The 40,434-nt window shown below is 39.6% G+C and carries 37 protein-coding genes; 15 read left to right on the top strand and 22 right to left on the bottom strand.

What is annotated here, in order from left to right:
* Positions 1–858: 858 nt before the first annotated feature.
* Positions 859–1,716 carry a tetratricopeptide repeat protein gene (locus I6F66_RS18195; protein ID WP_101162966.1) on the bottom strand — a complete coding sequence of 286 codons (858 nt, stop codon included), beginning with the start codon at positions 1,714–1,716 and terminating at the stop codon, positions 859–861.
* 111 nt (positions 1,717–1,827) lie between these two features.
* On the opposite strand from I6F66_RS18195, the gene I6F66_RS18190 reads away from it, so the two are divergent.
* Positions 1,828–3,138 carry a M20 family metallopeptidase gene (locus I6F66_RS18190; RefSeq protein ID WP_165739816.1) on the top strand — a complete coding sequence of 437 codons (1,311 nt, stop codon included), beginning with the start codon at positions 1,828–1,830 and terminating at the stop codon, positions 3,136–3,138.
* A 76-nt stretch (positions 3,139–3,214) separates the two neighbouring features.
* On the opposite strand, the gene I6F66_RS18185 is transcribed toward I6F66_RS18190, so the two are convergent.
* The 4 genes from I6F66_RS18185 to pomA form a co-directional block, all read right to left on the bottom strand.
* A complete protein-coding gene (locus I6F66_RS18185; protein WP_165739814.1) occupies positions 3,215–5,155 on the bottom strand; it encodes a DNA topoisomerase III in 1,941 nt (646 codons plus the stop codon).
* A 70-nt stretch (positions 5,156–5,225) separates the two neighbouring features.
* Positions 5,226–5,714: a hypothetical protein gene (locus tag I6F66_RS18180; RefSeq protein ID WP_024593682.1), complete on the bottom strand. Its 489-nt coding sequence runs from the start codon at positions 5,712–5,714 to the stop codon at positions 5,226–5,228.
* Positions 5,715–5,865: 151 nt separating this feature from the next.
* Positions 5,866–6,786, bottom strand: a complete 921-nt coding sequence (locus I6F66_RS18175) for a flagellar motor protein MotB (RefSeq protein ID WP_007587113.1) — start codon at positions 6,784–6,786, stop codon at positions 5,866–5,868.
* 2 nt (positions 6,787–6,788) lie between these two features.
* A complete protein-coding gene (pomA, locus tag I6F66_RS18170) occupies positions 6,789–7,556 on the bottom strand; it encodes a flagellar motor protein PomA (RefSeq protein WP_007587114.1) in 768 nt (255 codons plus the stop codon).
* A gap of 320 nt (positions 7,557–7,876) precedes the next feature.
* On the opposite strand from pomA, the gene I6F66_RS18165 reads away from it, so the two are divergent.
* From I6F66_RS18165 to dxs, 3 genes are all read left to right on the top strand, one after another.
* Positions 7,877–8,119: an exodeoxyribonuclease VII small subunit gene (locus I6F66_RS18165; protein ID WP_002961738.1), complete on the top strand. Its 243-nt coding sequence runs from the start codon at positions 7,877–7,879 to the stop codon at positions 8,117–8,119.
* A gap of 2 nt (positions 8,120–8,121) precedes the next feature.
* Complete coding sequence (ispA, locus tag I6F66_RS18160) at positions 8,122–9,009, top strand: (2E,6E)-farnesyl diphosphate synthase (RefSeq protein WP_007587115.1); 888 nt, start codon at positions 8,122–8,124, stop codon at positions 9,007–9,009.
* A gap of 105 nt (positions 9,010–9,114) precedes the next feature.
* Positions 9,115–10,977: a 1-deoxy-D-xylulose-5-phosphate synthase gene (gene dxs, locus I6F66_RS18155; protein ID WP_197209542.1), complete on the top strand. Its 1,863-nt coding sequence runs from the start codon at positions 9,115–9,117 to the stop codon at positions 10,975–10,977.
* 73 nt (positions 10,978–11,050) lie between these two features.
* Here the strand turns inward: dxs and I6F66_RS18150 are convergent, their stop codons facing one another.
* The 14 genes from I6F66_RS18150 to I6F66_RS18085 form a co-directional block, all read right to left on the bottom strand.
* Positions 11,051–14,137 (bottom strand): ligand-binding sensor domain-containing diguanylate cyclase, encoded by a 3,087-nt coding sequence (locus tag I6F66_RS18150; protein ID WP_024589765.1) that lies wholly within the window; start codon positions 14,135–14,137, stop codon positions 11,051–11,053.
* A gap of 38 nt (positions 14,138–14,175) precedes the next feature.
* Complete coding sequence (locus I6F66_RS18145) at positions 14,176–14,661, bottom strand: phosphatidylglycerophosphatase A (RefSeq protein ID WP_007587120.1); 486 nt, start codon at positions 14,659–14,661, stop codon at positions 14,176–14,178.
* Positions 14,658–15,632 carry a thiamine-phosphate kinase gene (thiL, locus tag I6F66_RS18140; protein WP_165739811.1) on the bottom strand — a complete coding sequence of 325 codons (975 nt, stop codon included), beginning with the start codon at positions 15,630–15,632 and terminating at the stop codon, positions 14,658–14,660. The genes I6F66_RS18145 and thiL overlap by 4 nt, the downstream gene beginning before the upstream one ends.
* Before the next feature lie 45 nt (positions 15,633–15,677).
* A complete protein-coding gene (nusB, locus tag I6F66_RS18135; RefSeq protein WP_024599862.1) occupies positions 15,678–16,088 on the bottom strand; it encodes a transcription antitermination factor NusB in 411 nt (136 codons plus the stop codon).
* A 15-nt stretch (positions 16,089–16,103) separates the two neighbouring features.
* Entirely contained in the window at positions 16,104–16,568 is a 465-nt protein-coding gene (gene ribE, locus I6F66_RS18130) for a 6,7-dimethyl-8-ribityllumazine synthase (RefSeq protein WP_007587130.1), read from the bottom strand.
* 100 nt (positions 16,569–16,668) lie between these two features.
* Positions 16,669–17,781 carry a bifunctional 3,4-dihydroxy-2-butanone-4-phosphate synthase/GTP cyclohydrolase II gene (ribBA, locus tag I6F66_RS18125; protein WP_165739809.1) on the bottom strand — a complete coding sequence of 371 codons (1,113 nt, stop codon included), beginning with the start codon at positions 17,779–17,781 and terminating at the stop codon, positions 16,669–16,671.
* Positions 17,782–17,810: 29 nt separating this feature from the next.
* Positions 17,811–18,464: a riboflavin synthase gene (locus tag I6F66_RS18120; protein WP_166419234.1), complete on the bottom strand. Its 654-nt coding sequence runs from the start codon at positions 18,462–18,464 to the stop codon at positions 17,811–17,813.
* Between the two features lie 27 nt (positions 18,465–18,491).
* Positions 18,492–19,616, bottom strand: a complete 1,125-nt coding sequence (gene ribD, locus I6F66_RS18115; RefSeq protein WP_165727307.1) for a bifunctional diaminohydroxyphosphoribosylaminopyrimidine deaminase/5-amino-6-(5-phosphoribosylamino)uracil reductase RibD — start codon at positions 19,614–19,616, stop codon at positions 18,492–18,494.
* A 2-nt stretch (positions 19,617–19,618) separates the two neighbouring features.
* Positions 19,619–20,068 (bottom strand): transcriptional regulator NrdR, encoded by a 450-nt coding sequence (gene nrdR, locus I6F66_RS18110; protein ID WP_006794272.1) that lies wholly within the window; start codon positions 20,066–20,068, stop codon positions 19,619–19,621.
* Positions 20,069–20,172: 104 nt separating this feature from the next.
* Complete coding sequence (gene glyA, locus I6F66_RS18105; protein ID WP_165727306.1) at positions 20,173–21,429, bottom strand: serine hydroxymethyltransferase; 1,257 nt, start codon at positions 21,427–21,429, stop codon at positions 20,173–20,175.
* A 269-nt stretch (positions 21,430–21,698) separates the two neighbouring features.
* On the bottom strand, positions 21,699–22,982 hold the full coding sequence (gene thrC / locus I6F66_RS18100) for a threonine synthase (protein ID WP_165741378.1): 1,284 nt from the start codon (positions 22,980–22,982) through the stop codon (positions 21,699–21,701).
* 11 nt (positions 22,983–22,993) lie between these two features.
* Positions 22,994–23,929, bottom strand: a complete 936-nt coding sequence (gene thrB / locus I6F66_RS18095) for a homoserine kinase (RefSeq protein WP_197209541.1) — start codon at positions 23,927–23,929, stop codon at positions 22,994–22,996.
* 9 nt (positions 23,930–23,938) lie between these two features.
* Positions 23,939–26,356 (bottom strand): bifunctional aspartate kinase/homoserine dehydrogenase I, encoded by a 2,418-nt coding sequence (gene thrA / locus I6F66_RS18090; RefSeq protein WP_165722047.1) that lies wholly within the window; start codon positions 26,354–26,356, stop codon positions 23,939–23,941.
* A gap of 228 nt (positions 26,357–26,584) precedes the next feature.
* A complete protein-coding gene (locus tag I6F66_RS18085) occupies positions 26,585–26,953 on the bottom strand; it encodes a response regulator (RefSeq protein WP_024589756.1) in 369 nt (122 codons plus the stop codon).
* A gap of 366 nt (positions 26,954–27,319) precedes the next feature.
* On the opposite strand from I6F66_RS18085, the gene I6F66_RS18080 reads away from it, so the two are divergent.
* Positions 27,320–29,089 carry a sensor histidine kinase gene (locus I6F66_RS18080; protein WP_024593692.1) on the top strand — a complete coding sequence of 590 codons (1,770 nt, stop codon included), beginning with the start codon at positions 27,320–27,322 and terminating at the stop codon, positions 29,087–29,089.
* Between the two features lie 113 nt (positions 29,090–29,202).
* Positions 29,203–30,120: a recombination-associated protein RdgC gene (gene rdgC / locus I6F66_RS18075; protein ID WP_007587156.1), complete on the top strand. Its 918-nt coding sequence runs from the start codon at positions 29,203–29,205 to the stop codon at positions 30,118–30,120.
* A 353-nt stretch (positions 30,121–30,473) separates the two neighbouring features.
* Here rdgC and I6F66_RS18070 read toward each other — a convergent pair whose 3' ends face one another.
* Positions 30,474–30,710 (bottom strand): YgjV family protein, encoded by a 237-nt coding sequence (locus I6F66_RS18070; RefSeq protein ID WP_002962663.1) that lies wholly within the window; start codon positions 30,708–30,710, stop codon positions 30,474–30,476.
* A 288-nt stretch (positions 30,711–30,998) separates the two neighbouring features.
* Between I6F66_RS18070 and I6F66_RS18065 the strand changes: the two genes are divergently transcribed.
* The gene (locus I6F66_RS18065; protein ID WP_002962665.1) at positions 30,999–31,655 is read left to right on the top strand and encodes a Crp/Fnr family transcriptional regulator; all 657 of its coding nucleotides are present in this window, start codon (positions 30,999–31,001) and stop codon (positions 31,653–31,655) included.
* A 48-nt stretch (positions 31,656–31,703) separates the two neighbouring features.
* On the opposite strand, the gene I6F66_RS18060 is transcribed toward I6F66_RS18065, so the two are convergent.
* Together I6F66_RS18060 and pepB are read right to left on the bottom strand one after the other, a co-directional pair.
* Positions 31,704–32,270, bottom strand: coding sequence for a phosphoribosyltransferase (locus I6F66_RS18060; RefSeq protein ID WP_007377478.1), 567 nt, complete (start codon positions 32,268–32,270; stop codon positions 31,704–31,706).
* A 183-nt stretch (positions 32,271–32,453) separates the two neighbouring features.
* Positions 32,454–33,749, bottom strand: a complete 1,296-nt coding sequence (pepB, locus tag I6F66_RS18055; protein WP_007587159.1) for an aminopeptidase PepB — start codon at positions 33,747–33,749, stop codon at positions 32,454–32,456.
* 123 nt (positions 33,750–33,872) lie between these two features.
* Here pepB and sfsA point away from each other — a divergent pair, with 123 nt between their 5' ends.
* From sfsA to I6F66_RS18015, 8 genes are all read left to right on the top strand, one after another.
* Positions 33,873–34,592 carry a DNA/RNA nuclease SfsA gene (sfsA, locus tag I6F66_RS18050; protein WP_007587160.1) on the top strand — a complete coding sequence of 240 codons (720 nt, stop codon included), beginning with the start codon at positions 33,873–33,875 and terminating at the stop codon, positions 34,590–34,592.
* A 316-nt stretch (positions 34,593–34,908) separates the two neighbouring features.
* Complete coding sequence (gene dksA / locus I6F66_RS18045; RefSeq protein WP_002962671.1) at positions 34,909–35,352, top strand: RNA polymerase-binding protein DksA; 444 nt, start codon at positions 34,909–34,911, stop codon at positions 35,350–35,352.
* A 20-nt stretch (positions 35,353–35,372) separates the two neighbouring features.
* A complete protein-coding gene (gene gluQRS, locus I6F66_RS18040) occupies positions 35,373–36,317 on the top strand; it encodes a tRNA glutamyl-Q(34) synthetase GluQRS (RefSeq protein ID WP_197209540.1) in 945 nt (314 codons plus the stop codon).
* 78 nt (positions 36,318–36,395) lie between these two features.
* Positions 36,396–37,877: a polynucleotide adenylyltransferase PcnB gene (pcnB, locus tag I6F66_RS18035; RefSeq protein WP_007587164.1), complete on the top strand. Its 1,482-nt coding sequence runs from the start codon at positions 36,396–36,398 to the stop codon at positions 37,875–37,877.
* Between the two features lie 4 nt (positions 37,878–37,881).
* Complete coding sequence (gene folK, locus I6F66_RS18030; RefSeq protein ID WP_197209539.1) at positions 37,882–38,367, top strand: 2-amino-4-hydroxy-6-hydroxymethyldihydropteridine diphosphokinase; 486 nt, start codon at positions 37,882–37,884, stop codon at positions 38,365–38,367.
* 30 nt (positions 38,368–38,397) lie between these two features.
* Positions 38,398–39,192 (top strand): 3-methyl-2-oxobutanoate hydroxymethyltransferase, encoded by a 795-nt coding sequence (gene panB, locus I6F66_RS18025; RefSeq protein ID WP_197176253.1) that lies wholly within the window; start codon positions 38,398–38,400, stop codon positions 39,190–39,192.
* Positions 39,192–40,040 carry a pantoate--beta-alanine ligase gene (gene panC / locus I6F66_RS18020; RefSeq protein WP_007587167.1) on the top strand — a complete coding sequence of 283 codons (849 nt, stop codon included), beginning with the start codon at positions 39,192–39,194 and terminating at the stop codon, positions 40,038–40,040. Before panB ends, panC begins: the two co-directional genes overlap by 1 nt.
* Before the next feature lie 33 nt (positions 40,041–40,073).
* A complete protein-coding gene (locus I6F66_RS18015; protein WP_007587168.1) occupies positions 40,074–40,310 on the top strand; it encodes a hypothetical protein in 237 nt (78 codons plus the stop codon).
* Positions 40,311–40,434 lie beyond the last annotated feature (124 nt).

Here is a 40,434-nt window from a genome sequence, read left to right as displayed (position 1 = left end):
GCCGAATAATTACCGAAATAACTATTCTGTTGGTCACTCAGTTTTCAATTGAGACTCTAATTTGTTTGCCTCGCTACCTAAGTAGGTTGGCTGTTAGAACTCAATCTGTACGAGTGCCCACACAGATGATTGCTTTATATTGTTAAAGAACGTTTTGAGTCGCTTTAGCGTCTCAAGGGATGCGAATAATACACCCTTTATTTTTCGAGTCAACACTTAATTTTAAACTTTCTTTCGACAATTTAAAACCGAAGTTTTACTTAACTCTCTGAGTTGTTCCTGCCTCGCTATGCGTTGGCGTTTCCCGTCTCAGTGGGGTCGCATTATAGGGAGCGGCGGATTTTACGCAAGCGTTATTTGCATAAAATAGTAATTAAAATTAAGCCCCAAGCAAGCACACATGATAAGCACAAGTTACCCACAAAAACCTGTTGATAACTCTTGTTTTTACATAGCTAAACCATTCTATAGCTTTTAATTAAAACCTTAAAAATGCAAAAAGCACCTTATTTAGGTGCTTCTCAAAAGTAATAGTTATTAGAATCTAGGGTCTGTTTATCTTTCAAGGTTAAATTTGCAGCAGCCTGTTTAGTATTCAGGCAAGGCAGAGCCTATGTAGTGTGGTTACTCCCCATAAATAAGCGATAACGTAGCATTAATGCCAAACAGGCGCTGCCCAAAGGGTTCTTCCTAGGGGCTATTTACTCTTTGTTACTCGGTTTTTACTTATTCTTACATGGATGTAAGCCAGTAGGGTAACGCAGGAGCAATTACCGAGCCCGCTAGGTTACAAATCTCGCGCCGCGATTAAACACCCCCTAGTTTGAACAAATTTTAATCCGCAAAGAGCAACAGACCCTAGTATAAAATACTATATAACTTGCGACGATACTTTGCTGCGAGCGCATCACCATCGGGTAAAGAGGCAATAATGGCTAAAAAGCTTGGTTTCGCTTCATTGAAATTCAGATCTTTTTGCAGCACTGTAAATAGTATATCCAATGCTTCTTCTTTTCTGCCTGCTTCATTGAGTAAAATACTGAGCTCTTCTTTTAATTCTAGGTCATTTGGGTACTTTTCTACTTGTTGTTGCTTTTCTTTAATCTCTGGTGAGTCTTTTGCTTCAAGCGCAGCTTCGCATTTTGCTTTTATATTATTAAAGTAAGCATCTTGCTCTTGTACGTCTATTGTATTTATAAGCGCTTGGGCTTCATCTACCTTGTGAATTTGAATACATATGTCTGCAAGCACTAATTTGATGCGTGCATTACCGCTGTCTATTTCATAAGCTTGCTTTGCATAATTAAATGCAGCATTTAAATCTGACTTTAATAACGCTTGTTTTGCTTGCTCTAACAGTAAGTCTTGTTGCGCAGGTAAATGCTTTGCTAGGGCTTCGCGTATTTGTGCCTCACTTTGAACACCTGCAAGTAAATCTACTGGTGCAGAGTCTTTTAATAATACAAGCGTAGGCAGAGTTTGAAGACCAACTTGTTGCGCAAGTTGAGAAGCGAGTGCTTGCTCTGCATCGCAATCTAGGTTTGCTACTACTATATAGCTTGCATATTCAGCCGCTACTTTATCTAAAATTGCAGCCTGTCCGATGCAGTCAGGACTTTGAGGAGAGAAAAAGTTAAGCAACACCAATTTTTGCTGTGATGTTTCACCGAGTACTTGTTGAAGGTTTTGTGCATTAATACTAACTATGTTGCTCATTGAATTGATTGCCATATTCATCTATTTAGGTTTTTATATGGTGGTGAACATAATAATTACAAGTCATATACCTAAATCATCCGGTATACATATTCAACAATGAGGGAAAACATGAAATTAACTTATCTAAGTGCAATACTTTTATTAGCAAGCCCATTAGTACAAGCAAATGGACTCGATTTGAATTTAAGCAAAGCCATGCCAGCTATAGAAAAGTTTTACCTCGATTTACACCAATCGCCAGAGCTTTCTTATCACGAACAAGAAACGGGTAATAAAATAGCGGATAAATTAACTCAGCTGGGTTTTAAAGTAACAAGTAATGTAGGTGGCTTTGGTGTTGTCGGCATTTACAAAAACGGAAACGGTCCAACCGTGATGATCCGTACTGACACCGATGGCTTACCTATTATAGAGCAGACAGGAAAATCCTATGCCTCAAAAGTTAAAGTAATTGACGAGCATGGTGCTAAAGTAGGTGTAATGCACGGTTGTGGCCACGATATTCACATGAGCTCTTTTATTGGTACTGCTGAGCAATTAATAGTACACAAAGATCAATGGAAAGGCACTTTGATGATGGTTGCACAGCCTGCCGAAGAAGTTGGTGGGGGTGCTAAAGCCATGTTAGGCGAAGGACTATTTAGTAAATATGAAAAACCTGATCATATAATTGCGTTACATGTAAGTGCTAGCGTCCCCGCTGGTAAGATATCAATGAAAAATGAATACACTATGGCAAGTGTAGATTCTGTCGATATTACAATAAAAGGTAAAGGTGGTCATGGTGCTTATCCGCATACAACTATAGACCCTGTGATTATAGCTGCACGCACAGTACTTGCTCTGCAAACAATCACAAGCCGAGAACTTTCACCGCTAGAGCCTTCGGTTATTACGGTTGGGTCTATTCATGGTGGCTCAAAACATAATGTGATTTCGGATGAAGTAAAACTACAACTCACTCTCAGAAGCTATAACCCAAATGTTAGAAGTGCTCAAATAGCAGCAATAAAACGAATCACGGCAGGTATTGCACAAAGTGCTGGCCTAAATGAATCAAACTACCCTGTAGTATATGTACATGAAGATGAATCTATTCCATCTACTTATAATAACCCTGCACAAACAGACATTGTTAGAAACTCTATTGCCAGCGCAATTGGTGATACTAATGTGCTTGAAACACAAGCTGTAATGGCGGGTGAAGACTTTGGCCTATACGGACGCACCGATGAAAATATCCCGATTACCTTATTTTGGCTAGGAGGTGTAAACCAAGCACAATATGCAGATTCGATAAAAACAGCTGAAGTACTCCCTTCCCTACACTCTAGTAAATTTGCACCAGATTATAAAGTTGCTATCCCTACCGGAATAAAAGCAATGAGTAACGCTGCTGTTGCTTTATTTAATAAGTAACCTGAATTCTGGATAATAAATCTATCTCAAGTAGAGTTCAGGTTAAGTAATATCGTTTAATAAAATGGCTCTGTAGCTAACTAGCAACAGAGCTTTTTTTATAACTCGACTTTTTAAAGGTCGCTTTTCCACCTCGTTTAGCAAAGCGTTTTTTAGGTGAGCTTTTTGGTAACCTTGCAAATGCATTGCTATCGCAGTTTGCTGCTAATTGTACAAACCCATTTAGCTCAGCAAGTAAAGGCTGTAAAAATTGCTGATAACTCATTACTTGCTGCGCGATATCACCTAAGCTCGATTCCCACTTTGCGGTTAAATCAGGACTCGCTAAACCTTGTGGTAATACGCTAATAAGGGCAAGTCCCGTTTCGGTCGCTCTAATTGACTTACCTTCACGTTTTAAAAAGCGCCGCTTGAATAGCAACTCGATTATTCCCGCACGTGTTGCCTCAGTCCCTAAACCATCAGTGTCTTTTAATACTTTTTTAATTTGTGGATCTTTAACATAACGGCTAATGCCCGTCATCGCAGCCAATAATGTAGCGTCGGTAAAATAAGCAGGAGGTGATGTATGCTTTTCGACCACTTCGCCTTGCTCACAAAAAAGAGGCATACCTTTAGTTAAAGGAGGTAACGTAGCTTCATCTTTTAATTCAGACTTACCCATTAATACCTTAAAGCCCAGGCTTACATCTTGTTTTGCATTTGCTTTAAATAATCCGCCAGCGATTGTTATCTCTGCTTTAGTTTCGTTATATATATAGTCGGGATAAAACTGAATTAGGTAATGGCGGCTTATTAATTGATATACCTTCGCTTCGTCACCGTTCAAACTCGCTGACTTTAACTGCTTAGCCGTAGGCACAATGGCATGATGCGCAGCCACTTTTGAATCGTTAAAACATTTACTACGCTTTTTTACATCAGCCCCGTTTACTAATTCACTGCTTTGCCCACCATTAGCACTTATAGCTTTAAAAATAGCTGATGCATCTTGATGGTGATCTTTAGGTAAATAACGATTATCCGAGCGTGGGTAAGTAATTAATTTATGACGTTCGTAAAGTATTTGGCAAATATCCAACACTTTTTGAGCTGGCATACCAAATGCTTTAGCCGCATCTATTTGCAGTGCAGATAGGTTATACGGTAATGGAGCACTTTGTTTTTTTTGTTTTTGGTCAAGTGAAGTAAGCTCAGCACTTTGCTTTGTAATGCGTGAAGCAACATTTTGTGCGAGTGCTTTGTTAAGTATTCGCCCTTCTTCATCTTGATGTGGCTCACATGCTTTACTAGGAACCCACTTAGCTATGAATGGCTGGTTATCTGGAGTAAGTAAATGCGCCAGTACATCGTAAAAAGGCTTAGATACAAAGTGTGCTATTTCGTTATCTCTATTAACAACAAGACCTAAAATAGGGGTTTGTACTCGCCCTACCGAAAGCACATTACCAAACCCTGCTTTTTGCCCAGCTAGTGTGTATGCACGTGTTAAATTCATACCAAATAGCCAATCAGCACGAGAGCGCGCTAAAGCAGATACACTTAACGGAATAAAATCTCGATTAGAACGCATAGTACCCAGTGATTTTTTTACCGCCGATAAGTTTAAATCACTAATGAGTAAACGTTGCGTACTCTGCTTTTTAGCCTGACTTATTTTAGCTTCTTCAATTACTTGATCGACTAGTAGCTGGCCTTCACGGTCTGGATCGCCAGCGTGAATAAGTTGCGAGGCTTGTTTAATTAATTTTTTTAAAACAGTGAGCTGTTTGCGAGTTTTGGTTTTGGCTTTTAACTTCCACTGTTCAGGTATTATAGGTAAGTGTTCAAACTGCCACTTTTTAAAGCGCTCATCGTAATCATCGGGTTCTGCTTGTTCTAGCAAATGTCCAATACACCACGACACACAATCGCCATTAGCGACTTCTATATAACCATCATATTTTTTATGTGGTTTTGGTAACGCATCAGCAATAGCGCGTCCAAGTGAAGGTTTTTCTGCAATGTAGAGTTTCATAGCCTGCTCATCACTGTTTATATAAACAGTAGTCTAGCACAGCTATTTTAAAGGAGGGAACTTTTTGTAACTATTGGCTAGCTGGGCTTTTTTTGTCTTTTGTTAAAATATAAATAAGCGGAAGATAACAAACAACAACGGTGCCTATATTAATAAATGGCAATAAGGTTTTATAAATGTATGTACTATAAGAAAGATCCCATAAATGGCGGTCGACTAATCTAAATAGCTGTAAAATTGGTGCCATAATAACAACCAATTGACCTAATACGCATTGCCATAAATAAACCTTATCTTTTAAACCCAGATATGCGATGAGTGCCATCCAAGCAATATCATTAAAGGCCCAAACAAGGTATCGATAAACATAAATCCCATTATCAAACTCTTTCAAGTAAGGATGAATAATGGTTCCATATAAAAAAAAAGCGGCTGTAATTAAAGCGAAACGCAGGGCCAAATAATCTTTTCTAAAATAAAAGATGAAAATAGCAGGGCTTAAAATAAACACCCAACTAGTATCTAATATCAATATAGTCTTTAAAAACCATTCAGGCATTAGAGTTAATCAAGTTTTTTTTCATCATCGTCATTACCACCGCCATTTCCTGGCATATGACTAAACTTATCGACCTTTTTCATAAACTATTCCGTTACATTTGTTAAAGAAAGCATACTTTATGATAAATAAGTGTGTTTGCCAATAAAAGTTATCTTACATCTATAGGAGCTGACTCTTTTGCTTTACCTTGTAATATAGATATTTCTACTCGGCGATTCCTGCGGCGATCTTCATCGGTGTCATTCGGTACAAGTGGTCGTGTTTCAGCTCGACCAACCACCATCATTCGGGTTTTATCAAATCCTTGGACTTTTTGCAGTTCACTTGCAACGGCTACAGCACGCTTTGATGATAGGTCCCAATTATTAATATATAACTCATTCGATACCTGAAAATCATCTGTATGGCCAGATACTGTTATTTCACCGGGTACATCTTTTAACAGCACACCGATATCTTGAATTATAGGTTTAAACTTAGGTTGTAAAAATGCACTACCTGAAGGAAATGAACCATTCTCTCTAATGCGAATAATTATTTGCTGCCCTAAAGACTCAAGCTCAATTGCGCCATCGATTATTTGCTTTTCAAGCTGCTGCGCTATCTTTTTAACAAGCTCGTTAGTTTGCTCCTGATCGGCTGCTGAAGTTGCTTGCTCAGAAGATTCTTCTTGTGAGGTACTACGAGATTCGCCACCGCGTTTATCCCCGCGCTGTTCTTGCCTGCCGCCTGCTGAGCTTTCATCGCCAGCCTGAAACTCTAACATTTGTTGAGTCATTTCGACTGTTTGCTGCTGAATGGTTTCTATTGGGGTTGGCTCTGGTTTACCTGGGGTAAACTCCATGGCAATAACAGAGGTCCCTTTAGGGATGTCTTTTACTTCAATTTTATTCTGCACACCAAAAGCAAACTTCATAGAGCCCGCAATTTGTTTAAACTTAAGTACATCCATTTCTGAAAACGCGAGCAAGAGTACAAAAAAGCACATTAACAGTGACATTAAATCGGCAAACGTTCCCATCCATGCAGGTAGACCTGGTGGTGGGCATTTGCACTCTTGATCAGACATAGTTACTCCTCGGTATCTACTTTGCGTTTAGATTCAGCTAAGTAATTTTTCAAAATACCTTCGATTACTTTTGGATTCTGACCATCTTGTATACCTAAAATAGCATCCAAAATTAAACGCTGATTCATAGCTTCCTCATCTTTACGCAGTTCAAGTTTTACCTGAATAGGAATTGCCACTACATTGGCTAAAAACGCGCCATATAAAGTTGTTAATAGTGCTACTGCCATTGCAGGACCAATTGCCTTCGGGTCATCCATGTTAGACAACATTGCAACCAAACCAATTAGAGTACCAATCATGCCCATTGCAGGCCCTATATCAGCTAACGACTTAAATAAACCCGCGCCCAATTCATGGCGAGTCGTAGTTAGAGAAATATCTTTTTGAAGTGTAGCGCGAACTACATCTGCATCATGGCCATCAACGAGCATATCGACGCCTTTGCGCATAAAGGGGTTTGGAATTTCAGCTTCTTCGAGTGCTAAAAAACCGCCTTTACGAGCTGAATCAGCAAGTTCTACTGCTTTTTCGATAAGTATTTCTGGCGTTTCGATTTTAAACATAAACGCTTTGGCAACAACTTTACCTATCCCCAAAAATTGCGACATAGTGAAGTTTGATAAAACAATAAAGAGTGAACCACCAAATACAATAACCACAGACGGGGTATTGTAAAACATAGCCATTTCACCGCTACTACTCATAAACATAGACATGACAATTAAGCCAATTGCGCCTAGGATCCCGATTATGGTTGCTAAATCCACATTTCCTCCAGAAGTTTCATGCTTAATGGCCTTATCATAAACTTTTATTATTAACTGCTTATCGGCAACATATTGAATTGCTTAAGCCATTTTTATAAATAAACATAAAAAGCAGCCTTTAGCACTATCTTAGGTCAAGTTATAAGGGCTACCTAATTATCAATTGATTTATTAAACCAACAGACCGCTATTAAGGCTTTATTAATGCACTTGAAATATAATTTAACGTTATAAAGGTAAAAAACCAATATCATCCTTTGACCTAGTTTAGCATTCCCCCTAAAATTGACCCTAAATTTATTATGTAAGCTGAAATAAAGATGGCGACTAAAAAACCTGAAAACTTAAGTTTCGAACAAGCACTAGAAGAATTATCTACAATCGTTAGTGACATGGAACAAGGTGACTTATCGCTTGAGCAATCGTTAAAGCAATTTGAGCGTGGAATTGCATTAGCAAGTGCTTCATCAGGGAAATTACAGCAAGCAGAACAAAAAGTATCAATTTTGATGGGGAATGGCGAAAAGTCAGTACTTACAAATTTTGATAATGATATGGAATAGCTGTGAGCATAAAAAATCATATTGAACGTGCTCAAAAAGATGTAGTAGCGACCTTACAACAGCATTTTAACCAGCCTCTAGATACAGAAGAAACGGTAAAGAACGCCACCCAGTATGGATTATTTAATGGCGGTAAAAGATTACGTCCATTTTTAGTTTATGCCACAGGTAAAATGCTCGGCGCAAACCATCAAGACTTAAACGTACTTGCTGCTGCAATTGAGTGTATTCATAGCTATTCGTTAGTCCATGATGACTTACCAGCAATGGATGATGACGACTTACGCCGCGGACGCCCTACTTGTCATATAGAGTTTGGCGAGGCAAATGCAATTTTAGCCGGTGATGCTCTTCAAACTCTTGCTTTTGAGCTTATTGCGAATCACAAATTTGAATGCTCATCGCAAACACAAGTAAAAATGATTGCTACACTTGCCCATGCATCAGGCCTTCAGGGTATGGTTGGCGGACAAGGCCTTGATATAGCAGCAACTGATAAAGTAATTACCGTACAAGAGCTTGAGCGAATACATAAGCTAAAAACCGGGGCTCTAATTAATTGCGCAATTACACTTGGTGCACTGTGCAGTGAAAAGGCTGATCAACAAACCTTAGAAAATTTAAGTGTTTTTGGGTATGCTATAGGGCTAGCATTTCAAGTACACGACGACATTTTAGATGTTGAAGGCGATACAGTTATTTTAGGAAAGCCACAAGGCTCCGATATTGCCGCGAATAAAGCGACATATCCGGCGTTATTAGGTATGCTAGGCGCTAAAGAAAAGGCGCAGAATTTAATACAACAAGCCCATGAAGCGTTAGCAAATATAGATGCTGACACAACACTTCTTGCGTCGCTAGCAAATTACCTAATTGAGCGTGACCACTAATTTTTGCTCATACGTATTGCAATTAGCACTGACATTATTACTCAACATTAATTATTCGTAAAAGCTTTGGATTAATTAATGTTAGCGAAGGATATATATAAAACCATGACACTTGATAGTAGCAAGTATCCATTACTTAATTTGGTTGACGAGCCAGCCCAATTGCGTGACTTAGCGCAAGACAAACTCCCTGCATTTAGCAATGAGCTGCGCGATTATTTACTCAACTCAGTATCGCAAAGTAGCGGTCATCTAGCGTCTGGTTTAGGGACGGTTGAACTAACCGTTGCGCTGCATTATGTTTATAACACTCCAGACGATCGCCTAGTTTGGGACGTGGGTCATCAAGCTTATCCGCATAAAATCCTTACTGGTCGTCGCGAGCAAATGCACACTATTCGTCAAAAAGACGGTTTACACCCTTTTCCTTTTCGCGATGAAAGTCAATACGATACGTTTAGCGTAGGCCATTCAAGCACGTCTATTTCAGCTGCTTTAGGCATGTCTATTGCCGCACAAAAAGAAGGTAAAGGTCGAAAGTCTGTTGCCATTATTGGCGACGGGGCTATAACCGCAGGCATGGCATTTGAAGCGATGAATCATTTAGGTGATGTAAAATCAGACATGCTTATTATTTTAAATGATAACGAAATGTCGATTTCTGAAAATGTTGGCGCATTAACAAATCACTTTGCCCGTATTTTATCGGGTAGCTTTTATACTAACATTCGTGAAGGTAGTAAAAAGTTACTCTCAGGTGTACCTCCTGTAAAGCAACTTGCCAGTAAAATGGAAGAGCACATTAAAGGCATGATGATCCCGGGTACCTTCTTTGAAGAATTAGGCCTAAATTATATTGGTCCAATTGATGGTCACGATGTAAACATGCTTGTTGATACGCTACGTAATATGCGTAATTTAAAAGGCCCACAGCTTCTACATATAAAAACACAAAAAGGTAAGGGCTATAAACCAGCTGAAGCCGATCCTATTGGCTACCATGGTGTACCAAAATTCGATCCGAGCACAACTAGTCTGCCTAAATCTAAACCTAGTGCTGCTACTTTTTCAAAAGTATTCGGTGATTGGTTATGCGATATGGCCGAGCAAGATAGCAAGTTAATGGCTATCACGCCTGCAATGCGCGAAGGCTCAGGCATGGTACGCTTTTCTAAAGAACATCCAGATCAATATTTTGATGTCGCCATTGCTGAGCAACATGCTGTTACTTTAGCTGCTGGTTTTGCCTGTGAAGGTTTAAAACCTGTTGTTGCTATTTACTCAAGCTTTTTACAACGTGCGTATGACCAATTAATACATGATGTTGCACTGCAAAACTTACCTGTATTATTTGCCATTGACCGCGCCGGTATTGTTGGAGCCGATGGTGAAACTCATCAAGGCGCATACGATTTAAGTTTTATGCGCTGTATTCCAAATATGGTGATTATGGCGCCAAGCGATACCAACGAGTGCCGTCAAATGCTGTACACCGGCTATAAAGCAAATTGCCCAGTTGCTGTTCGTTACCCTCGCGGTAGTGCAGGTACTGCAGACATTGAAAGCACTATGCAACTGCTTGAAATAGGTAAGGCAGATACAATTAAGAACGGCAGTAAAATTGCCATTTTATCGTTCGGTACATTACTTGAAAATGCACAGCTTGCTGCAGATGAATTAGATGCAACGCTTGTTAATATGCGTTTTATTAAACCACTTGATACCGCACTTTTAAATGAGCTTGCAACTAGCCACGATGTAATTGTTACGCTTGAAGATAATGCGATTGCTGGCGGTGCCGGCTCTGCAGTTAACGAATTCTTAGCAACGCAAAAAGCTGATATTAATATCCTTAACTTAGGTATTCCTGATGAGTTTATTAAACACGGCACCCAAGATGAAATGCACGATGAAATGGGGTTAGGCGAGCAAGGAATATTAACCGCTATTAAAGCGTTTATTAATTAACTTCCTATACATCTAAAGTTGAGCATATTAAAAAAGGAGCCTAGGCTCCTTTTTTAATATCAAATATTGCTGATCAGCGCATCCACACTTTAATATCAGCTAGGCCATTGCTTTGTAAAATACCTAATTGTTGATCAACGTTAGAATTTTGTTCAAACTCAAATGCATCAAGCTGATCATCAAACGTAATATTTGCAACACCATCACCACCGCGCTTTTTAACTTGGTGTAGTGAAATATCAGCTAGGTTAATAGATGTTTCCCAGCTAATTACCTGCCCACCCAAAAGTGGTAATGGATAAAATGACCAACCAATTGATGCCGTGATATTAGTTGTTTTTCCATTTGGTAATTGGAATAAATTAGCCGCTATTACTTTACAAAGATCTGAAGCATAGCTGTCTATTTTATTGCATTTAAAATCACGTAATAATAGTAAAAACTCATCACCACTCCAACGTGCCACATAGTCAGAGCCCTGCGTACGCGAATTTAATAATGCAGCCATTTGCTGTAAGCAGCTATCACCTGCAATTGGGCCATAGGCATCATTGATACGGCTGAAATTATCAAAGTTAATAATTACCAGCACCAGTGACTTGCCTTGTGCCTGCAGCGATTGTGAATTACGTTGAAAGTGTTCAATATCTTTAGGGAGTTGATCAAACAAAAAGCGACGGCTACGCAGCCCTGTTAACTCATCTGAGTGACTAACTAATTTAAGCTGTGAATTCACTTGGCCTAATTTATCATTAGCTTGACGAAGCTCTAAGGTACGCTCGGTGATCAAGCCCTCTAATGCTTCTTGTTTTCTACGCTCTTGCGCTCTAAACACCCAAAAAATAAGGTAGAAAAGCAAAATAAAGCCACTGGTAATTAAAAGCCTAAAGTAAATAGTTTCGTCAAAGCGCTCAGGCACTACAAAACCGTATTCTACTTCTTGCGCTTTAGTCCAGTCTTCACCTTGGCGCTTCGCTTCTAATTGAAACAAAAACGAGCCTGGAGGCAAGTTAGTATAAATAGCTTCACGTCGCGTATTAGCATAGCGCCAGTCACTATCTAAGCCACTTAGTTTATATCTAAATTCAATACTGTTTGGTGCATAATAATCAATAGCTGTGTAAGTTAGCGTTATATCACGCTCGTCTGTTTCTAATGATGGTTTTTTACCAAGCGCAGCGGTGGTTAAATGACGAAGTGGTGTTGTTATTGTTTCTATTGTTGGCTTTAATGCAAGCACACCAAATAGCTCTACATTTTTAGGTATTTCAACAACACCTTGTAAGCTTGGGTACCAAATAGAATTGCCGGTGTCTGCTACCGCATCATGCCCAAGTCCACTACAACATTGATTCGCTTTACCATCGAGTTGACGGTCAAAAGATGAAATCACTTCTTCAACTTTTAAGCTTTTTATCTCTGTTTTAAATTGCTCTACAGGCATTCTGTAAACACCTTTCATGGTGCTTACCCAAACATGTTTTAACTTTTCATCATATTCTAGGCTAAATATAGACCCATACGGTAAACCATTAGCTGCATCGAGTTGACGCCACTGCCCTTGCGTACTTCTGTAAAAAAGCCCATCGTTAAGAGAGCCGATTAAAATACCCACGCCATCTATATGTAGCACGCTAGTTACGTATGCACTTTCAAGTGTTGTTTGGTCACCAATTTTTTCAATGCCACGGTCTGTAAAGTAATATGCGCCTTTACTAGTACCAATCACACCAAAGTTTGTTTTATCCAATACGTAGGTAATAAACTTACTACCTAAAAAAGCGTTATATGCAAAAGGCGTTAAACCAGCATAATTTAATCGATATAAACCGCGTCCGGTACCAATCCAAAAACCGCCTTTACTAGAGCGACTTATTGCAAATACCGGGTTATCGCGAAGCGCTCGACCAGGGACGGTATAAAGTGTCTTGTTTTCAAAAACAAATAAGCCGCGCCCCGTGGCTATATATAATCGCTCACCATCGAATTGTAGATCGTGTACTGACGCGTATCCATATTTACTACTTGGAACTAAATTAATAAAACTTTTATCTAAATCGAAATAACCAATGCCGCTTTTGTTAGCAACCCACAGTTTTCCATCTGGAGCTTGGCTAATAGCCATAACAGACTCGGTCATATCTGAAACTGCTGAATGCCTTTCTACCCGCCCTTCATGGGCAAGCCATAAGCCTTCACTAAAACTTGCTAACCAAACGTTATTTTTATCATCTCTAAAAATATCAGCAAACCATATGCTTTGATCAAGTTGGCTTGGTTCTACCCATTGCCACTCACCGGTTTTATCTCTAAATAATAAACGTCCATAAGTCGAAACCCATAAGCCACCATCGGTATCACTCATAAACTTATAAACGGCTGAGTTATTTGCATTTGGTAAAGGAAAAGGTCTTAGTTCGTCATCTAAATCTAAAAAGTATGCACCTAGCTCAGAGGCTATATACAAATTACCGTTTAAGAATGATAAATCGTGCACTATGGTTTGCGCTAAGCGCTCTGGTAACGATATTTTAGCGGTAAGCTCTAAACGTAGTTTAGAGAAATCTGATGAGTTTTTAGTAAGGCGTAATAAATGACGATCATTAACTAGCCAAATACCTTCTGGAGAGAGTGCCATTTGGCTAACAGAGCCAACAATTTGGGTAATTACGGTAGCATTAACAATAGGTAGGGGGCCATTTACTTGAGTGCGTAAATCAACTTGCCCTCTATCTACATAGTATAAACCATTAGCCGCAATCCATATGCTGCCTTTGGAGTCCTCAAGAATATCTCTTACTGGACCTTTAATATTAAACTCTTGTGCTGCAAATGTGGCAGGATTAATAACTACCAAGCCACTTTTAGTACCTACCCATAATAAGCCACTAGAATCGACTAAAAGTTTATTAATACCATTACTAGGCAAGAACGGGCTATTTTGCGTGTTGTAGTTTGTAAATGTTGTGCCATCAAAACGGCTTAAGCCAAACTGAGTACCAAGCCACATATAGCCTTGCTGGTCTTGTACTACGCTTTTAAGTGATTGCGAAGGTAGACCATCTTTTATATTCCATTGCTTAACTACGTAATCACTAATTGAAGCCCAACTTGGTGTCGCGCACAACATCAGTACACAAACCAGTAAAAATCGCATCATATTGCTGCCACCTAGTTAAACAAATCAAATATAAAAAATTAAAAGGGTAGTAAACCCACTTTTATTAGCGCCTGTAAGCATATAAGCGAAAAAACGCCCGCAAGTATATCATCGGCCATAATACCTAAACCACCATGTACTCGTTTGTCTAGCATACGGATTGGGCCAGGTTTTGCTATATCAAAAAAGCGAAATAACAAAAAACCAACGAGTAATGTTTGCCAGCTAAGTGCTGCACCAATCATTGTAATGTAATAACCTGCCACTTCATCCCATACAATAGCAGGATGGTCGTGCACGCCTAAATCATCAGCCGTTTTACCGCAGGCCCATATACCAAATATACTGATCACTACGGCAAACACAATTTGCAACCATAGCGGATAATACATAGTCATAAAAATGAATGGCAGTGCAGCAAAAGTGCCAAATGTACCAGGTGCTTTAGGGGCTAACCCAGTACCAAAACCCAAACCAAAAAACTGATGTGGGCGCTTTAGATTAAACTTTCGGTTTTTGTTCAAACCAGCTCCTTTGCAAAATGCTCAAAACCTTGCTGCTTAAAATCAAACTTTTCACCGTTGTGTAAAAGTTCAATTTGACCATCGCCACTTTTAATTTGGCCTATGCATGTTGCATCTACACCATATTGACGCAGTTTTATATCTAGCATACTTTTATTGCTATCAGGTACAGTAAAAATCAATTCGTAATCATCACCGTAACTTAGAATAAATGGCAGCTGCTGATTAAAATCAAGGCTTGCTTGCATTGCATCTGAAGTCGGAATACTTTCAATATTCACAACTGCATTTACTTGCGACATATCAAGTATATGACTTAAATCAGCGATTAAACCGTCCGATACATCAATAGCCGATGATGCAAGGCCTCGCAATACCTGCCCAGCAGCAACACGCGGTGTTGGAAAGTCAAAGCGCTTATTTAAGTACTTTAAATGCTCTGGCTCAATACTTATACCTTGTTTGCGAGACTCAATTGCAAGTCCAGCGTCACCTAGCGGACCTGTAACATAAATCCAATCACCCACTTTCGCACCACTACGGCGAAGTGCAGTCCCTTCTGGTACAGTCCCTTTTGCACAAATAGTGATAGTTAATGGACCCTGAGTAGTATCGCCACCTATAATTTGCACATTAAAGTATTCTGCAATTTCATGCATGCCTTCAGTAAACTCTTCAATCCACTTTGGGTCAATACTTGGCAAGGTTAACGCAACTGAAACCCACGTTGGCTCAGCGCCCATGGCCGCTAAATCACTTAAATTAACAGCAAGCGCTCTGTGGCCTAATGCACGAGGGGAAATATCATCAAAAAAGTGTACGCCAGCAACAAGAGTATCTGTTGTAACGGCAAGTTGGCAGTTTTGTGGAACGGTTACTAAAGCGCAATCATCCCCTATACCTAGGTTTACATCACGACGGGTGATCCCGCGACCTTTAAAGTAGCGGTTAATTAATTCAAATTCCTTCATACACAAAAAAGCCGGCCTATGCCGGCTCCCCTCTTTAACGGTTACTTACTTGCGTAAATGCTTAACAGCTTTATCAAGTACACCGTTTACAAATTTATGGCTGTCTTCAGCGCCAAATATTTTGGCCAGCTCGATACCTTCGTTGATAGCAACTTTATAAGGTACATCGTCGCGGAACTTAAGTTCATAGCTGCTTAAACGTAAAATTGCGCGCTCAACCATATCTAAGTCATTAAACGGACGTGTTAAATGTGGCGATACAGCTTCATCTAGTTGCTTGTAATTTACAGCAACACCTGTCGCTAGGTCTTTAAAGTATTCAACATCAATTTTAGTAACGTCTGTTTCGATCAACATTTGTTGTTCGATATCGGCAATTAAATTGCCACTTATTTGCCAAGAATAAACGGCTTGGAGTGCTAAGATACGTGCTTTACGTCTTGCTGCTGGTTTCACAAAAATTCCTTAAACTTAAATTTTATCTAACACATTAACCATTTCAAGCGCGCCTAAAGCAGCTTCGCCGCCTTTATTGCCCATTTTGGTGCCAGCACGCTCAATTGCTTGTTCAATGCTTTCTGTGGTTAATACGCCAAATGCAACCGGGATATCATACTCAAGTGATACTTGCGCAAGACCTTTGTTTGATTCGCCAGCAACTAGGTCAAAGTGTGGTGTACCACCTCTGATCACTACGCCTAATGCGATGATTGCATCATACTCTTTTTTTGCCGCAACGCGTTTAGCCGCTAAAGGTAATTCTACCGCGCCTGGTACATAAATAACGGTAATGTCGTCATCAGATACGCCGCCAGTGCGTTTTAGCTCATCAACAGCACCTGCAAGGAGGCTGCTGCCAATAAAGTCATTAAAACGAGAAATGACAATGGCAAATTTCTTGCCTGGAGCGTACTTACTACCTTCAATAATTTTCATTTGATAACCCTAAAAATAAGTTCAAGCGGTTGCGATTGCGCAAAAATTGCTGCGCATCATACCATAAAAATAAAATAATAGCCTAGTTTAAGCGTGATGCTTATTGTGGCTCAATGTAATCAACAACTTCTAAATGAAAGCCCGAAAGTGCATGATACTTTTTAGGACGACTCATTAAACGCATCTGTTTAATTCCCAGATCTGCAAGTATTTGCGAACCTACGCCAACAGTACGAGATGTACCTTTGAATTTACGTGGCGTAACGCTTTCGCCAACATCAGCTGCTGCAAATGCTTTTACAGTTGCCTCTAACTCTTCAGTGCTTTCTTGCTTACCTAAAATAACTAAAGCACCTTCATTTTTAGCAATATAGGCCATTGCTTCAGAAAGGCCCCAGCTGCGGTCAGCACTTCTGTCTGAAAGTAGGATATCGTTAAAAGTGCTTTGCAAATGTACACGTACATTTGTCGGTTCTTGCTCTTTTATGTCGCCATTAAGCAATACGTAATGTAATTGGCCGTCAATTGTGTCTTTGTAAGTCACTAAATCAAACTCACCGTGAACAGTAGGCAACTTACATTTTGCAACTTGCTCAATTGTCGTTTCATTTAAGTTACGGTATTCAATTAAATCAGCAATAGTACCAATTTTAATATCGTGCTCTTTAGCAAACACTTCTAAATCAGGGCGACGCGCCATGGTGCCGTCAGCATTGAGTATTTCAACAATAACTGATGATGCTTCAAGCCCAGCTAAACGTGCTAAATCACAGCCAGCTTCAGTATGTCCTGCGCGAGTTAATACGCCACCAGGTTGTGCCATAATTGGAAAAATATGACCAGGCTGAACAATATCAGTTGGCACTGCGCCTTTTGCTATAGCCGCTTGCACTGTGCGCGCTCTATCAGCAGCAGAAATACCGGTTGTAACACCTTTTGATGCTTCTATCGACATTGTAAAGTTAGTCGAAAATGCAGCACCATTGTTTTTAACCATTAACGGTAAATCAAGTTGCTCACAACGATCTTGTGTCATGGTTAAACAAATTAAACCACGGCCATGAGTCGCCATGAAGTTAATCGCTTCAGCGCTAATATGCTCAGCAGCTATTATTAAATCGCCTTCATTTTCTCTATCTTCATCATCCATTAAAATAACCATTTTACCGGCTTTAATATCATCGATGATTTCTTGTGCGCTGTGTAAATTCATAAATTTGCTCGTGTAAGTTATCAGTTTCGTTATTTAATAAAACCCGCTTTTGCGAGTAAGCTCATCGAAATATCAGAGCCCGTTGGTTGCTCTGCACCTTTTATAAGGCGCTCTAAATAACGTGCAATTTGATCGACTTCTAAATTAACTTGAGTACCTACTTTAAAATGAGCAATTGTGGTCTGCTCACTCGTGTGTGGGACAATTGTTAATTTGAATTTATTGCCCTCTACAGCGTTTACTGTCAGGCTTATACCATCAATACATACCGAACCTTTGTACGGAATGTATTTCATTAAATTTTCGTCGGTTGTAAGCCAATATTCTGTTGCTCGCGCATTTGCTGCAATACTTGTGATAGTCGCAATGCCATCAACATGGCCAGATACTAAATGACCGCCCAAACGCGAAACTGGTTGCATGGCTTTTTCAAGATTAACCGTTTGCCCTAAAGCATAGTGAGCAAAACCGGTTAAACCAATCGTCTCGTTAGATAAATCAGCACTAAAGCCGTCAATATGTTTATCAACTACGGTTAAGCAAACACCATTGGTTGCAATGCTGTCGCCTAGCTTTACATCTTTCATATCAAGATCAGCACTTTGAATGCGAATAGCTAAGTCGCCTTGTTTTTTTTGTAATAAAGCAATTTTGCCTGTGGCTTCTATTATTCCAGTAAACATAGCGCTACTCTTTTTTATTAAGTGGTTTTAATGAGCTTTTAACGCGGTGATACGTAAATCGTCACCAATGCGCGCACATTCATTAAATGTTAAATTAACGGTGTTTTGCATACTCGTCAATTCAGGAAAATTAACTAAACTTTTTGCATCATGGCCCATTAATTTAGGCGCCAAATAAAAAACAAACTCGTCAACTAAATCAAGCTCTGTCATTTTACCAGCAAGTGTTGCTCCGCTCTCAAGCCAAACATTATTAAACTGCAGTTGCCCAAGCTTTTCTAAAACAGCCTGTAAATCAACTTTACCGTTACTTTCACTTACTTCAATATGCTTTACAAAATGCGGCCATTGCAGGGATTTATCAACCTTAGTCGTAAATATAATTACATCACTTTGGATTTTAAATAAAGCAAGGTCAGGTGTTAAGCGATTTTGAGAGTCAATTATAACACGCACGGGCTGGCGAAGCGGTAAATCGGTAGGTAACGTGCAAGGCAACTCGCTTAGTCGCACATTAAGTTTAGCATCGTCTACTAACACGGTATCGGCACCGGTTAAAATAGCGCAGCTTTGCGCTCGGTATAACTGTACATCTTGGCGAGCTGCGGAACTTGTGATCCACTTACTTTGCCCATTTTTAAGCGCTGTTTTACCATCTATGCTTGCTGCCATTTTACAGGTCACATAAGGTAAGCCTTGTTCCATTCGCTTAAAAAAGCCAACGTTAAGTGCGCGAGCTTGTGATTCAAGTAATCCATAAGCAACGTCAATACCGGCGTCGCTCAGTATTTTAAGGCCTTTGCCTGCAACTTGTGGATTTGTATCAACCATAGCAGCAATTACTTTTACTACGCCTGCCTTTTTTAAGCCTTCAGCACACGGTGGCGTACGCCCATAATGACTACAAGGTTCGAGCGTTACATAAGCGGTAGCGCCTTGTGCACTGTTGCCCCCCATAGCTAACGCGTTTACTTCAGCGTGCCCTTGGCCTGCTAATTGATGAAAACCCTCACCAATTATTTGATTGTTTTTAACTAATACACAGCCAACATTAGGATTAGGCGTTGTAGTAAACCGCCCTTTTTTGGCAAGTTCTATGGCGCGTGCCATATACATTTCGTCTTGTTCGGTAAAAATAGTTTGGCTTTGCATTGTTACTCCCCTAAACGGGCAATTTCTTCGCCAAATTCGCGTATGTCTTCAAACGAGCGATAAACAGAAGCAAATCTTACGTACGCAACTTTATCGAGTTTTTTAAGTGCTTCCATAATACATTCGCCCACCAAATGGCTTGAAATTTCTCGCTCACCCGTTGCGCGTAGTTGTGATTTTATTATATTTACAACTTCATCTACTTGCTCTGTACTCACTGGGCGTTTTTCGAGTGCGCGATTTAAGCCATTTAAAAGCTTATCCTCGTTAAACGGTTCCCGGCTGCCATCTTGCTTAACAACGCGAGGCATAACCAGTTCAGCGCCTTCAAATGTAGTAAAGCGCTCGTGGCAATCATTACATTCACGACGTCTGCGAACTTGATGGCCTCCGCCTACAAGGCGTGAGTCAATTACTTTAGTATCTTTTGCGGTACAAAATGGACAATGCATAACTCGGTACTTCCGTTTTAAAACAAAAAAGACCGCTAAATAGCGGCCTTTTATCTTAGCAAAAAACTAAACAGTTGTGATCTAAATTACTACTGCTTATGCAATTAAGCGTATACAGGTAATTTTGCACAAATAGCTTTTACTTTTTCTTTAACTTGCGCCTGTACAGATTCATCAGTGATGTTATCTAGTACGTCACAAATCCAGCCAGCAAGCTCTTTTGACTCTACTTCTGTAAAACCACGACGAGTGATTGCAGGAGAACCAATACGCAAACCAGATGTTACAAATGGTGAGCGTGGATCGTTTGGCACTGAGTTTTTATTAACTGTGATGTTAGCGTTGCCTAGGGCAGCGTCCGCATCTTTACCAGTGATATCTTTATCGATTAAATCAAGTAAAAATAAGTGGTTTTCAGTTTTGTCAGAAACGATTTTGTAGCCACGTTCTTGCATAACTGCAACCATTGCTTTTGCGTTTTTAACAACTTGTGTTTGGTATACTTTAAACTCTGGTTGAAGTGCTTCTTTAAATGCCACTGCTTTTGCTGCAATAACATGACATAAAGGACCGCCTTGGCCACCAGGGAAAACAGCGCTATTAAGCTTTTTGTAAATAGCTTCGTCGCCACATGCAGAAATAATTAAACCACCACGAGGGCCTGCAAGTGTTTTATGCGTAGTTGTTGTTACAACGTGTGCATGAGGAACTGGGCTTGGGTAAACGCCTGCCGCAATTAAGCCGGCAACGTGAGCCATATCAACAAACAGGTAAGCACCTACTTTATCAGCAATTTCACGGAACTTAGCCCAATCAACAATACCTGAGTACGCTGAGAAACCACCAATAATCATTTTTGGTTTATGCTCAAGTGCTAGCGCTTCAACTTGTGCGTAATCAATTTCGCCCGTTGCTTCATCTAGTCCGTATTGAATTGCATTGTAAAGCTTACCAGAGAAGCTTACGTGAGAACCGTGAGTTAAGTGACCACCATGAGCTAAGCTCATACCTAATACAGTATCGCCTGCATCTAACAATGCTAGAAAAACAGCCGCATTTGCTTGCGAACCAGCATGTGGCTGTACGTTAGCATAGTCAGAACCAAATAATTCGTTAGCACGGTCAATTGCTAATTGCTCAACAACATCTACATGCTCACAACCGCCATAATAACGTTTGCCTGGGTAACCTTCTGCGTATTTGTTTGTAAGCTGTGAACCCTGCGCTTCTAGTACGCGTGGGCTACAGTAGTTTTCTGAAGCGATTAGTTCGATATGCTCTTCTTGGCGAGCAGTTTCTTTGGTTATCGCGTCAAATAACTCTGGATCAAAATCCGAAATATTCATGCTACGTTCTAACATTGGGGTCTCCTAGGGCAACGTGTATGGTGTTTTTTAGAGGCTTTATTGTACGCTTTAAACGACTCTTTGCCTACGCTCTTAAGTTGAGGATATTTAAACAGGGATTGAAACTATTTCACAGCTCTTTTAAGATGATATTTTTTTATAAAGCCATAATAATTTTAAATGAATTATATTCACTACATTTAATTAGTAAATATAACTAAGTGTATTCATCCGTATAAAGTTATAAAAAAAGCGGCTCAAGCCGCTTTTCCTTTTAATTTAACTTAGCCTAATTTAGCGAGCATTTCGGTACGTAACTCGTCGTAATCGGCGTTCATATCGCTTGCTAGGCATGGTTTTGCTAGTGCATCAGCAAGTGGTTTTGGCATACCTAATTCAATATTTAGAATACCCTCTACGCTTTCTTTAAACTTAGCAGGATGAGCTGTCGCTAAAAAGATACCCGCTGCACCAGGTGCCCGATTTTCAACAAGACCTTGGTAAGCAATAGCAGTATGAGGCTCCGCAACATAGCCAGTTTGTTGAATTTTTTTCATCACGGCTTGCGTGTCTTGCTCGTTTACGCTTGTTGAATAAAAATTATCGTAGCTAAACCAGTTATTATCTAACATTGTTTGTACACGCGGCCAATTGTTTGGCTTACTTACATCCATCGCATTTGAAAGCGACTCAAGCGTTGCGTTTGGCGTCCAGTTTTTATCAAGCATAAAGCGCGGCACAGTATCATTTTGATTTGTTGTTGCACTTAATTTGCCAACAGGTAAACCAATAACCGCACCAATCATTGCGGCACACACATTACCAAAGTTACCACTAGGTACTGATATATGTGCTGTTGCGCGTTTTTCTTTTGGTAGCTGTGCGATGGCTTCAAAGTAGTAACAAACCTGAGCAACTAAACGGCTAATATTAATTGAATTAGCTGAGTTAAGCCCAAGTGTTGATTTAACTTCTTCATCTAAAAAGGCATTTTTAACTAGCTCTTGGCAATCATCAAAGCTGCCCTCAACTGCGTAACAATGAATATTGTTACCTAGCGTAGTAAATAGCTTTTGCTGAGCAAGTGAAATTTTGCCTTTAGGGTATAAAATAACAACATCGATATTTGGTTTATTGTAAAAAGCATGCGCTACAGCTGCACCGGTATCGCCCGATGTTGCTGTTAAAATAGTTACTTTCTCGTCTTTGTTAAACTGCGTTAAACACTCTGCCATAAAGCGACCACCAAAGTCTTTAAACGCAAGTGTAGGACCATGAAACAACTCTAAGCAGTATGTATTCTCTTCAACTTCCACCAGCTTAACTGGAAAGTTAAATGCATTTTTAACCATTTGTGTCACAGTGTCGCTTGGCAGCTCATCACCAATTAGGTGAGATAATATTTTACCACTGCGTGTAACAAAGTCCATATCAAGCAATGCATCAACATCGGACAGTGGGGCAAGGGATTCAGGGAAAAACACACCTTGATTACGACCCAAACCTGTTTTTACGGCTTCAACGAACGACACTTTTTGTGAGCTATCTTTTAAATTATGTAATTGCATGACTACCTATCCTATAAAACTGTTAATTGACGCGTGCCGTCGTTATCTAATTTACAAATGTGGCAAAAGCCTTGCTCGTTAATGTAATTGGTTTCTAACCACTGCGCGCATTGCTGTGCAGCTTCAAGTGTTTTACACACACTAAATAAGGTTGGTCCTGCGCCCGAAATACTGACTATTTCAGCGCCCAGCGCTGGCAAGCTTGCTTTGGCTTCACTAAAGCCTTTTATAAGCGGTGCGCGGTAAGGTTCTGCTATTTCATCTTTCATTATGCTTAGCGCATCGTCAAAACGATTAGTTAACAGCAAGCTACTAAATGCCGACAAACGCTGAGCAAACTCAACACTTGCATGCATGTTCAACTCTTTTGGTAAAACAGAGCGCGCTTTTGCAGTGTTGAGTGAAAAACCAGGAAACGCAGCAACGTAGTACCAGTTTTCATCAACAGGCAGTGCAATCGATTTATCAGGAATTAAATCACCTGTTAACTGCAAGCCACCTAAATAACATGGCGTGATGTTGTCGTAATGACGACCGCCACTTACTACAGCTTCAAAGTCAGCCATCAGTTCAATAAGCTCAACCTGACTTAAATTAGTTTTTGCAAACTTATCAAGGGCAGCAAAAGTAGCCACGACCGAACATGCACTAGAGCCAAGCCCAGAGCCAATTGGTAAGTTCTTTTTAAGCTCGAGCTTTACGCTTGGCATAGTAGGCGCAACATGCGCTCTAAAATGCATTAAGCACTGGTACGCTAAATTTTCATTAGCATCACTTGGTAACTTGTGAGCGTACTCGCCTGTGCAAATAAATTCGTCGCTTGGTGCTGCGCTTACAACGGCTACATCACCTAACAAACTGCCATCAATTGGCGCAAGCGCTGCGCCAAGTGCATCAAAACCCACTGCAAAATTACCAATAGACGCCGGAGCATATACTTCAATCATAACGAGCTCCTAGCGCGATAACGTTTTTAAAATATCAGCAAATACACCCGCGGCTGTTACTTCCGAGCCGGCGCCATAACCACGAATTACAAACGGACGTGGCTGGTAGTATTGGCTTAAAATAGCCAGTGCGTTTTCACCATCACGAATGACACTAAGCGCATGCTTTGCATCTACCGCTTCAATACCTACTTTACAGTGGCCTTCTTTAATTGTGCCTACATAGCGAAGTACCCTACCCTCGCTCGCAGCGCTTTTGATACGGTCGTTAAAATCAGCATCTAAGCTTGGTAGTTTTGCCATAAACTCATCAACGCTATCACCTTGTGCAAAACCTGGTGGTAATACTGACTCAACTTCAATATCGCTTAGCTCTAATTTCATACCGGCTTCGCGAGCGATGATCAATAACTTACGTGCTACATCGGTACCCGATAAATCATCACGAGGATCTGGCTCAGTAAAGCCACTTTCTTTGGCTTTAATAGTTGCCTCAGAAAGTGATAAACCATCTTGAAGTGCGCCAAACATATACGAAAGTGAACCTGATAAAATACCGCTAAACTCTAATAACTCATCACCGGCACCAAATAATGACTGTAAGTTGTCGATTACTGGTAAGCCTGCACCAACGTTCGTTTCGTATAAAAATTTACGATTATTCTTTTGCGTTGCTGCAATTAAATCTTGGTAATACGTGTATGAGCTTGTTGTTGCTTTTTTATTGGCAGCAACCACATGAAAACCTGCATTTAAAAAGTCTACATACTGCGCAGCAAGTGCATCCGACGACGTACAGTCAACAAGCACAGGGTTTACTAAATGATTTTGCTTAACAAACTGCTCTACTAGTTTTAAATCAAACGCCTGCTCAGATGAGGCCAATTTTTGCTGCCAATCACCAAAAGCAATACCTTCACTATCAAGGTGTAATTGGCGAGAGTTAGCAACACCATACAAGTTGAGTTTAATATTACGTTTTTCAAGCCACGCTTGTTGGCGCTCAAGCTGATTAATAAGCTCTTGCCCTACTAAGCCACAACCTAGTAAAAACACATCAATTGACGGCACATGCGTGAAAAAGTTTTCATGGCATATTTTTACGGCGTCGTTACAAAGTTCGCCATCAATTACTGCTGAAATAGCACTTTCTGTAGAATCCTGTGCAATTGCCACAATATTTACTTGCGCTTGTGCAAGCGATGCAAAAAATTTAGCCGCTAAGCCACGGTGCGCGCGCATGTTGTCGCCCACTAAAGTAACAATGGCTAAATTGCGCTGCACTTGTACAGGCTCAATAAGCCCTGCTTGTAATTCAAGTTCAAATGCAGTTTGTAGCGCATCAAGTGCAAGTGCTAGGTCTGTTTCGTGTACACAAAAGCTAATGCTGAATTCGCATGATGACTGCGTGATCAATACAATTGATACGTTATCGTGAGCAAGCGCGTTAAATACCTTAGACGCCATACCTACTTTGCCTTTCATGCCTGGCCCTGAGACAGTTAGCATTGCAAGGTCTTGTAGGCTCGAAAGCGCTTTTACTGGCTCATCTGATGAATAATCGTTACCAATTAATGAGCCTTGTGCGTCTGGGTTATGCGTATTTTTAATTTCGCACGGCACGCCTGCTTTAGCACACGGTAAAATTGTTTTAGGGTGAAGTACTTTTGCACCAAAATAAGAAAGCTCCATCGCTTCTTTATAAGATAAAAAATCTACTTTAGTCGCTTTTTTAATATAACGAGGATCAGCACTGTATACACCATCAACGTCAGTCCAAATTTGGCAAATCTCAGCTTCTAAACATGCTGCTGCAATGGCTGCTGAGTAATCTGAGCCATTACGGCCAAGCGTTGTAAGCTCACCTTTATCATTACTCGCCGTAAAACCAGGCATGATATAGATAGTTGCAGGGCTTTCTTTAAGCACAGCTTGAAAGCGCGCTTTACTTGTTACTAAATCAGCCTCGGCGTCGATATAACCGCCAGTTGAAGCGATACAGCTTGTTGCTTCTAAGTATCTTGCATCGTGCGAGTTCAATAAAGCCTGCATTAAAGAAACACTAACGCGCTCTCCGAAGCTAATTACAAATGCGCGAACTTGATCAGGGCAACATTGTATAAGTGATACGCCATCTAGTTTATTTTTAAGCTCGCCTAAGTTTGGCCAACTTGTAACTACTACACCACTTTTTTCAACGTCAGCTTTCAAACCTTCACAGCGGCTAACTAATGCTTGCCATTGCTGCGAAAAGTCAGAGCCTTGTTCTGCAGCACTTGCAAGTGCAACTAGCGAATCGGTCATTCCACCTGGAGCAGAAAGTACCAAAAGCATTTCATCTTTTAATTGTGCTTTAACTAGCTGAGCTACCTGTTGTAAGCATGCATAGTCGGCAAGCGAAGACCCACCAAATTTTAAAACTCGCATTGTTTATGTTCCTCATCCCATAAAACGAAAAAAGGCCTGTGTTCTAAGTGAACACAGGCCTTTAAATTTGTTGCACCGACCTATGCCACTATCCAGTAAGAATGATGGTTGTAATAATAATGGTCAGTACGCGATTAATTGTTTTCATATGTTAAGACTGCCTTAACAAAGGCTATGCTGTCAACCCTAAATTAAAAGATAAAACAGCCTTTTTTAACATGAAAAAACCTAATGAATGCCAAATTTATGCAATATTTCGTTTAAGTTAGATTTATTGATAGGTTTATCGATAAAGTCTATTGCGCCAAGTTGTGCGACTCGTTGCTTCATTTTTTCTTGTATATCGGCAGAAATAACTAAAACAAAGCACTCTATTTTTTCTATTTTTATAGTCTCGAGTACTTGTATACCATCAACTTCGGGCATGGTGAGATCTAAGCACAATAAATCAAAGCTTTGTGCTCGTAAAAGTTCTAGAGCGTGCGCTCCATTTGTAGCTTGTTGTATTTGAGCGTCTATACATTCATTTAAACACCGCACGACTTGTTTACGGGCAACTGCAGAATCGTCACAGACTAATATCGAAAATTTCATCATGTTTACTACTACACAACCATCAAAGTTATTAAAAGGTTATTAAACTAATGCCTTCCATTGCATTTTAGACACTTTAACACGCCTCCAAGCACTCAGCGCATTAATAATTTAATACAATGATAAATATAGAATAAATCCGTTTAAGATATAATTAACCAAAGCAAATACTAATTAAGCCTACAATACATAACAGATAACGAATTTATTAATTTATACCTTGGTTTAAATACTTTGATACTACACGCTCACTTTTTGGATTTATCTTATTAAATTTTAACTTTTTTATTTATTTTTAGAGGTTTATTGACTAACTTTTAAATTACTATCGTAACGTTACAAAAATAATAAAGGATGAACAAGTCACTCATGTTACAAAAAAGTCTTTCTAAGAAGCTACTGACTAGCGTTTTATCCGTCTATTTTTTGCTTACCTTTGTAGTGACCTGTGGACAAGTGCTTGCTGAATACGTCAATACTAAAGACTATATTCGCGATGAACTTAGTACCTTACAAAAAACCTTTAGTCGCAGCTTAACACGTGCAATTTGGGAGCTTAATACCAAGCAAACAATTACAACAGCAGAAGGTTTACTCGCCATCCCCATGATTGAAGGGATTATTGTTCGAGACGACAGCGGCGAAATTATTTCACAGCTAGGGCGCTCTCTTGATATACATAAGCTATATAACCAACAGTTAGTACAAGAAGAGGTTATTTTAGAAGACGCAAAATCGGGTTTATTTGGTTATACCTTTCCACTTATTTTTGAATTTTCAGGTCGTGCTACTCAAGTTGGTGACGTTACCTTATTCTCAAGTCGAGAAGTTGTTTTTAGCCGCATTATGGTATCAATCTACTTTTTGATTGGTAATGCGATGATTAAAACCACCTTTTTGATCATCTTATTTTTAATGGCATTTAGAAAACTTCTTACAGACCCTTTAGCAGAACTCACTGAGCAACTAGAAAATTTAGAACTAGACGAGCTAGAAGGTCAACATATAGAAATAGAAACAGAAGAACATAATGAACTAAAAGTGATGGAGCAGTCATTTAACAAACTAATAGATAAAGTGGTTCAGTATAGAAAAGAGCTTGAACACACCCAAAAAGAACTCATTATAAGTAACGAAAAGCTTGATCAACACAACATACAACTTGAACAAGACGTAGCCCGTAAAACATCCAACTTAAGCCAAGCAATGATGGATTTACAGCAGCAAAAATACGAACTCGAAAAGCAAAAAATTGTCCTCACCGAAGAAGTAGACTTACGCCGCAGCACAGAGCTAGAGTTAATTACAAAGCAAACTGAATCTCAGCGCTATATAGAAGAGTTAAGCCTTGCACAGGAACGTTTACTAGGCACAGAAAAAATGGCTGCGCTAGGCGGACTTGTAGCAGGTATTACACACGATATAAACACCCCTATTGGGATAGGTGTAACGGCAATATCATTTTTACAAGAACGCTTAAATAAACTCGAAAATGCTTATACCGAAAAAACACTTTCGCCAAAAGCACTAGAAGAATTTATTAACGAAGCAAAGCAAAGCACAAGCTTACTAACCACTAACTTAGATAGAGCTTCGGAGCTTATAGCTAGCTTTAAACAAATAGCGGTCGATCAAGCCAGTGAAGCAGTAAGAACCATTAACTTTAAAGATTACACTAACGAAGTAATACGCTCACTGCACCCAAAACTAAAAAAGACATCCCATACTATAAAATTAGAATGTCCTGATGATTTAGTTTTAAATCTCCCTGCAGGGGCTATAAGCCAAATTTTTACTAACCTAATTATGAACTCACTTATTCATGGCTTTGAAGGTAAAAGCAACGGTGTAATGGATATTAAAATAAGCGCTGATGACACTAACTTAACTATTGATTACAAAGATGACGGTAACGGTGTTACTAACGAGCAATTAAAAAAATTATTTGACCCATTTTTTACTACCAAACGCGATGAAGGCGGTAGCGGATTAGGCACCCATATAATGCTTAATTTGGTCAAGCAAACCCTTAGTGGCTCTATTGATGCAACGAGTGAACCGGGCAAAGGTCTGCGTTACTATATTCAATTTCCGAAGAACATGGCTAAGCCACTGCCTATTTTTGATAAATATGAATAAATAAAAGTATATGCATTAAATTTGTTCATATTCAATAGTAACAAATCAGTCATTTCGAGATGCTGTTTTTATTGCTATGATTGTACAAATTTTTCAAATGGATCAATTCCCCTATGTGGTTTAGTAACCTTATTTGTTACCGCTTTAAGCAAGACGTTTCATATACTCAAGAAGACTTTGATAAAGCATTAGAGCAAGATTTATTTCGCCCATGTACTGGTCAAGAGCTTGCAACATTTGGTTGGACAAAAGCGTTTGGAAAACATGGCGATACGCTATCGCATTTTTCTCAAAAAAGTATTCTAGTTTGCGCTAAACGCGAAGAAAAAGTACTCCCTGCTTCTGTTATTAATGAACTAGTTGCTGAGAAAGTTGATCTGATAGAAGCTGAAGAAAACCGCCCAGTTAAAAAGAAAGAAAAAGACGAATTAAAAGAAAACATTCTTCATACTCTTCTACCTCAAGCATTTAAAAAGTCGAGCTTACAATTTGCCTTTATTGACCAAGAAAACGGTTGGGTTGTTGTAAATAGTGGCAGCTTTAATAAAGCAGAAGAGCTACTAGCACTACTTCGTAAATCGTTAGGAACGCTTCCGGTTGTACCTGCGTTTGCTAACTACGACCTAGATGTATTTTTAACTGATTGGTTAACTAACTTTAGTACACCAGAAGGTTTTGCTATTGGCTCAGACGCTGAACTTGAAGAAGCAGACGACAGCGGCGCACAAGTAAAGCTTAAAGGTCATGATCTATCGTGTGATGAAGTTAAATCGCATTTAGAAAGTGGTAAACGCGTAACTAAACTTGCACTTGATTGGCAAGAGCGTCTTAAGTTTATGCTGCAAAACGATGGCTCTATCAAACGTTTAAGCTACTCTGAAACTCTAAAAGAAGAAAACGCAGATATTCCTAAAGAAGATATGGCTTTAAAACTTGATGCTGACTTTATTTTAGCTTCTGAAGAAATAAAGCAATTACTTGAAGAGCTAACTGCAGGTTTAGGTGACGTTGAAGATTTAGAAAAAGCGTAAATACCATAGTGCCTACCTGCATAAATATTTAAGCAATTTAATGAATTAAATAGCATATGTAAGTAGGTTGGTATAACAGATAAAAATCCGATAGCAGTTTACTGCTATCGGATTTTTTTATGAAATTTAGAAGCACTTATTTATATCTAAACCGCGAACAGTATTTAGCTAACGATCGACGTATTAAAACCTAAGGTAATCATCTTTTAAGTAGGAGAATACAGCATGGTTCAGAGGTAAGTTATGTAGAGTGATATGAGATTATCTATATACGCTTCAAGCTGGACTGCACAAAAGCTGAAGTTTTTGATTTTAATTAAAACCATTAACTTACTTTGTGCAGATAACTTATTTTAGCTTTTAGCGTCTTCAACTTTAGGTTGGCGATATATTTTTATAATGTGATATAAATTTACAAGCGACAATAAGCCGTTGGTAAAAATAACAGGCACTGCGCCAATGGCAACACCGTATGCAGTAAATACAATACAACCAAACATGTTGTACCAACGCAGTTTTACTACATCTGTCATTGTTAACGATGCAACCAATAAAGCTGATGCAATATAACCTAAATATTCCCAACTCAATTGTTCTCTCCTAGCCTTTAGGTTAGCATTACATGTACTGCTATCTTATGGCACTTGTAAGTATTGCAAAGTTACAACAAAATAAAAAAGCTAACCTGCTTAAAAAACCTGAAAAAGTTTGCCGGAAAATACCAGCAAATTCTTAAATCATTACACGGGAAATGAAGGTAAAATAATACTCTTAGCAAAGCTAATAATATTAGTAGCAAGTTAGCGTAAATTCTTAGTGTCTTAATGCTATCGTCATTAAGATGTAATAAATAGGACAAATGTCCGAAGAGCACATTGATGTTTCAATACCATTTTTCTAGTTACCTTGTTGATCAGCTTTTAACCTTTGCCGGTAGTAGCTATCAACAATCAAAAAAAGAAGTTCTGATCCATCAAGATCAGCCTTTAAGCAAGCTTGTGCTTGTACGCAGTGGCACTGTGTCGTTTAGTTACGACGTAGGTAATGGACGACGCCTGCTGTTAGGACAATTGGATTGTAACAACACCCTTATTGGTGAAATAGAAGCGCTAAATAATAATCCGTGTATATATACGGTAACGTGCTTTAGCGATGTCACTTATAACCTTATTGAATTAAGGCATTGGCGTGCTCTACTGCTTGAAAAACCAGAACTAAGCTTATACACAGCACAAACTATTGCGGCTAAGTTTCAGGAAAACCAAAAAATCAATTTAGATAAGTTATTACTACCACTTAGCTATAACATAGCTAAAGATTGCTTACTAAGGGCCGAGAACAACAACCCTACGCTACTTAGAGCCTACCCAACTGTAAATGCTGAAGCCGAACGTTTTGCTACCACTGAGCGAGCTTACAGACGTGTTGTTACAGAACTCGTAGAAAAAGGCTTGGTACTTAGAAGTAACGATGGCTTGCAAGCAGTCGATATACCAAAACTAAGTGAATACGTAGATAGCTTTGCTCAGCTTTAAAATAAAAAAAGGCCTTAACGGCCTTTTTTTATTTATGCAAATTACTAATTACTTCTCTAGCAAAATGTCATGAATTTTCGCAAGATCAGATTTACCAGCAATAATTTCATCCGGTGTTAAACCCGATAATTCATGCGGGAACACTAACCACTCTTCAGATTCATGAATATAATAATCTGGAACAGTGTCTACTTTTGAGTTTTTTGGCTTGTAGTACGGGCATGCAATACGAATATCACGTGGCAAGTTTAAGCGCATAAGCTCTGAAAGCTTTTCTTTTAATGCAACAATACTACGACCTGAGTCAAATACATCATCAACAATTAATAATGAATCACCTGCATTTGCGTTCTCTACAATGTAATGTAAGCCGTGTACTTTAATTTCTTTCGACTGTTTACCAATACCGTAATAAGACGATGTACGTACTGCAATGTGGTCAGTCTCAATGCCTTTGTAATCGTAATATTCTTGAACAGCAATACCGATCGGTGCACCACCTCGCCAAATACCAATAATAAAATCAGGACGAAAGCCATCTTGGTATACTTGTGCCGCTACGCGGAACGAATCTTCAAGCAGCTGTTGAGCTGTGATGTAGCACTTATCTGACATAATTAGAAACCCCAGTGGTGGATATAAGATTTGAGCGCAGCTTAGAGTTAAGCAAAAATTAAACTCAAACAGGTATTGGCGACTGATTTTACCGTAAATGAAATAAAATTGCTTGCCTGTAAATTAAAAAATAGGCACCCAAGGGTGCCTATTTTTAGCGTAAAAAGCGTAATTTAGTAAATATTATGCTTTTTCTTGTAAAGTACGAGCAACTGTACGCATACCTTGAGTTGTTGCACCCGCTGCCCATTGACTTGTACTGCCCATGTTAAATGCAGCCGCTAAATCGATGTGTACCCAGCCTTTGCCATCGTTTGGCACAAAGCGCGATAAAAAGCCTGCAGCATTCGATGCACCGCCATAACCGCCACCTTTTTGTGCACGGCTATTCGCCGTATCAGCATAAGGAGATGGGCAGTTTTGTTGATGCCATTTTTCAAGAGGAAGTGGCCAAGCAGCTTCCATTTCTTGAGATGCAAAACTCTCAACTTCACGTACAAGTTCTTTATCAAGTGCAAATAATGCATTGTACTCTTGGCCAACAGCAACAAGCGCTGCGCCAGTTAGTGTTGCTGCATCAATAATAAGTGGAGCGCCAGTCTCACCTGCGGCCATTAGGCCATCTGCAAGTACTAAGCGACCTTCAGCATCGGTGTTTACAATTTCAACTGTCGTGCCATTTTTATAAGTAAGAATATCACCTAATTTGTATGCATGACCCGAAATTAAGTTCTCAGCACAACATAAAAACAGTTTAATACGTTTTTCAATACCACGGTTAATAGCCAATGCTAAACCTGCAGTTACTGTTGCAGCGCCGCCCATGTCGCACTTCATACCAAGCATACCTTCGCTTGATTTGATTGAGTAACCACCTGAGTCAAACGTAATACCTTTACCTACAAGCGCTGCACTTACTGGTGCATTTTCGTCGCCTGTTGGGTTGTAATCAAGCTCAAGCAATACTGGCGGGCGAACACTGCCGCGACCAACAGCATGAATACCAATCCACTGTTGTTCTAGTAACGCATCACCTTTAATAATTTGGTAACTTACATGCTCAGGCGCTAATGATTGAATAAACTCAGCCGCTTTTTCAGCAAGGCTTTCTGGGTAAATGTCATCGGCAGTCCCGTTAACCATTTCACGTGCCCAAATTGCTGACGTTTTTAAGTGAGCAAGTTCTTTAATATCTGATTGTGCGTTATCAACAAAATCAACACCATTTAACGATTTTGGTGTTACGAAGCCTTGATAAAAAGCCCACTGACTTTCTGTACACCAAGCATCGCCTGCTAATTCAACGTTTTTAATACCTTGGATTGCAATAGTACGACCAGCTTTTTGAACATTTTTCAATGTTTCTTGCTCAGACAAATGAACAGTTGCACCGCGCTCATTAAAAGACAATGACGCATTATCGCCCCAATGACTCGCTGCTGCTTGTTCGCTTAGTTGAACAACAAATTTTTCACTCATGTTAGAATACCCTTGCACTTAAATGTGCCACCGAGTTTACTATAGAGCGCTTAAGTTCCCAACAGCTTGAGATAAATAACATAAACCACACTGCTGTGCAGTATTTACGCTTTGGAAGTTATCATGAAGTACACGCCAACTCTGCAACCTGCCACCTTATTAAAACGCTACAAACGCTTTTTAGCTGATTTACAATTAAGTGATGGCAGTGAATTTACCGCCCACTGTGCTAATACAGGTAAAATGACGGGATGCGCAGAGCCGGGTTTTGCTGCTTTTTATTCAACAAGCGATAACGCAAAACGAAAATACCCGCATTCATTAGAGCTTACGCAAAATAACTTATCGCAGCTTATTTGTGTAAATACAGCGGTGGCCAATAAAGTAGTAGAAGAAGCAATAAACAATAATGTGATAAGCGAGCTACTCGACTACAGTCAATTGCAAAGCGAAGTAAAGTATGGCAGCGAAAACAGCAGAATCGATTTTTTACTCACAGACGAAAATAAGCCTGATTGCTACGTAGAAGTTAAATCAGTCACATTATTAAGCGAAGATGCACCACAAAGCGGGCAAGGCTACTTTCCTGATGCGCAAACACTGCGCGGACAAAAGCATATTCGCGAACTAATAGAAATGATCGAACAAGGCCACCGAGCAGTATTACTGTTCGCTGTTTTGCATGAAGGAATAAATACAGTAAGTGCAGCTGCGCATATTGATAAAAAATACGCCACGCTATTAAGCCAAGCAATAATAGCCGGCGTTGAAGTATTAGCATACAAGGCCACAATTTCTGCTAATGAAGTTTTACTTCATAAAAAAATAGTATTTGCACAATAGTGTATTAAACCAAGGGATTGAACTAAGCGTAATTTGCAAAATAAGCAAAGTACTCAAATTAAAAAAAGTTATACAAAGTGAATTATAAAAATTAACTTGTTTTTAAAGCTTTTGCCCACATAACAAGGCAAGTTTTAGAAAGCGAATATGTGAATTAATTAAAAGTGTAAATAGACTATTAATACACTTTTTACTCAGTAAGCATGGTTGAAGCTAATTCGATTAATTAAAAATAAATTTGCCTAGGATATAAGATTCTGTTATTTATACCGCCGGCTAATGCTGAGGCATTAAATTAAGGATTTAGGAGAGAGTTATGCCAGACCAAAAGAAACATGGTTTATTGGCTCAAGCCGGTTTAGAACCATACCAAGAAAAACCAGGCGAAGAGTACATGAATGATGCACAACGTGCTCATTTTAGAGCGATTTTAGAAACTTGGCGTAATGATTTACGTAACGAAGTTGATCGTACTAAATCACACATGCAAGACGAAGCTGCTAACTTTCCTGACCCAGTTGACCGCGCTGCACAAGAAGAAGAGTTCTCTTTAGAACTTCGTACTCGTGACCGCGAACGTAAATTAATCAAAAAAATTGAAAAAACAATTAATTTGATTAAAGAAGATGATTTTGGCTTTTGTGAGTCTTGTGGCATCGAAATTGGCATACGTCGCTTAGAAGCACGTCCTACTGCCGATTTATGCGTAGACTGCAAAACACTTGCAGAAATCAAAGAAAAGCAATCTGGACGCGGCTAATTAATATTTATTAATTAGTTATGTCTCCTACAGCCGTTACTGCGCCTATGCGTAAATATCGCGGTCGTTTTGCACCGTCTCCTTCTGGGCCATTACATTTTGGCTCACTTGTAGCGGCTGTGGGTAGTTATCTAGATGCAAAAGCTAACCAAGGAGATTGGTTAGTTCGTATTGAAGACATTGACACTACGCGCGTGGTTAAAAACGCCGACTCCGATATTCTTAATACCTTACATGCCTACGCCCTTCACTGGGACGAACCTGTTGTATATCAAACGCAGCGTCTGCCTTTATACCAAGATATTACCCACTCACTTTTAAAACAAAACCTTGTTTATGGTTGCACCTGTACTCGCAAACAAATAAAAGCCATTGGCGGTATTTATCAGGGGCATTGCCAAGCACTTAATCATAATACTCAATCCGGTGCGCTTCGCTTAGTTCAGCAACATCCAACGACTCAATTTAATGATTTAATTCAAGGTGATATAACGGTAAATAGCGCCCTTTCCCATGAAGATTACTTAATTAAACGCAGCGATGACTTATTTGCATATCAACTTGTTGTGGTCGTCGATGATATTGATCAAGGGATTAATCGAATTGTAAGAGGTGCTGATTTAATTGAGCCAACCGCTCGGCAAATTAGTTTATTTAAACAACTCGATAGCCCTGTGCCTGAATTTGCTCATTTACCTTTAGCGGTTGCCAAGCCTGGTTTCAAATTGTCTAAACAAAATTATGCTCCTGCCATTAGCAAACAAAATCCAAAGCCTGCTTTAATTAGTGCATTTGAATTTTTAGGATTGCCTGTTATAGCTGATTTAATCGATTTAAATATTGAACAATTAATCGCTTGGGGAATTAAAAACTTTAGCTTAAAACAGGTACCACAAGTATCCGAAATACAAATTTCTCAGCATCCACGTAGTCAGAAAGTCCAATTTACACATTTAAGTAAATAAAATAGCTAAAAACGGCTTAATTTCAACACATCAACTTAATTTTTAAACCCTGCTGGTATATGATAGCCGCCTAAATATATGCTAATTACGTCAAACAGCTTGTACTGGGCTATAACCGCCCCATTTGCTGTAACTTTTGATTGCGATGCAGAGTCAATCACACCTTCTAGGAGACAGACTATTATTTCCAAGCTTTTTCAATTTTGCCGACAAATAATCGGCCCGAATACCAGTGCCGAAAGCGCTTCTGTAAGCAGTGAACCTATTGTTGTCACTCGTGGTGAGCATGGTATTTCTCGCAAACAATTTAGCCCAAATGCAATCAAAGTATTATACCGCTTAAAAGACGGTGGCTACGATGCCTACCTTGTTGGTGGTTGTATTCGCGATATATTGTTAGGCCAACAGCCAAAAGATTTTGACGTAGTTACTAATGCCACGCCAGATCAAGTAAAAAAACTATTTAGAAACTGTCGCCTTATTGGTCGTCGCTTTCGTTTAGCACATATTGTATTTGGCCGTGAAATTATTGAAGTGGCGACTATGCGTGGCCACCACGAAGCGCAAGAAGACAAAAATCAAATAAGCCAATCAAGCGATGAAGGCCAATTACTACGTGACAACGTATTTGGCAGTATTGAAGAAGATGCAGAACGCCGCGACTTTTCAATCAATGCACTTTATTACTCAATCAAAGATTTTAGTATTCACGATTACGCCAACGGCTTAGCGGCAATTAAAGCTAAACAAATTGAGCTAATCGGCGACCCTGAAACGCGTTACCGCGAAGATCCTGTTCGTATGTTACGTGCAGTTCGCTTTGCTACTAAACTTGATATGAGCATTGCGCCTAAAAGTGAAAAGCCAATTAGCGAGCTTGCAAGTTTGCTTGATAACATTCCGCCGGCACGTTTATTTGAAGAAATTCTTAAGCTGTTTTTAAATGGCAAGGCCGAAGCTAACTTTTTAATGCTGCGTAAATACGGCTTATTCCGCTCACTGTTTCCTGAGCTTGATAAAATCTTAGATAAAAACCCAAGTGGCTTAGAACACACGCTTATTCAGCAAATGTTTCAAAATACCGACAAACGTATTAATGCCGATAAAAAAGTAACACCAGCGTTTATTTTTGCCGCACTACTTTGGTTCCCGCTGCTTGAACGTACTAAAAAGATTCAAAGCCAAGAGCAACTTGCAGAATACGATGCTTTCGCACAAGCAATGAATAAAGTACTAAGCGATAACTCACAACACATTGCGGTTCCTAAACGCTTTACTTTAGGTGCTCGCGATATTTGGCATATTCAGCATCGTTTGGATAAACGCGCAGGCCAACGTGCTTACAGACTAACGCAGCAACCTCGCTTTAAAGCCGCTTACGACTTTTTATTATTACGCGTAGATGCAGGCGAAACACAGCATACTGAGCTTGCCCAGTGGTGGACACAATACTTAAGCCAAGATATAAACGGCCAAAAAGAGATGGTTAAAAACTTAGGCCATCAAGGTGGTCCTAAGCCGCGAAAGCGCCGTCGACCTACTAAAAAGCCAGCTGAGTAATAACATGCACTGTGTTTATTTGGGTTTAGGTGCCAACCTAAACTCACCAAAAGAGCAGCTTGATAACGCGGTAATCGCGCTTAAAAAGCTGCCTAATTGTGAATTTATAAACGTATCGCATTACTATGCAAGTAAGCCTATGGGCCCACAAGATCAACCAGACTATATCAATGCAGTAGCGTGCATTAAAACGACCCTTGAGCCAGAGCAATTACTTGATTTAACGCAACGTATTGAACTTGAGCATGGTCGAGTAAGAAAGGCTAAACGTTGGGGTCCACGCACTCTTGATATAGATACTCTATTATTTGATGATCAAATTATAAATACGGTGCGCTTAACTGTGCCTCATTATGGTTTGAATAATCGCGAGTTTGTGGTTTATCCACTATTAGAGCTTGCACCTGAACTTATTTTACCTAGCGGCATTGCATTAAAAAAAATTGCAAATAATTTACCGCTCAACGACTTACAACAATTACCTCTGTAATTAACCTAGGCTTTTGCCTGCGAGGATATTATGTCTAAAATAACCGTTTCTACTTTAAATAAAATGAAAGCAGAAAATAACAAAATTACTGCATTGACAGCCTACGACGCTAGTTTTGCAAAGTTATTTCATGATAACGGCGTTGAAGTTATTTTAGTGGGCGACTCTTTGGGCATGGTACTACAAGGCGGCGATGACACCCTTGGCGTAACCAATCAAGATATTGTATATCATACCCGCTGTGTACGCGCTGGTAGCCGCGAATTATTTGTAATTGCTGACTTACCTTTTATGACCTACTCAAGCGTAAGTGATACTTGTAAAAATGCAGCTGAGCTTATGCGCGCTGGCGCAAACATGATTAAGCTTGAAGGCGGAGAATGGCTTTACGAGAGCATTAAAACGCTTACTCAACAAGGTATTCCAGTTTGCGGGCATTTAGGCCTTACACCACAGTCAGTACATGTATTTGGTGGCTTTAAAATACAAGGTCGCGAAGAAGACAAAGCACAAAAAATGATTGATGACGCAAAAGCACTTGAAGCTGCTGGCGCACAATTATTAGTACTTGAGTGTATTCCAAGTGCATTGGCAAAACGCATTACAGACGCCCTAAGCATCCCAACAATTGGTATTGGTGCGGGCAGTTTAACTGACGGCCAAATACTGGTAATGCATGACCTTGTTGGTATTTCAGCAGGTTACATTCCTAAATTTTCTAAAAACTTTTTGCTCGAAACAGGCAATATGCCTGCAGCCGTTCAAAAGTATTGTACAGACGTTAAAAATGGCGCGTTTCCAAGCGCTGAACACGAGTTTAAATAATGCAGTCAATTACTGAAATCAGATCGTTACGTAGTCAAATTAAAGCATGGCGCCAAGCGGGTCTTAGCGTGGCACTTGTGCCAACGATGGGCAACTTGCACCGTGGGCATTTTTCGCTAGTAGAAAAAGCAAAAAACTTAGCCGATAAAGTCGTTGTGAGTATTTTTGTTAACCCAATGCAATTTGGTGCTAACGAAGATTTAGATAACTATCCTCGTACACTAAACGAAGATAAACAAGGCCTTGCAGAACTAGGCACTGATATTGTATTTACCCCAAGTGTAGAGACAATTTATCCAAATGGACTTGGCGCACAGAGCTTTGTAGATGTGCCTGATATTTCATTAGGTTACTGTGGTGGCTCACGCCCTGGTCACTTTAGAGGTGTTGCCACGGTAGTTACAAAATTATTTAATCTTGTACAACCCGATTACGCCTGCTTTGGTGAAAAGGATTTTCAGCAACTGCAAGTAATTAAAACCATGGCGCGCGACCTATCAATTCCGGTCGAAGTTATTGGTGTACCTACAATGCGAGAAGTTTCTGGCCTTGCTATGAGCTCGCGTAATGGTTACTTATCTGATGAGCAAAAAGCGACTGCAACCGTATTATTTAAAGCACTTAATACATGCGCTGAGCAACTTAAAAGCGGCGAAAAAGACTTCGTAAAACTTGAAAGCTTAGCTAAACAGAGCTTAGAGCAAGCTGGCCTAAAGCCAGACTATTTTGAGATTGCTCAACGAGATACATTAAAAACTGCTACAATCGAAGATACTCAATTTGTTATTTTAGCCGCAGCCTATTTTGGTGGTGTTAGATTGATCGACAATATTCAAGTCGAAATTTAATATTATTGCGACTCCATTTTAAGGATAAGAAGCATGCACACTTTAATAAAAACAAGCGTAGTCGCCCTTACTTTTGCACTATTAGTAGGTTGCCAAAACCAAGTTGAAAACCCTGAAATGAATCAGTGTGCTCAACAAAATTACCAATGCGAAAGTACATGTGAACAGCAAACAACTGCTGAGGGCTTAAAGCAGCAAGTATGCTCTGGTAAATGTGTTGAGAGCTATAATCAATGTAAAGCACAAGCCGAAAAATTAGGTAATATTTAATTCCTTAAAGTTTTTAGTTTTAGGCATAAAAAAACCGCTCAGTGAGCTAACACCGATCAGTTAAGGTATTTTTGATCGGTTGACCGATCTTTTGGTTGCTTCACAATACCCTTATCATCTTTTG

The sequence above is a fragment of the Pseudoalteromonas sp. NZS100_1 genome (assembly GCF_015864285.1).
GTDB classification, from domain to species: Bacteria; Pseudomonadota; Gammaproteobacteria; order Enterobacterales; family Alteromonadaceae; genus Pseudoalteromonas; species Pseudoalteromonas arctica.
This window is presented reverse-complemented; position numbering and strand designations above follow the sequence as displayed.

Bases quoted from the DNA above. Each gene is read 5' to 3' on its own strand.
- pcnB (WP_007587164.1), top strand. From the start codon at position 36,396: ATGCTAATTACGTCAAACAGCTTGTACTGGGCTATAACCGCCCCATTT.
- I6F66_RS18060 (WP_007377478.1), bottom strand. From the start codon at position 32,270: ATGTCAGATAAGTGCTACATCACAGCTCAACAGCTGCTTGAAGATTCG.
- I6F66_RS18190 (WP_165739816.1), top strand. From the start codon at position 1,828: ATGAAATTAACTTATCTAAGTGCAATACTTTTATTAGCAAGCCCATTA.
- gluQRS (WP_197209540.1), top strand. From the start codon at position 35,373: ATGTCTCCTACAGCCGTTACTGCGCCTATGCGTAAATATCGCGGTCGT.
- thrC (WP_165741378.1), bottom strand. From the start codon at position 22,982: ATGCAATTACATAATTTAAAAGATAGCTCACAAAAAGTGTCGTTCGTT.
- I6F66_RS18080 (WP_024593692.1), top strand. From the start codon at position 27,320: ATGTTACAAAAAAGTCTTTCTAAGAAGCTACTGACTAGCGTTTTATCC.
- dxs (WP_197209542.1), top strand. From the start codon at position 9,115: ATGACACTTGATAGTAGCAAGTATCCATTACTTAATTTGGTTGACGAG.
- thrB (WP_197209541.1), bottom strand. From the start codon at position 23,929: ATGATTGAAGTATATGCTCCGGCGTCTATTGGTAATTTTGCAGTGGGT.
- I6F66_RS18150 (WP_024589765.1), bottom strand. From the start codon at position 14,137: ATGATGCGATTTTTACTGGTTTGTGTACTGATGTTGTGCGCGACACCA.
- panC (WP_007587167.1), top strand. From the start codon at position 39,192: ATGCAGTCAATTACTGAAATCAGATCGTTACGTAGTCAAATTAAAGCA.
- I6F66_RS18065 (WP_002962665.1), top strand. From the start codon at position 30,999: ATGTTTCAATACCATTTTTCTAGTTACCTTGTTGATCAGCTTTTAACC.
- I6F66_RS18180 (WP_024593682.1), bottom strand. From the start codon at position 5,714: ATGCCTGAATGGTTTTTAAAGACTATATTGATATTAGATACTAGTTGG.
- thrA (WP_165722047.1), bottom strand. From the start codon at position 26,356: ATGCGAGTTTTAAAATTTGGTGGGTCTTCGCTTGCCGACTATGCATGC.
- panB (WP_197176253.1), top strand. From the start codon at position 38,398: ATGTCTAAAATAACCGTTTCTACTTTAAATAAAATGAAAGCAGAAAAT.
- I6F66_RS18015 (WP_007587168.1), top strand. From the start codon at position 40,074: ATGCACACTTTAATAAAAACAAGCGTAGTCGCCCTTACTTTTGCACTA.
- I6F66_RS18120 (WP_166419234.1), bottom strand. From the start codon at position 18,464: ATGTTTACTGGAATAATAGAAGCCACAGGCAAAATTGCTTTATTACAA.
- I6F66_RS18085 (WP_024589756.1), bottom strand. From the start codon at position 26,953: ATGATGAAATTTTCGATATTAGTCTGTGACGATTCTGCAGTTGCCCGT.
- glyA (WP_165727306.1), bottom strand. From the start codon at position 21,429: ATGTTAGAACGTAGCATGAATATTTCGGATTTTGATCCAGAGTTATTT.
- sfsA (WP_007587160.1), top strand. From the start codon at position 33,873: ATGAAGTACACGCCAACTCTGCAACCTGCCACCTTATTAAAACGCTAC.
- ribD (WP_165727307.1), bottom strand. From the start codon at position 19,616: ATGCAAAGCCAAACTATTTTTACCGAACAAGACGAAATGTATATGGCA.
- I6F66_RS18165 (WP_002961738.1), top strand. From the start codon at position 7,877: ATGGCGACTAAAAAACCTGAAAACTTAAGTTTCGAACAAGCACTAGAA.
- folK (WP_197209539.1), top strand. From the start codon at position 37,882: ATGCACTGTGTTTATTTGGGTTTAGGTGCCAACCTAAACTCACCAAAA.
- rdgC (WP_007587156.1), top strand. From the start codon at position 29,203: ATGTGGTTTAGTAACCTTATTTGTTACCGCTTTAAGCAAGACGTTTCA.
- ribE (WP_007587130.1), bottom strand. From the start codon at position 16,568: ATGAAAATTATTGAAGGTAGTAAGTACGCTCCAGGCAAGAAATTTGCC.
- dksA (WP_002962671.1), top strand. From the start codon at position 34,909: ATGCCAGACCAAAAGAAACATGGTTTATTGGCTCAAGCCGGTTTAGAA.
- thiL (WP_165739811.1), bottom strand. From the start codon at position 15,632: ATGAAGGAATTTGAATTAATTAACCGCTACTTTAAAGGTCGCGGGATC.
- I6F66_RS18195 (WP_101162966.1), bottom strand. From the start codon at position 1,716: ATGAGCAACATAGTTAGTATTAATGCACAAAACCTTCAACAAGTACTC.
- nrdR (WP_006794272.1), bottom strand. From the start codon at position 20,068: ATGCATTGTCCATTTTGTACCGCAAAAGATACTAAAGTAATTGACTCA.
- ribBA (WP_165739809.1), bottom strand. From the start codon at position 17,781: ATGAATTTACACAGCGCACAAGAAATCATCGATGATATTAAAGCCGGT.
- I6F66_RS18185 (WP_165739814.1), bottom strand. From the start codon at position 5,155: ATGAAACTCTACATTGCAGAAAAACCTTCACTTGGACGCGCTATTGCT.
- pepB (WP_007587159.1), bottom strand. From the start codon at position 33,749: ATGAGTGAAAAATTTGTTGTTCAACTAAGCGAACAAGCAGCAGCGAGT.
- I6F66_RS18175 (WP_007587113.1), bottom strand. From the start codon at position 6,786: ATGTCTGATCAAGAGTGCAAATGCCCACCACCAGGTCTACCTGCATGG.